Here is a 54,707-nt window from a genome sequence, read left to right on the forward strand (position 1 = left end):
AAGCCTTGACTTAAGCTCTCGCTGCATCAATTGAAGCTCATGCCAGATAGCATCTATACTCATAGCGGACATCTCCTTGTGGCTTGGCTTTGTACCTATAGTCTATCCGGTTTGAAACTCCTCACGCTTTTAAGAATTTTCCTGTGGAGGGAATAAGAAAAGCGGAATCAGCCGCTTAGCTAACAGGAAAAAATACACAAAAAAACCGCTGAACAATTCAGCGGTTTTCTATGTTTAAGCAGTCGTATAATGTTCGTCAACAATTGCTGCACAGCGCGTGCACAGTGTTTTGTGATTTTCATTTTCGCCCACATCGGTTGTGACAACCCAGCATCTTTCACACGTTTCGCCTTCAGCAGGTTTAACTGTGATTTTCACTTTGTCGCAAGTATGTGCATCCTGCGGAGCGTCCTCATAATTTCCAGCAAGCTTAAAGCCTGATACAATGAACAGCTGCTTTAAGTTTTCATCAATTGATTCAAGCAATTGTTTCGCTTCCCCGTTCGCATATACTTCGATGCTTGCAGTTAACGATTTGCCGATTACTTTTTCATTGCGGGCTGCTTCAAGTGCCTTTAAGACATCATCGCGAAGCTCCATGAAAGCATCCCATTTCTTCTCAAGCACGTCAGCACCGGCAATTTCCTTGCTTTCAGGCATATTTGTCAGCTGAACGCTTTCTTCTGAAACAGAGTCGATGTGTGCCCATACTTCATCAGCTGTATGAGGAAGGATCGGCGCAACAAGCTTGACAAGTGAAAGCAGCGTGTCATAAAGAACGGTCTGAATGGCGCGGCGCTCTTTGTTATCAGGAGCTTCGATGTAGAGAACATCTTTAGCGAAATCCAAATAGAAGGAGCTGAGTTCAATCGTGCAGAAATTATGAACCGCGTGGAAAATAGCAGCGAACTCATAGTCTTCATACGATTTTTTCACTTTGTCTGTCAGTTTATTCAGCTTCACCATCATGTAACGGTCAACATCGCGCAGCTCGTCAAACGCGAGGGCATCTGTTTCAGGGTTAAAATCAGCAAGGTTACCAAGAAGGAAACGGAACGTATTGCGGATTTTTCTGTACACCTCTGCTACTTGCTTCAGAATGTTGTCTGAAACTCTTACATCAGCCTGATAGTCAACAGACGCTACCCAAAGACGAAGAATGTCTCCCCCAAGCTGGTTCATAACTTTTGAAGGCAGCACAACGTTCCCAAGAGACTTACTCATTTTGCGCCCTTCTCCGTCCAGTGCAAAACCATGGCTGAGAACGCCTTTATATGGAGCTTTTCCTGTTACAGCAACACCTGTGGACAGGGAAGAGTTAAACCAGCCGCGGTATTGGTCAGAGCCTTCCAAATAAAGGTCTGCCGGACGCTGCAGGTCATCTCTTTCAAGCAATACTGCCTGATGGGAAGAACCAGAGTCGAACCAGACATCCATGATGTCCTGTTCTTTCGTGAAGTTTCCGTTCGGGCTGCCCGGATGCGTGAACCCTTCAGGAAGAAGATCTTTTGTTTCACGTTCAAACCAGATGTTTGAACCGTGCTCGCGGAACAGGTCGGAAACATGATTGATTGTTTCATCCGTAATAATCGGCTCTCCGTTTTCTGCATAAAAGACAGGGATCGGAACCCCCCATGCACGCTGTCTGGAAATACACCAGTCCCCGCGGTCGCGAACCATATTGAACAATCTTGTCTCGCCCCAGGCAGGAACCCATTTCGTTTCTTTTACTGCCTGAAGAAGATCCTCGCGGAAATCCTTGATGGATGCAAACCACTGGGCAGTTGCACGGAAAATGGTCGGTTTTTTCGTTCTCCAGTCGTGAGGGTATGAGTGTGTGATGAAAGAAAGCTTGAGCAGTGCTCCTGCTTCTTCAAGCTTTTCAGTGATCGGTTTGTTGGCAGCATCATAGAACATGCCCTCAAACCCTGGTGCCTCGCTTGTCATATGGCCTTTTTCATCAACCGGACAAAGGACATCAAGACCGTATTTCTGGCCGACGATAAAGTCGTCTTCACCATGACCTGGTGCAGTATGAACACAGCCCGTACCTGCATCTGTCGTTACATGTTCTCCTAAAACAACAAGTGATTCGCGGTCATAAAGCGGATGCTTTGCAGACACTTTTTCAATTTCTGCGCCTTTGAATGTTTTGACAGCCTTATAGTCTGCCCACTCAAGTTCTTTAGCTACCGTTTCAAGCAATGCGGATGCAACAACGAATGATTCCCCGTCCACATCTGCCACCGTATACTCAAGGTCCGGATGAACGGCAATGCCAAGGTTTGCAGGAATCGTCCACGGAGTAGTCGTCCAGATAATGATTTTTTCTCCGCCATTCAGCACATCATTTCCCTGTGCAACAGTAAATGCTACATAAATAGAAGCAGAGCGTTTGTCATAATACTCGATTTCAGCTTCTGCAAGAGCAGACTCACTGGAAGGTGACCAGTAAACCGGCTTTAATCCTTTATAGATGTACCCTTTCTTTGCCATCTCACCGAACACTTTGATTTGCTGTGCTTCGTATTCCGGATTCAGCGTCACATAAGGGTTTTCCCAGTCTCCGCGAACACCGAGACGCTTAAACTGCTCCCGCTGATTGTTGATCTGCTCCCACGCATACTCTGCGCACAGCTTGCGGAATTCGGCTACACTTAGTTCTTTTCGGTTTACTTTTTTGTTTTTAGTCAGAGCCGTTTCAATCGGCAGACCATGTGTGTCCCAGCCGGGAACGTACGGAGCGTTGTAGCCGCTCATGGATTTATAGCGGACGATAAAATCCTTCAGCACTTTGTTCAGTGCATGGCCCATGTGGATATCTCCATTTGCATACGGCGGTCCGTCATGAAGAATAAACATCGGGCGGTCTTTTGTGCGCTCCTGCACTTTTTGATAAATCGTCATTTCTTCCCATTTTTCCTGCATTTGCGGTTCACGGTTAGGAAGGTTTCCTCTCATCGGAAATTCGGTTTTCGGCATCAGCAGGGTATCTTTGTACTCCATCGGTATTCCTCCAGACAGTTTGTAATGGGGCAGAAAAAACACAAAAAACCTTCTCATCCCAGAAGGGACGAGAAGGTTTCTCGCGGTACCACCCTTTTAGACAAGCTAAAAAACGCTTATCCTCTTTGAGATTCGTAACGTGAATAACGCGTTTTTGCTTACTGATTCTATAGGTTCAGCAAAAAAACTCGAGGGTGATTTTCGCAAGTTTGCTTCTTTGCCGGACTCGCACCATCTCCGGCTCGCTTTGAAAGACTTCATACTGCTACTGTCCCTGTCATGGTTTTTTAATCATTTATAATATAGTAGTCATCAAATTATATGTGAAATGGTGCTTCAAAGTCAAGACTGCACCTTTGATTCTTCGCGCTCTTCATATAATGATTCCAGTTCATACTCAAGGAGGTGATCCCAGTCATCATTTTTAAGAAGGTCAAGCTGTGCTTCAATCAGCATCTGGAAGCGGGTCCTGAAAACTTTCGACTGCTTTTTCAGCTCTTCGATTTCAACGGCTATTTTTCTTGATTTAGACAAGGATTCATTGATGATCCGGTCAGCGTTTTTCTCTGCTTCCTTCACAATCAGCTTCGCTTCCTTTTGTGCGTGTCGGCGGACTTCCTCAGCGGCCTCCTGCGCTACAAGAATGGATTTATTAAGTGTTTCCTCGATATTTGAAAAATGACCAATACGTTCGTTAAGTTCAGTCACTTTGTTTTCGAGTTCTTTTTTCTCGCGGATGGCAAGCTCATAATCTTTGATGACCTGGTCGAGGAATTCATTGACTTCGTCCTCGTCATAGCCCCGGAACCCTTTGTTAAATTCTTTGTTATGAATATCAAGCGGTGTTAACGGCACTTCTGCCACCTCCAGTATGTATTGATCAATCGATCTTTCTTCAAGTATAATTCATATTTTGACAGAAAAGGCAAAAATCCTTCTATTTTCCCAAATTTATTTTTGAATCCCGTATGAGATTTTCCACTTATCTTTCTTTGTCCTGCCATCAATCGACAACAGTTTGGATCTGCCGTGGCCTCTTACAGAAAGCGTGTCTCCTTCTCTGCATTCAAATGACGGCTGCTCGATGACCCGAAAGTTTACTTTCACATACCCGGATTGAATCAGTGCGCCAATTTTTTGCCGGGAAATGTTATAGACAGATGCTGCAACAGCATCAAGCCTTAACGAGCTCACGGTCGCTGTTTTTTCAAGCATTTCTTCCACGTGGAGGATGCGCTCACTCCAATCAAGTGCTTTCAGCGAAACCTTTGCCCGGCCAATTTCAGTCAAATTCATCAAAAGAAAAGCTTCTGTTTCTTTTGCAGCAACCAGCTGGATCCGGTCACCTGAAAACAGCAGGTCGCCGAATTTTGAACGTTTGAGCCCGAGTGACATTAAAGAACCCAATACTTGCCGGTGCTCGATGGCAACAAACTTAGACGGATACCCGATCTCAAGCAGGGACAGCTGAAAATCATCATGGGAAGGAGTAAAGTAGTCCGGATAGAGCAGCGCCCGCTTCCGTTCCATATCCTCGCCCGAAAACTGAAGTCGAACGTCTTCTCCTGACCCGACAACGGCTTTCACCATCTCCTGCTCCCTCGGGTCGAGAAAATCGGTCAGCTTTGGAGAATAATTGGTCAAGACACTTTCTTTCCATTCAGCCGCCTGATCGATAAAATGCCGTTCTTCCTCTCTGAAGTGCTGATAAATGTGGTCCATGCTTATCTTCCAGCCTTTTCGTTAAGCTCCTATAAATTGGAGCCAAAATGAAAACAGTGCCGTTATGTACGGCACCGCCTGTATCTTATCCAATCATTGTGAAGATTGAGTTAAGCCCGTATCCTGCAAATCGCAGGGCAAGAAGTGCAACAATTGGTGAGATGTCAATCATGCCAAGCGGCGGAATAAACCTGCGGAAAGGTTCAAGGTACGGCTCTACAATTTTAGCAAGCAGCTGTCCGAAACTGCTTTCTCTTGCATTCGGAAACCATGAAAGCAAGATATAAATAATAATCGCATAAGAGTAAACCTGCAACAACGTAAATAAAACATCAGCTACTACGCCCATTTAATTTTACCACCTCTGATCTTCTTCCGAGACAATTTCTGAAATCGAACCTGCAACATCAACGTTATCCGGTGTGCACAGGAAAATATTCGCTCCGATCTTCTGAATGTCTCCCCCTATAGCGTACACAGTTCCGCTTAAAAAGTCTACAATGCGCTTTGCCTGATCATGCTGAATGCGCTGCAGATTGACAACAACTGCCCGTCTGTTCTTCAGCTGATCGGCAACGTCCTGAGCTTCAGCGTAAACTCTCGGCTCGCATAAAACCACTTTAGATGATTTCTGAACACTTTGCAAACTGACAACATTCTGTTTGGTCTGCTGCGGCTTTGGAGGAAATGGCTGTTCTTCCTCGTAATCATAGTCCTGATGCCTCTCCTGCTCAACGTATTCATATTCTTCCTCATCAAGGGCAAAAAAGCTTTTAAACTTATTTTTAATACTCATGTACGTGACACCTCCGATTTCTTATCCAACCAGGGCTGAGCCGATGCGGATGAAAGTAGCGCCTTCTTCAACCGCTATTTCAAAGTCATTCGACATTCCCATAGAAAGCTCACTGCAAGGTGCATACGGCAGATGAAGGGACTTTACTTCCCCTCGTAATGTACGGAGCCTTTTGAAGGATTCTCTCAATACATGTTCATCATCTGTGTTAGGCGCCATAGTCATTAATCCGACGACAAGAATGTTCGGATAATTCTCAAGCTCCTTAACAAATGGGAGAACTTCCTCAGGTGTCATGCCATGCTTGGATTCTTCTCCCGACGTATTCACTTGAATGAAGCACTTTACTTTATCATCGGCCCGCTTGTCAATTTCTTTAGCAAGCGAGAGCCTGTCCAGGGAATGTATGTAGTCTGCTTTATCAATCATGTCTTTTACTTTTCTCGTCTGAAGGGTTCCGATAAAATGCCATGAAGCACTGTTTCCTATAGCTTCGTATTTTTCGGCAAGACCTTCATTTCTGTTTTCGCCAAGATGTGCAATGCCTGCTTCAACAGCTTCTTTCGCCCGTTCAATGCTGACATATTTTGTGACGGCAATCAGTCTGATCTCATCCGGATTGCGGTCTGTTTTGCTGCATGTATGTTTAATTCTTGCACGTATTTCCTCTAAGTTCTGTTTGACGCTCACAGTTGTTTTTGCCTCCCCTTTAAACCGATAAATCCAGCCATTCTTCCGGTCTTGCCCTGATCTCTCCTGTGTGAAAAAAACAGGGAAGATTCGCAGCTTGTACAAAGCGGGCTTGTCAATATGCGGGACTCGCTCAGACCTGCATTCAACAGCAAATATTTGTTGAGCAGCTTTAAGTCAAGCGAATACTGCCCGGCAGACACCTCTTCATATGGAGAAGGGAAAGCTTTAGACAGCGCTTTGTTCACTCTGTCAATGACATAATCATCAACGGTATAGCAGCAAGATCCGATGGATGGTCCGATGATGGCATAAATGGATTGTGCCGAGACGCCTTCCTTCCGGGTCCACGTTCTGGCCATTTTGCCCCCAATATCAAGGACTGAACCTTTCCAGCCTGCATGAGCAGTGCCGACCAGCCTTTTTTCAGGCTCATAGAAGAAAAGAGGCACACAGTCTGCGTAGCAGAGAGAAAGCATCAGGCCTTCTTCATCTGTGTATAGGCCGTCTGTTCCCGGAACAGCCGAAGCATAATTCATTGTCCCTTTTGAACCGTCTTCCTTGCGTGCTTTATAAATGCTGCTGTCATGAACCTGGTCTGCATAAACCCAGTGTTCAAGAGGCATATTCACGGCTGATGCAAGGATCTTTCTGTTTTCTGTTACACTTGCGGGATCGTCGTGGACATGGAGGCCAAGATTCAGAGACTGAAAGTGACCGCTTGAGACTCCCCCGTTTTTTGTTGTAAATCCAATAACGAGATCTTCATTTAATTGTTCCCAGTCCGGGCTGTTTAAGTATGTTTCATGCTGAAGATTAAGCGGATTCTGAGTCATAAATGATCATTCCTTCTGTTTGCTGTTTGGTGCAATTTATATACGACTATATTTTACCACATCTTTCCCATTCCGACAGAAGATTGTTAAATTAATTCGCTGTTTTGGTCTATTTCCCTATTTACACGGACTAAAATCACATCTTCCCCGATTTTGACAATGTTTCTCCACGGTACGACGACTTCTTCCTCCTTGCCGAAAAAACCGAGTACCTTGCCAGGCCCGCTGATAAAGACAGCCTGAATTTTCCCCGTCGTTACATTTATATCAAAATCCGATACCATTCCGAGCTTCTTTCCATCTGAAACATTGACAACATCTTTTGTCTGAAATTCAGATATATTCATCATCGCATCCGCCCCCCGTCTTACTTAACTATATGTATGAATATGAGCGTTCTATGCCCTTCATTTCATGAAAAAGAGCCGTCCTGAGAGACGGCTCTAATTCTGTATATTCTTATTCATTTGTTTGATAGCAGCTTTTTCAAGCCTTGAGACCTGCGCTTGTGAGATGCCGATTTCCTCCGCCACTTCCATTTGGGTTTTTCCCTGGAAGAACCGTTTTCTCAATATGAGCTTTTCACGCTCATTAAGCCTGCGCATTCCCTCTTTTAAAGCAATTTCTTCGATCCAGTGTGAATCGCGGTTTTTTTCGTCACTGAGCTGATCCATGACATAGATTGGATCCCCGCCATCGTTGTAAATCGGTTCAAAAAGCGACACCGGGTCCTGGATGGCATCCAGTGCAAAGACGATTTCTTCATGCGGGACTTCCAGTACCCGGGATATTTCTTCCGCGGTCGGTTCTCTTGAGGTTTTGCTCATCAATTGTTCTCTGACCTGCAAAGCTTTGTAGGCAATATCACGAAGAGATCTGGAAACCCGGATCGGATTGTTATCGCGCAGATAGCGCCTGATCTCTCCAATAATCATCGGTACAGCATAAGTTGAAAATTTTACATTCTGGCCAAGATCGAAATTATCAATGGATTTCATAAGTCCAATACAGCCAACTTGAAACAGGTCATCGACAAACTCACCGCGGTTGTTAAATCGCTGAATGACGCTCAAAACCAAGCGAAGATTCCCGTTCACGAGCTTTTCCCGTGCATCCGAATTGCCGCTTTGCATCTCGCGGAACAGGATTCTCATTTCCTCATTTTTCAGGACTGGAAGTTTGGAAGTATCTACTCCGCATATTTCAACTTTATTTCTTGCCACATCTTTCCCTCCTAACAGGAGCTGCTGTACAGAGTTAAGTATCTCCTTAGGTGGGAAAAATATGCACATGTCCAAAAGCCAAAAATGTCGGAAGTGCCTCCAAAGCATACAGGAACTGGAAATTCGGCGGATAATATTTTTTTAGACCATTTTATTGAATTCTTTGCGCAATCTTTTGATAATTCTCTTTTCAAGCCTGGATATGTAGGACTGGGAGATCCCGAGCATATCCGCGACGTCTTTTTGCGTTTTTTCTTCTCCTCCCTGAAGGCCAAACCGCAGTTCCATGATCTGTTTTTCCCGGTCATTCAGCTGCTGAAGAGCTTTAAGGAGAAGTTTGCGGTCCACATTTGCTTCAAGATCTTTTGTGATGATGTCTTCTTCTGTTCCAAGAACATCCGAGAGGAGCAGCTCGTTTCCGTCCCAGTCGATATTTAATGGTTCATCAAATGAAACTTCAGACCGGATTTTGTTGTTTCTTCTCAGATACATCAGAATTTCATTCTCTATGCATCTTGATGCATAGGTGGCAAGCTTGATTTTTTTTTCCGGATTAAAGGTGTTGACAGCTTTGATTAGTCCAATTGTTCCGATGCTGATCAAATCTTCAATGTTAATGCCTGTATTCTCAAACTTCCTGGCAATATAGACGACAAGCCTTAAATTTCTTTCAATCAGAATGGAGCGTGCTGCCTGATCGCCTCCCGGCAGTTTTTTCAGAAGGACTTCTTCTTCATCCTTTGTGAGCGGGGGCGGAAGTGCTTCGCTTCCTCCGATATAATGAATTTCATCCGTTTTCAGGCCCAGCTTCATCAGCAATTTATACCAGAGATACGTAATCTGCAATTTTAGTTTTTTCATGATTCTCTCCCTTCTATTTTCCTTTACAGCTGAGTACACTACTACAGGATAATGATAAAGCTGAGTTCGGTACCATCAAGCAGTGGATATTCTGGTTTGATGGCACTTATCACTGCGTTCAAAACCATCAAGCGGTGGATAGTATAGTTTGATGGCACTCATTGCTGCGTTCAGAACCATCAAGCGGTGGATATTTTTGTTTGATGGCACTTATCGCTAAGTTCAGAACCATCAAGCGGAGGATACTCTGGTTTGATGGCATTTATTGCTGCGTTCAGAACCATCAAGCGGTTAAAATTCTGGTTTGATGGCACTTATTGCTGCGTTCAGAACCATCAAGCGGTTAAAATTCTGGTTTGATGGCACTTATCACTGCGTTCAGAACCATCAACCGTTGGATATTATAGTTTGATGGCACTTATCACTGCGTTCAGAACCATCAAGCGGTTAAAATTCTGGTTTGATGGCACTTATTGCTGCGTTCAGAACCATCAAGCGGCGGCAATTCTGTTTTGATGGCACTTATCACTGCGTTCAGAACCATCAAGCGCTGGATAGTCTGCTTTAATGGCACTTATCACTGCGTTCAGAACCATCAAGCGCTGGATTTTCTGGTTTGATGGCACTTATCACTGCGTTCGGAACCATCAAGCAGTGGAAATCTTTATGAAACGTCCTGCACGGCTCCGCTCTGAAGCATTTTGGGATGAACGATGCAGTCATATTCTCCTTCAGGCGACAGGCTTGTTTGGTTCAGCCCGATAATCGTTTTCGAAGCAAGAATCGTTTCATCTTTTGTTGTCACAATGACCTCATCCGGTTTTAGACCGATTAAAAACTGATTTGATTTTCCGACGACCCGAAACGGAATGATTCTTACTCTGTTATCCATAGAATGAGATTCACTTGACGCGGTTAAAGCCGCCATCACATCTTCCTGAAGCGCTATATCAAGCAGCGCATCCGGAACATGCCCTTTTAGCTTATTGGCATCTGCAATCATGACCGGGGACTTTGAGATGGGATCATAAAGCTGATTTCCGCTGTCTATCAGGCCCTTCAGTGTAAACGATGCTTCCCCAATCTTGACGTGAACCGAGACAATCATGTCATATTGAATCTTTTTCATCTCAAGGTCATCAAGCCTTTTTCTTGAAAAATACCAGGCTGCAGGAAAGCCGGCGATGACAAACAGCCAGCTGACAGGATCGCCAAAACCTCCTGAGTTTGTCATTAAAATTCCGTCTGCAAATCCGATTTCCGTCTGAATAAAATAATGGGCCCCCATCATGGCCCCGCCTACCATAAAAGTAACGAAATAAAAAGTAAGCAGACACTTGGCGAAATACTTAAACCTCTTAAATCCAAAGGCTGCCAGTATCATGAAGACAGAAACGGATAACTTGCCTAACGGATGCGTTGCAATGGGTGAAAAAGGAGTGAACAGAAGGACAACGATGCCAGATCCAATCAAGGCTCCAATCAAAATCCTGATCTTCATCAGTTTCTGCTTCAGCAAAATATTCGTCAAAAGCAGCAGGAAAAGATCAAAAGAAAAATTCAAAAACCAGATTACATCCAAATAAATGGCCACGTTAAACTCCTTCCCCTGAGGTTTTCACATCTAAGAAAAAATAAGGGCGCTGTCCGATTGGATAGTAATAGTATAGCTGAGCACAGCAGGTGAAGTCTGTCAGTTACTGCCGATAAAATAGAGTATTTTTGATAGATATCATTGCTATTTGTCGATGGAAAAAGGTGGATTGGCATAAAGAATTCTGTATGCAGATCAGCTGCGGCAATATAAAACAAAAACTCTCATTCCGCAATTGGAATGAGAGTTCTTTGTGAGCTTATTTCTTAGCAGGTTTTTTTCCGTTTATAAACAGTTTGCCATCTGCGACGGCTCTTGTTTCGTTGCCGTAATCATCTTTTGCAATGACTTCGATTCTCGCACCGTCAGCTTTCATATTGGATGTTGCCGTGTAGTAGCCCTCGTAATGTCCTGGTGACGTTTCTCTCAGCGGAAGCTCTGTTGCATTCTGGATGCGCGCATTTGTGAGAGGCATATGAAGAACGAACGTTGCATCCAGATCTTCTTCGCTGTCAAATTCTATTTTCACGCTTTCACCGGACTTGATGTATTTATCCTCGGCAGGTTTTAGATTTTCAATGACCGGTGCATCATATTTCACATATACTTTGACGGTTTTCTTTAAACGGTTTCCTGCTTTATCCGCTGCAAGAACAGTAATCAGATTCTCACCGTTTTCAAGCAGAATCCGTTTAGAGAATGTACCGTCCTTGACGGCTGCTTTTTGTCCATTCACTTTTACCCAGTCCAAATTGTCATCTGAAACTGTTCCGCTGACTGTTAATGCTTCCGTGTTCAGCTTTTGTCCGTCTTTAGGATTTTCAACTGTGAATGCCGGTTTTGTTTTGTCCAGCGTCACTTTTACTGCATTAGATGCATCTGACATGCCTGCATCTGTGCTGGACTTGGCAGTCAGAACATTTTCACCTGTATTCAGCAGGACTTCTGCCCGGAATGTGCCGTTTTCTGAAGCTTGTACAGCAGCTGCCTCTGTTTCTCCGTTAAAAATATGAACAGTGGTTGTCGGTGATGCTTTACCCTCTACAACAGCCGTTTCTTTGTTTGTGAACGAACCGTCTTTAGGTGACGTAATTTCTGGTGCAGTCACTTCATAGTCCACAATCGCCCTGATCATGTAGTTTCCTTCTTCAGCAGGTGAAGGTGACCAGGCTCCGCTGACCATTTGCCAGCTGCGTCCGGCATTTTCGCCATCTTCATCGGTTGCAAGTCCAGGCGAATTAGGGTTTGCTTTTGTTTGAATGTAAACCATATAGAAATCGCCGTCCACAACTACACCCTGGTCAAGTAAGTTGACCATTGTCCATTCTCCGTTGCGCAGCGCTTCTGCATTGATTGGTCCGGCAAGCTTTTTGCCAGGTGCCCCGTCCGTTCCTGAAGCATCGTAAATGGCAACCTGGAACTCAGTGCCTCCAGGAACAGGCCATTCTGTATCCCAGAATCTGAACAGTCCGCCTGTTACCATCGCTCTCGCGTTTCCTTCAGCAAGAGACATTTTTACAGCCCATCCATTGCCTGCTGCATTAAATGCTCTGGCGTTTTCAGCTGTCCCGTCGTCATATCCGATCTCACCAGGATACCCGATGAACGGCTTCAGCGTAATATTTTGAACAGTTGTCTGTTCTGCATCAATCGTGATTCTTGTGTCTTTTGCATAATAAGAAGGTGCCATCGCTTTCAGCGTATAGTCTCCTTCATAGGCTTCAATTGAATATTCCCCTTGTTCATTCGTTTGAACAGGAGTAATGGCTGCATCTTCAACAAGCAGAAGGGTTGCATTTGCAACCGGCTCGCCTGTTGCCTCATTTGTCACAGTGCCGCTCACAGTTCCTTGAGGAAGTTCTTCAAGAACAAAGTTTGCTTCTGTGATGCCGTCGTTCTCAATTGTAATCGGCATGGTTTCTGTCGCATACCCGTATGCTTCTGCCTGGAGAGTAAATTCACCTGCACCATGAACAATTTCATAGCTGCCGTCCTGCAGACTTGAGTATGTCGATCTTCCTGTTTCAACAATGCTTACTTCTGCTCTCATCGGCAGGGCAGCAGGCTGTCCATGGTCAGTTAATCCTTTGGCAGCAGTGAATGGTGCCGGTTTGATTTTGTTCGGATACACTTTTTCTTTTTTCTCTATTGAAGCTTTATCTGCCGTTGCAGATTTGCTTTCAACTCCAAGTGATGCTTTGTTCTGAATTTCAATCGGAGTATCAGAAAGCTTTACATCGTCTAAATACCATCCGTCTTTAACAACGCTTCCGTCAGAGGTTACATTGAAAGCAACATAGATCCGCTGTCCGGCATACTGGCTGAGGTCAACCTGACCATCTATCCAGTTTGTTGTGACCCCGTTTACCCGCAATGCCTGTGTCCATGTTTCCTGATCCGTTGAAACGAAAACATGGCCATAATCATATCTCGTTTCAAGTTCATGCCACTGCTTGAATTGAAGGAATGCCGCTCCTTCTGCAGGCAAATCAATTGGAGGCATAAGCAAATTCATGTTTGCCCCATTTTCGTAATCGCCGTCAAGGTTGGTAGCAAAAACGTTTTCACCTGAAGCTGCATTCCCCGGGCCATTTACCGGTACTCCATGCTCCCAGCTGTTTTTCACACCGTAAGAAGTCCAGCCTGCAGCGCCTGTTTCAAAATCCTGCTCATAGCCAGTCGTAATGCCCGGCTGAACAGCTATTTCATATTCTTCTGATACCACTTCATTTGCGCCAAAATCAACAGCTTTCCATTTATAGACAAGTGTGCCTTCTTCTAATGCCTCACCGGGAATGACTGCTTCGTAATTTCCATCAAGGAAATCACCCGACACTCTGGCAGCTTCAGCTGTCTGCCATTGTCCGTTGTTGTTTTGGTATTGAAGTGAGACGTTTGTCACGCTGATATTATCGGTTACTTTCACTGTTAAAGGAAGATTCATACCCGCGAATGCCTCTGCCGGCCCAGTATGTTCCATAACCGGAGCCTCGGCATCTTCCCCTTCTTTTGCAACCTGTCCTTTTACTTTTCCAAGACCTGTCATCAGAGAGGAAACCGCATCATAGGCATTTACCAGTCCATGGCCATATCCGTTATTAGGAGAGCTGGTAAAAGTTGAATCGGTCAATGGTGTTGCTGTAGTTGTCAGTACATTTTCAATTTCCTCTACCGTGATGGAGGAATCAACCTGCCTCAGCAAGGCTACTACAGCAGAAACGTGAGGTCCTGCCATTGATGTACCATTCCACCCGCCTTCGTAAACCCCGCCTGGAACAGATGAACGGATGTTTACGCCCGGTGCTGCAATATCAGGCTTTGTTTCATCATAAGGAGACGGTCCCTGAAGTGAAAAACTTCCTAATTGGTTGTTGATGTCTGTTGCACCTGTTGCAAAAGATTCAGGATAGTTTGCCGGGTTGGCAATGGATCCTGGACCTCCCGGATTAAATAAAGTCGTGTTGCCTGCAGAAAATTCAGGGAAAATATCTGCAGCACGCCATGCATTGACCATTGGCCTGTACCATTCATCGAGCCCTGATCCTCCGCTCCAGGAATTGTTGACGACATCAGGCGCCATTTCAGGATGCGGGTTGCCGTCTTCATCTTTTGGTGCAATAATCCACTCTCCTGCCTCAAGCAAATCTGCATCTGTTCCGCCGTTTGCAGTGAATGCTTTGACAGCAATCCACTTTGCACCTGGTGCAACACCGATTTGATTATTGCCGTTTGGCTCTGCGCCTACCATCGTGCCTGTTACGTGCGTTCCATGCCCATCATCGTCGTAAGGCGCTCCCTGATTTGCTGTAGCATCAAACCAGCTGAACTCGTGATCCGGTGCATTTGGTGCAGCTGGATTAAAGCCGCGGTATTTTTCTTTTAATGCCGGGTGATCCCATTGAACGCCTGTATCAATCGAAGCAACAACGGTTCCGCTGCCGTCGATGCCCATCTCCCATGCTGCAGGAGCACCTATTTTATTGATGTTCCACTCTGTTGCTGCAGGAGATGCGTTTGTGTCTGTCTGCTGTACAGATGTTTTTTCTTTTACCTTGTTCAGCTGACGAACTTCATTTGGAAGGATCTTGTCCACTTCCGGGAAAGATGCAACTTTTTCCATTACCTCCTTAGTGGCAGTGACAGCCATTCCGTTTACGATATAGTAAGATTTTATGTCTTTCGCATTTCCGGCTTTTTGTTCTTTCGTTAAGTATGTTTTCAGATTATGCTGCGTTTCAAAGGCTTTTGCACGAAGGGAAGAAACGACAGCCGACCGTTTCTCATATTTGGCCTGCAATCCTTTAGATTCAGTTTTTGCAGCATTCTTTGCAACTTTTGCTGTATCAACCTGCTCTTTCAGCTTAATGAGAAACGTCACCTTTTCTTCTTTCTTAAAAGATTCGGCAACCTTCTTTGAAACTTTATCAGCCGTTATGTTTTTCTGACTTTTCACTGATGTACTGACGTTTGTGCTTGCAACTGACACACTTGGCGCAAGCAAAGTTAAAAGCAGGATCATAATTGACAAAATACTGAGCGATTTCCCATATTTCTTCGGCATTCTTTCAATTCCCCCTTAAAATGTTGTAGGCAGATCCTCAGGTCCTCCCTCCCTCTGAAATGTATGTATAATCTGAGCTGTTACATTAAATGTAAAGAAATTTTTTTGAAAATTTTGTCATTATTTGCACCCAAAATATTCCTTTTGCAGAAATGATCGATTTGACGGAGAAGAAAAGTTTTGCAAATCAGGACAAATGAACGCCTGTCTTTTTTCACTCTATTAAAGATGCGATGAACACTGGGATTCACAGCGTTTTTTTGAAAGGACATTCGGACTATGGTGAAAACAAACCTGTAAAAATAAACATAATTTACCTAATTTAACCATTTACAAAGTGCTCAGGTAGAGCAGATTGTTACAATACAGGAAATGGTACTCAATATCAGCAGATTTCTAAGGGGACTAATTTCATCTTTTATCTCTAAAGAGCAGGACAATATGAGGAGACAGATTTTATGTATAAAAGAATGCAAAAAAAAGACATGGCGCTTGGCCATGTCTTTTTTTGCTATTATCTGCGTTTGTTGCGGTTTCGCAGGAATGTAGGGATATCAAGTGTATCATCGCCTTGCTGCATAGAACGGCTTGACATGTCCTGAGCAGGCTCCTCGCGTTCGCGCTCACGTTTCATTTCTCTTACATCGCGAGGTTTAGGTGATGTTTTTGGAGCCGTGTTTCCGAATGGTCTTGACTGCGGTTTGCTGTGATTGATTTCTACTTCGTTAAAGCCGGTAGCAATAACAGTCACTACAATCTCATCCTTCAGGTTTTCGTTGATAACTGAACCGAAGATCATGTTTACGTCCTGATCTGAAGCAGTAGCAACGATGTCAGCTGCTTCCTGAACTTCATAAAGACTTAGGTTTGAACCGCCAGTAATGTTCATCAGAACACCTTGTGCGCCGTCAATTGATGTTTCAAGAAGCGGACTTGAAATAGCTTTTTTTGCGGCTTCTGCTGCTCTGCTTTCTCCAGTTGCAACCCCAATACCCATAAGTGATGAACCTTTGTTCGACATAATTGTCTTAACATCGGCAAAATCAAGGTTGATCAGTCCAGGAACAGCAATCAAATCTGAGATGCCCTGTACACCTTGGCGGAGTACGTTATCCGCTTCGCGGAAAGCTTCAAGCATCGGTGTGTTTTTGTCTACAATTTCAAGAAGACGGTCGTTCGGGATAACAATCAGCGTATCAACTGATTCTTTCATTGAAGAGATGCCGCCGGCAGCCTGCATCGCACGCTTGCGTCCTTCAAACGTAAACGGGCGGGTAACAACCCCAACAGTAAGAGCGCCAAGGTCTTTAGCGATCTGGGCGATGACAGGAGCTGCACCAGTACCTGTACCGCCGCCCATTCCTGCAGTGACGAATACCATGTCTGCTCCTCTTAAAGCCTCTTCAATCTGCTCTTTACTTTCTTCAGCAGCTTTTTTGCCGACTTCAGGGTTTGCGCCTGCGCCAAGGCCTCTTGTAAGCTTTGAGCCAATCTGCATTCTAGTTTCTGCTTTAGATAGATTCAAAGCCTGTGCATCAGTGTTTACAGCGATAAAATCCACGCCTTGAACACCATGTTCTATCATACGGTTAACAGCGTTGTTTCCGCCGCCGCCAACCCCAATTACTTTTATCGTTGCCATGCCGTCAATATTGCTTTCAAACTCCAACATACAAAATCCTCCTAATCCATCGAATGACTTCCTCTTGGTGCATGTTATTCAAAGAAGTAACCAAAGAATTTTTTCACTTTGCTTTCTTTTTTCTCTTCTTTTTCTTTCGCCTTAGAGCGCTGATGCTGATTCTGCTGCGGCTGAGGCTCTCTTTGTGCTGCCATTTCAGCCTTGTCGGGAACAGCATTTGAACTGATGCTCCGGCCCTGTATTTTAGCATTTTTGCAGGCAAACTGAATCAGCCCGACTCCAGTCATGTACTGCGGTTCTCTGACCCCGATATAATCAGGGCTTGCAATGCGGACATTGCTCTGAAGCACATCCTGTGCAATTTCAAGCACTCCAGGCATGCTTACAGTTCCTCCGGTCAGAACAAATCCTCCCGGCAGGTCCCTGACACCAAGTCTCTTAATCTCATGCTGAACGAGCTCAAACATTTCTTCCAGTCTGGCTTCTATAATATCAGAAATTTCAAGCTGATTAAATTGCTGCTTTTGATCTGTGCCGATAATGGCCGCTTCAAACACTTCTTCTTCCGAGGCGTAATCATAGTAGGCATGTCCATGCTTTACTTTAACACGCTCAGCCTCATCCGTCGTTGTACGAAGGCCGATGGACAGATCTTTCGTTATGTTTTCTCCGCCGATCGGCAGGACGCTTGTCGTCTGCAGATGACCTTGGTCAAAGACGGCAATTGTTGTTGAACCGCCTCCGATATCAACAAGGGCTACGCCAAGGTTTTTCTCATCCTTAGAAAGGGCAACGGCTCCTGATGCAAGCGGCTGCAGGCATATATCTGTAATTTCGAGTCCTGCTTTCTCTACGCACCGAAGAAGATTATGTAAAATCGTTCTTGATCCGGTGATGATCGTGCCTTCCATTTCAAGACGCACACCAATCATTCCGCGCGGATCGCTGATTTCATCCAGTCCGTCAACAATAAACTGCTGAGGAATCACATCTATGATCTCCCGTTCCGGAGGTATTGACATAACTTGAGCAGCATCAATGACGCGTCTGATGTCCTCATTTGCTATTTCGCGGTTTTCGCTTGAAACAGCCACAACCCCGTGGCAGTCCTGCAGCTGTACATGATTGCCGGTCACTCCCACTACAACTCTTCTAAGGGGAATGCCTACCATTCTCTCTGCCTGTTCAACCGCTTTTCTAATAGAATGAACGGTCTCGTCAATGTCGACGATCGACCCTTTTCTGAGTCCTTCTGATTTAACATTGCCTACACCAATAATGTTCAAATTATCGTCTGCCATTTCGCCGATGATAACCTTAACACTGGATGTACCGATGTCTAGACTTACAAAGATTTCATTGTTGTTCATTCTATGGCACCTCCTTAACTTATCATTTCCATTCTATTATTAGAGGAACAACAATACAATGAATCTAGTTTTACATATTTGTAACAATGCTGAAAAATGCTGTGACATTTGAAACATGCATGTCACACAAATTCCAGCCTGCTTCGTGCAGGTTCTAACATGAATTAGATACTTAAAGTGAGTATTCGTCAAATCCTTGATTTTCCCTCTTAAAAAATCAACTTTTTTTAAGTTTTTGGCGCGATTCAGTCCAATTGGCAATAATGATTCGTCTGATGACGGCAATATTCTGGAACAGTCTGACTCCAAAAGCAAATATTGCTACCAAATACAAGTCTACACCAAGATGAACACCCAGAAAAGCTAAACTTGCTGCCAAAATGATGTTAAAGAAAAAACCGGATACAAACACCATTTCATCGTACATATTCTGCAAGTGTGCCCGAATCCCCCCAAGCAGCGTATCAAGTGCCGCAAGAATGGCTATGGAAAGGTAATTCGAATATTCGCCGGGAATCCGGAAATCAGTCAGCAGTCCCAATGAAATTCCAAGAACCAACCCTAAAATGGGAAGCCACATTATGAATTCTCTCCTTTTTCAAACGGTTTCATATTCTGAACCCTGATCACATCATCATACGGAGGGATCGTAATGCTCCCTTTTGGCTCTGAGATGGACAGTCTGAGATTATCAACAGCAAACGTATCCATAACCGTTGATCCGTTTAACCGGCTGAAAAGCTTCTCTGCATCCTCGCCGATCACCTTAATCTCAAGCGGAAAAGAATGCAGGCTGTAGCCGTCTATCTTCGTTTTGCCGTTGATGTCCCGGATGACGGTCGTATTGACAACTCTCCGGCCATCAATTGAGATGCTTTCGGCACCGTAGGAATTAAGTTCATTCAAAAGACGCTTAAGCAGATCAGGTGCAACATTGCTTGTTTCCGTCTGTGTCAATGACTCATCAAACAGCGGGGAAATCGTAATCGTAATCCCCTCCCCTGTTACTTCGGTCAGCCCTGCTTCTTTCTTTAGCTCTTCTACTGTTTCCTTCAGGGTTTTTTCAGCACTTTGATTCTCATCATTCTCATATGTATCGATCAGCTCTTCATACTTGCGGATCTCAAGCAGCAGCTCAGACTGCATCATCTGCTCTGTTTTAAGTGCCTCCCGCAGCTGCCACATGTCCCTTGTATCTCTGACCTGAGGTTCCTGAATGGACTGAAACTGAACAGCAAGCATAAGGCCGAATATCATTGTCAGTATGGAAAAGCTGACACCTTTCAAATTTTTCTTCAAGGCAACCACCCGTCAAGATTTCTTTTCTTGCAATAATGGATTCATTTTAATCTCATCTTTTTTCTCAAGGGTAATGACAATGTTGTCATATGCTACTTGTTCCACCACTCCGCCTGCAATATTCAGAGCCTGATCGAGCACAGCAGGATCGCCGATGGCTGAAATGACAAACGGTGCGGGAAATTGATTTCCATCCACAGTTACAACAGGTCCATTACAATATATATACGAATCATGCGATAATCTCTGTCCATTGATTGCAACTGCACTTGCACCGGATATGAGAAGTTCGTTGATCACTTTAAAAATATGGCCTTCATGCACAATGTAATTATTGACGTTTTCGCCTTCAGGTATGTAGGAGGAATCTTCAAGAGTGACTTCAATCCCCTCTCCTTTTACACCAAGCTCGCCTACATACATTCTGTATTTCTCAGCATCTTCAACCAGGTTAAAATAAAGCTGCTTTTCATTTTTCAGATCTTCTTCAATTTTCCTGACCTTTTCCTGGGTATCAGACAATTGCTTCTGAAGCTCGGCATTGCGTTCCTCCTGCTTGATCAAAAGCTGCCTTGTTTCATATTCTTTGTCCCATTGTTCAGAAGAAATGCCGTTTTCAGGCTGTTTTTCTTTCGTAAGCTGATAAGAAAAAGCTACAAGAAAGCCAAGCACAAGCATGATTAAGGAGAGGATGACATACCTACCCCTCATTTTCATTTTCATTTTGTTCCGTCGCCTCCGCCTCTGTTTCGTCTGCAGCTCCTTCAGCAGGAGTGCTGAGCTCAGTTTCCCCGCTCTTGTCAAATGATTCAAAGTACGTGCCGACTTCCATATGAATAACGCCCTTTGCACCAGGCGCAAGCTGGCTGACAATGGAAGGATAATTTTTCATCTTTTCTGAAAAACCTCTGACAGATGCCTGTACTTCATAACCGTCGTTCATGTACAGAGTGATATGCCACGGGTCCATTTGTTCAGGTGTATGATAAATTTCCGAAATGGCATTTGAAATACTGTCAGGCAGGCTCATTAATTCAAGAGCCATTTCTTCTATTTCTTCAGCGTTTTTCCAGTTCATCAGAAGCGGTGCGTCATCTGGAAATGCCCCGGTTACAGGATCAAGTGTTCTTCCGTTCTCAAGAATCGGCGAAAACTTGTCCCCTTTTACGACATATGCCACTTTCTGAAACTCATTGACTGCAATCGTTACCTTATTTGGCAGCTCTTTTTCAATCCGCACATCCTGAATTTGGTCAAAGTCAGACAGCGCCTCCCGAACTTCACTGTCCTCGATGCTGAAAAACCCTGTTTTTTTGGTAATTCCACTCAAAGAAATAATCTCTTCATCAGAAACAGTTCTGTTGCCTTTTACATCTATGGAAGACACTTTGCTCAGCGGAGACTGAAAGTAGATGACAAGCAGTATGAGGATGAAAAAGACGGATAGAAAACCTATTAATCTGCGGTTTGATTTTTGCCTGCGGTGCTCTTTTAATTTGGGCACCCTGTCTTCAAGCGAAACGACTTTGCCTTTTTCCATGTATTCACCCCTCATCCCGAATGACTTTCGGGGCCGTAAAATCTTCTTAAAAAGAGAAACAAACGGCATGCTGGATGCCGTTTAGCAACTGTGCTTTTAATAAAGATAGTATACCACAATATAAGGAAAAAGAGATAAGCAATCATCACATTTGACCGGCAATTTCAACCTCCGTCTCCATTTTCACGCCGTGCTTATCAAAAATCGTTTTTTTGACATAATCAATCAGGTCAAGAACGTCTTTTGCAGTGGCATTGCCCGTGTTCACGATGAAGTTTCCGTGAAGATCGGAAATTTTCGCGCCACCGATCTGATGGCCTTTAAGTCCTGATTCCTGAATGAGCTGTCCTGCATAGTAAGGAAGGGGGTTACGGAATACACTTCCGCAGTTAGGCAAATCCCACGGCTGTGTTTCTCTGCGGTAATCCTTATTCTTTTGGAGCTGTGCCGTAATCTCTTCTCTGTTCCCTTTTTGAAGCTTCATGACGGCTTCAAGGCAGATGCCCGGACGCTTTTTCTGAAGCAGGGATGTGCGGTATGAAAACGCGAGTTCATCAGCAGTCAGCCACTCCATCTTTCCGTCTTCAAACAGAATGTGTGCTTTTATGAGAATTTTAGACATATCAGACCCGTGAGCTCCGGCGTTCATATAGACAGCGCCGCCGACTGAGCCAGGGATTCCCCCTGCGAATTGAAGTCCTGACAGTCCCTGTTTGCTAAGCAGGGTCGTCAACTTAATGAGAGAGTATCCGCCTCCGGCTGTCACCGTCTCTCCGTCAATCTCCATATGGTCGAGGCCCTTGCCAAGTTTAATGACAACGCCTTTTATTCCTGCATCACTGACAAGCAAATTGGAGCCGCGTCCAATTGCTCTCCACGGAAGTCCGCTTTCATTCACAATATCCATTGTCTTTTTCAGATCACTGATGGAGGCCGGTTCCACGAAAATCTCTGCAGGTCCCCCGATTTTAATGGTTGTATGTTTGGCTAAAGGTTCGTTTTGAACAACCTTTCCTACCTGTGCCTCTTGAAGCTTATTAAGTACGTTTTCCATGACAGCCTCCTGTAAAAAATTGTTTGTCATTTTCCCTGCTGTGTCAGAAGGAGCCGGTAAAAGCACAATACCTTCTATTCCCTCTTAAACCGCAGTTAAAACCTTTTTGTATGTTTTTTATATTCTATGAGCACAATGCCCAATCCATTTTAGATTCTTATAGACTTAAGAATCAGCCATTTTCCCGCAAAACGCGAGGAACCCTGTTTTTCAACAGGGCCCCGTTTTGTATAGCGTCAATACCTGGCATATCTGCTTATGTTCAGCAGCACACCTACTGCCATCAGCATCAGCGTAAGCGAAGAGCCCCCGTAGCTTAAAAACGGCAGAGTGATGCCTGTTACCGGCATTAGACCTGTTACAACTCCAATATTGATCATTACCTGTATGGCAACCATTGTTATAATGCCGATTGCAAGGTATGAACCGTACTGATCGGGTGCTCCGAGCGCAATCCTCACTCCGCGCCATAACAGGAGGCCAAACAGCAGAATAATCAGCGATCCGCCAATAAACCCGAGTTCCTCGGCAAGAATGGCGAAAATAAAATCTGTCTGCGGCTCCGGCAGATAAAAGAACTTCTGCCTGCTTTGCCCGAGGCCGAGTCCAAACAGACCGCCCGGCCCGATTGCATATAATGACTGGATAATCTGAAAGCCGCTTCCGAGAGGATCTTCCCACGGATTTAAAAACGATGTAATCCGTTTGATCCGGTAAGGTGCGGAAAGCACCAGCGCTGCAAACCCTGCCACACCAAGAAGCCCCAGTAAACCGAAATGACTGATTCTTGCACCTGCCACAAAAATCATGACAATGCACGTCCCGACCATAACCGTTCCTGTTCCGAGATCAGGCTGCAGCATGATCAGCGCGAATGCGGTAAAAACAAATGCCAGCGACGGCAAAAGCCCTCTTTTAAAGGAGGTTATTTTCTTTTGATTTTCCGATAGAAATTTAGCTAAAAAGGCAATCATTGCAAGCTTCATAAATTCAGAAGGCTGTATGGAAAAAGCCCCTACTCCAATCCAGCTTCTTGATCCGTTTCTCTCCATCCCGATACCGGGAACAAGGACAGCGAGAAGCAGGATAAAACAGACGATGACAAGCATTTTCGCCCAGGTTCTCCACGTCCAGTAATCCACATTCATAATGAAGAACATGGCTACGACTCCGACGCCTGCGAACAAAAGCTGCCTCTTGGCAAAGAAAAACGAATCTTCGAATTTATACGTTGCCCACACTGCGCTTGCACTGTATACCATAATCAGTCCAATCGTCAGAAGGAGCAGCGTGATAATGACTAGTATAAAGTCCGGTGCAGATCTTTTTGCCGTCAACGCCAAACACCCCAATATAATGGAATTAGGGCGCGTGTACGAGCCCTTTACTTTAGCTTATGCACGGCGTTCTCAAACATGTCTCCTCTTTGTTCAAATGTTTTATATTGATCCCAGCTTGCACATGCCGGGGATAAGAGTACGATGTCGCCTTCCTGAGATAAGCTGAACGCCGCATAAGCCGCCTGTTCAACATTATCGACACGTTTCACCTCTTCTATTCCCGCATCCGCTGCTATTCTCTCAAGCTTTGGCGCAGTCTGGCCAAACGTAATCAGAGTTTTGACATTCCCAAGGAAGGGGATCAGTTCGTCAAATTCATTGCCGCGGTCAAGGCCGCCGGCAAGTAAAACGGTCGGTGCATCAAATGCCTGGAGAGCTTTTGAAGTAGCCAGTATATTTGTAGCTTTTGAGTCATTGTAATATTTAACTCCGCCTATCGTGCGGATAAACTGCAGACGGTGCTTCACTCCTTTGAAGGAAGTCAGCACTTTGCGGATGGCTTCTGTTTTAGCACCGCTCAGTTTCACCGCACAAACAGCTGCGAGAATATTTTCAAGATTATGTTTGCCTGGAAGAACGATCTCTTTTACATCAATGATTTTTTCATCGTTAAACCAAACGGCGCCGTTTTTAATGTACGCTCCTGATTCAAGCTCTTGCTTGACAGAAAAGAAAATCTTTTCCCCATTACCAGCGGCAGCTGCTTTTACGACCTCGCCATCATCCGCGTTGACAACAGCAAAATCACTGTTCTGCTGGTTAGCATAAATTCTTGCTTTTGCAGAAGCATATTCTTCCCTCGTGCCGTGATAATCAAGATGGGCATCAAACAAGTTCAGCATCAGGGCAATTTTAGGACGGAATGTTTTCGTTCCCATCAGCTGAAAAGAAGAAAGCTCTGTAACGATGATGCTGTCTTTGTCTGCCTGCTCTGCCACTTCACAGGCGACTGTTCCGATGTTGCCGGCGATGAGTGACTTTTTACCGTCAGACAGCAGCATTTCATGGATAAGGGTCGTCGTCGTCGTTTTCCCGTTGGATCCGGTAATGCCGATCATGTCAGCTTCTGAAATTAAATAGGCAAGTTCAACCTCCGTAACGATTGGAATTTGCTTTTCCAGCGCTTTTGCAAGCAGAGTGTTTGAGTATGGAATACCGGGATTTTTCACAATGTATTCTGCCCCGTCTAGGAGTTCCGGCGGATGGCTTCCGCATACCACGTTAAGCCCCATAGCCTGCAGTTCCTGCGCTGATTCATTTTCTTCAAGCGGCAGCATATCATTAACCGTTACGCGCGCACCTAGTTTATGTAAGAGCCTTGCTGCAGCCAGGCCGCTTTTTGCGAGCCCTAGCACAAGGACATGTTTGTCTTTAAAGTCGTTAATTTGTTTCATTTTATAACCACACCTCTACGTAAATTCCAAGAACGGCGAAAATCAGTCCGACTGACCAGAACGTCACAACAACTCTCCATTCCGACCATCCTGTCAGTTCATAATGATGATGAAGGGGACTCATCTTAAAAACGCGCTTTCCTGTCGTTTTAAAAGAGATTACCTGAATAATAACGGAAAGAGTTTCAATAACAAAAACTCCGCCGATCAGAACAAGCAGGATTTCAAGCTTGGTTAAAATGGCGATGGTTACGATTGCTCCGCCAAGTGCAAGAGATCCTGTATCTCCCATAAATACTTTTGCGGGGTGAGCATTAAATACGAGAAATCCAAGAACAGCCCCTACGACTGCTACAGAGAAAATGGCCACATCATATTGAGATTGATTCCATGCGAGAACAGCAAATGCTCCAAACGCAATGGCAGCTGTACCTGAAAGCAGACCGTCAAGACCATCCGTCAAGTTAACTGCATTAGAGCCGCCGACAAGCATGAAGACAATAAGCAGCACATAGGCCCATCCAAGATCAACACCGAGCTCCGTACCCGGAATGCGGACCTCTGAAGAGAATCCAAACTGTCTGAAAACAATATAGAAAATAACTGCAATAATGATTTGCCCGAGCAGCTTTTGTTTCGATGTAAGGCCGAGGTTGCGCTTCATCACAACTTTGATGAAATCATCCAAAAACCCGAGAAGGCCGTAACCGAACGTAACAAATAAAAGCAAATACATTTCAACACTTGGTTCTGCAAATTTATAGCTCATGACAATGGTTGTCACAATGACAGACAAGATAATCATGATGCCGCCCATTGTAGGCGTTCCTGATTTCTTCTGATGCGACTTTGGCCCTTCATCCCTGATGCTCTGTCCGAATTTAAGCCTTCTTAAGAAAGGGATAAAGATGGGAGATATCAGAACACTGATTAAAAAGCCCATTAGTATTGTAAAGATGATGATTTGTTCAAGCATGTATAGATCCTCCCTGGTATCACTGCAGGACGCTGGCCCGTAAGCCTGAGCGTCCCTGATTCATTCATATAGTACGGATAAGTCCGCCGGTTATTGATTTAATTTAAATTCTACCGCACGCAGAGCAACCTCGCGGTCATCAAAATCGAATACCTCTGACCCGATAATCTGATACGTTTCATGACCCTTTCCTGCAATCAGGATCACATCCCCTGCTTTTGCTTCATTTACTGCGTAAAAAATGGCCTCTTCTCTCTTTTCAATCGTATGGAAATAGGCTCCTGCAACACCTTCTTCCATTTCCTTAAGGATAGCAGCAGGCTCCTCGCTTCTTGGATTATCAGATGTGAAAATGGGTTCTTCTGCATACTTGACAGCTATTTGCGCCATAATGGCCCGCTTCGTCCTGTCTCTGTCCCCTCCGCATCCGACAATCACAAACGTTTTCCCTTTGGCAAATTGCTTAACTGTTTTCAGGACATTTTCAAGACTGTCAGGTGTATGGGCATAATCAACGATGACAGAGAAATCCTGGCCCCCGTCAACGACTTCAAATCTGCCTCTTACCCCTTCAATCTCAGCCAGTGTCCCGGCAACAATCTCAAGGCTTACACCAGAAGCAAGACATGCCGAAGCAGCAGCGAGAGCGTTGTAAATGCTGAATTTGCCGATGAGCTTCATTTTGATGTGCTGTGAGCCAAACGGTGTGACAAGGTCAAATGCCGTTCCGCTTGGGGACATGACGATGTTTTGTGCAGATACATCGGACTCAGAATCAATCCCGTATGTGAGAATATGGGCTGCTGTCATGCTCATAAATTCGCCTGATGCAGGATCATCTGCATTTAAAACCGCCGTTTTGGGCTTATCCGGGTTAAATGTATTTCCAAGCTGAGAAAACAGGAGGCCTTTGGCTGCACGGTACGCATCCATCGTCTCGTGATAATCCAGGTGATCCTGGGTAAGGTTTGTAAACACGGCTACATCATAGTCACATCCATGGACGCGGCCCATATGGAGAGCGTGAGATGAAACCTCCATAACACCGTGGCTTACTCCTTTATCTGCCATTGTACGGAATGTTTTTTGAAGCGTCAGGCTCTCAGGTGTCGTATTTTTGACACTCAGTTCTTCATCGCCAATCTTTATGTACATCGTTCCGATCAAACCGGTCGTCTTCCCTGCATTTTGCAGAATCTTCTCAATCAGGTGTGTTGTTGATGTTTTTCCGTTTGTACCTGTTACGCCGATCAGATGCATGCCTTGTGTTGGATGGCCGTAAAAAGCATCGGCAAGAAGCGCCATCGCCCGTTTTGTATTTTTAACAACAATAACCGGAACAGAAAGGTTTAAAGGTTTCTCAGATAAAACCGCAGCTGCGCCGTTTCTGACGGCCTGCTCTGCATAATCGTGTCCGTCAACCGTATATCCGCTGATGCAGATAAATAAGCTGTCCTGCTTTACTTCCCTTGAATCCATTTCAATCGAGAGAATTTCCGGATTTTCCTCCACATTCCATTTTATATTCTGAAGCTGCGAAAGCAGTGTGTGTAATTTCATTTTCACCAAATCCTCTCAAGAACCAACAATAGTTTCTGTCTTTATTTTAGTCGTGCAGCAAATCCCCATTTTACATAAACAGCCTGCCGGCATACCGGCTTACGGTCATCCTGTTGTCAGAAAAACGCACAGTACCTATTTTATCTTATCTTCGGTAAAAGAGCCATATCCGCACTAAAAAATGTGCGGGGGCAGAGCTGTTTCTCCCCAAACAAAAGCGAGGCAGTCACGTTTTGTGAATGCCGGCTTCAGAACATATGCGTTTAGTCATTGTCTTCTGATTTTTTGCTTCCTTTTCCCAAATAAAGACGAAGTGTTGACCCTTCTTTCACCTTTACACCTGCCTGAGGCGACTGCTGAACAACTGTATCTCCGGATCCTGCGATATCAAGTTTGAGATTCACCATCTGCTCCCTGAGTTCCTGCGCTGTAAGCCCTACAACATTCGGAACGCTCACAAGTTTTGTGTCTAGCCATGTGTATTCCTTCTCGATTTGGTTTTTCCGCGGTTTCACTCCAAGCTCCCTCAGACTGTCTTCCATAATGTTTCCGACAATCGGGGCTGCAACCGTTCCCCCGAACTGCACAGTGCCCTTAGGATTATCGACTGCTGTATAAACGACGATTTCCGGGTCATCTGCCGGAGCAAATCCAATGAATGAAACAATATAATTGTTTTTCATATAGACACCGTCTTTTACTTTTTGAGCTGTTCCTGTTTTACCTCCTACACGGTACCCCTCAACAAATGCGTTTTTCCCTGTTCCTTGGGCTACTACACTTTCAAGTGCATATCTGATTTGCTTCGACGTTTCTTCGGAAATGACTTTGCGCTTTGCTTCTGGTTCTGTGCTGCTGATCACATCTCCTGTAACAGGGTCGATCCATTCTTTAGCTATATACGGGGTGTAAAGCGTACCGCCATTTACAGCTGCAGCTACGGCTGCAACCTGCTGGATCGGTGTAACGGATACCCCCTGTCCGAATGCGGTCGTTGCCTGTTCCACTGGTCCTACATTTTTAACATCAAACAGGATTCCCCTTGCCTCTCCCTGAAGATCAATCCCTGTTTTCTGGCCAAAGCCGAAGTTTTGGATGTATTTAAAAAGGGTGCTGGTTCCAAGTCTTTGACCAAGCTCTACAAAACCGGGGTTACATGAGTTCTGTACCACTTCAAGGAAAGACTGGCTCCCGTGTCCTCCGCGCTTCCAGCACTTTAATCTGGCTCCGCCGACCTCCACTGAACCCCCATCATGAAAATGCTCTTTCTGCAAATCTACTTTTTTCTCTTCAAGTGCAGCTGCAAGTGTAATGATTTTAAATGTTGAACCAGGTTCATAAGAACTCCACACAGGGAGATTTCGGTTATAGATGAGCGGATCGACATTCCGGAAATCCGCCGGATCAAAATCAGGTCTGCTTGACATCGCCAGAATTTCGCCGTTTTTCGGATTCATCGCGATCGCAATCATGCCGTCTGGATTGTATTGCGCCTGTGCATTATCGAGTTCCCTCTCGACGATCGTCTGCACTTTTGAATCGATTGTCAGTTTTAAATTCAGGCCATCCACCGGTGCGGTATATTCATCCGCCTCTTTTGGCATCCTCTTTCCTTTAGCATCAGAATAAAACTTCACATATCCCTTTGTTCCTTTCAGCTGTTCATCATAATACGACTCCAGTCCAAGGAGGCCCTGATTATCAATGCCTGCAAATCCGAGGACGTGCGAGAGGTAGCTGCCGAACGGATAATGGCGTTTTGAATCCTCCGCTATGTATACACCTTTTAAACCGAGCGCCCTGAGTTCTTTTGCTTTTTCATGAGAAATTTTGCGCCCTTCGGGATTGATTCTCTGGATGGATTGCTTCTGGGTGATAAGTTGATAAGCCCGCTCTTTCGGCATATTTAAAACAGCTGCAAGCTTTTCTGCCGTGCCCGCCGGGTCCTCAACCTGCCTCGGCACAACGAGAACAGACGGAGCACTCATATTCGTCGCAAGCTTCACGCCGTTCCTGTCAAGAATCTCGCCCCTCTCCGGCTCAAACGGAATGTTCCGGCTCCAGGAATCCTTCGCCAGGGCTGTCAGTTTGTCTCCTATAAAAAATTGAACATATCCAAGGCGGATATCGATAATTAGAAAAATCAAAAAACCAAACATCAGCACCATCGCAAGTCGTTTGCGCACCGTCACATTTGAAACACGCATATATTTTTTCCCCCTTATCAAGGCTCGTTCAAATATATGCTTGTACCGTGAGTGCTAGAACTTTGACTGGACAACTCGGAAAAAGCAAAAAGAGAGCCCGTCCAAAGCGGTCCGGGCCCTCTCTTATTTTGTTTAAGCTTATTCAGTTTCAGCCTCTTCAGACTCAGCAGTTTCTTCTTCAGATTCTGCAGTTTCGCCTTCAGATGCCCCCGCTGGACTTTGAAGTTTCACCGTCAGCCTGTCATTTTTCTGAACACGTTGACCTTTAGTGATCGTTTGCGATACCGCATAGCCATTTCCTTTTAACTGGAGCTCTAAATCCAGGAAATTGGCAAGCTTCATAATATCCCGCGATGACCATCCGGTGAGATCAGGCATGGACATTTTCCCGTCTGTTTTAAGAAAAACACGCCCGTTTGCGATCAATCTTGAATCTTCTTCGGGATATTGTTCGCTCACTTCATTGCTGCTGCCGAGGATGACGGCATTCATCTTATTGTCCTCAAGCCATTTTTGTGCTGCTTCGACACTTTCCCCTTCAAAAGAAGGAAGCGCAGAGCCTACTTCTGTCTCCGCTTTTTCCGGTTCTTCCTCCACTTCTTCAGACGGCTGAATTTTCATATACTGAAGACTGTTTTTCATAACCGAGTTAAACACCGTCGATACAGGCATTGAACCTGTTTCCGTATCTTTAAGCTGCGGCTTTTGCACCGCTACATAAACAAGGAGTTCAGGGTCTTCTTTCGGCGCCATTCCGAGGAATGAGAATACATAGTTATTTCTTCCTTTTAGGTATTTTCCGTCACTGCCCCCAATTTGAGCTGTTCCAGTTTTCCCTGCTACCTTATAGCCGTCTATTTTATACGGCTTTCCAGTGCCCTTTTCAGAACTGACGACTGTTTCAAGAATGTCCAGTACTTCTTTTGAGGTTTTTTCGGAAATTGGCGTTCCGGCTGTTTGCGGCTTGTTTTCTTTTACCGTTTTTCCGCTGTCCGGATCAACAATTTTATCAATGATATACGGCTTCATCATTTTGCCGCCGTTAGCAATCGCTGTAGCTGCCTGCACCTGCTGAATAGGCGTTACAGTGGACCCCTGGCCGAAAGAGGTTGTTACTTTTTCAATATCATACTTGTAGTTGAAGACTCCGTTTGCTTCATTTGGAAGATCGATTCCTGTTTTTTGATTCAGTCCGAATTTCTCCATGTAATTCATAAAGCGGTCAGGACCAAGCTTTTCTTTTGCAAGGATAGCCATTGCAACGTTAGAAGAACGCTGCACACCCTCAAGGAAACTTATCGTTCCCCAGCCGACATTACTGTTATGATCACCAATTTTACCTCCTGCAACTCTATAGATACCAGATTTATAAAGTTCATTAGGATTGAATACTCCTTCTTCAATCGCTGCTGCCACAGTAAAGATCTTCATTGTTGAGCCAGGCTCAAAAGGATAGGCGACTGCATCATTATAATAGTTGTTAATATCACGGACGTTTGGGTCAAAGCTTGGGCGCTGCCCCATCGCCAGTATTTTCCCTGTTTTCGGATCTGCTACAATCCCGATGATTTTTTCAGGTTCATATTCTTCGGCTGCTTCGTTCATCGCATCCTCAAGGAATGTCTGAATCTTTTGATCGAGTGTCAGATAGACCGTATCTCCATTATCGGGAGCAATAATCTTTTCCTCGCCGTTTGGAAGCTTGAACCCCTGCTTGTCGCCTTCATATGCCATATATCCGTCTTTTTCCTGAAGGTACTTATCCAGGCTTTTTTCCAAACCGAACATTCCGACGGTTTTTGTGGTTCCTTCTTCCCGCTGCGCATATCCGATAATATGCGAGGCAAAGGTGCCGTTTGGATAATACCTGTGCGTATCACGGATAAACCCGATGCCCGGAAGGTTTAATTTCTCAATTTTCACTTTGAGTGAATGACTGATATTTCTGCCCGCTGATCCAAATTCCACCTGAAACGCATCTCTCTCAAGGATATCCCGGACTTCACTGTTTTCCATATCCAGGAGGGGAGCAAGCTTTTCCGCCGTTTCCTCAGGATCAACCACATGTTTAGGTTTTTTGGGAGAAGTGGACATTTTATCGTCAAGTACAGCGATCAAAGTGTACGTATTTGTATCCTCGGCAATCACTTCGCCTTTTCTGTCCACAATGGAGCCCCTGCTAGCTTCAATTGTCCGCTTTCTTTCATACTGTTCCTGTGCCCTTGCGGCAAGGACTTCCCCATTTACTTCGCCTGTTGTCTGCAAATACAAGAAACGGATGACTAAGACAAAAAAGAGCAATGCAAATATTAAGGTTAATATTGCTGCTCCTCTGTTCATATTGATATTTTTCGGCTGATTCATGATTAGTCATTTACTACTTTCACTTTATTCGTATCAAGCTCAAGTCCGAGGCCTTTAGCTATGCCCATAATGCGCTCATAGCTGCTTAGTTCTTTAACCTGTACGCCAAGATCTGCGTTTACCTTCTGCTGATCCTGGATTTTTGCTTCGATTTTCTGAACGGCCACATTTCCCTTGTAGACCGTGACGCTATTTGAAACAATTTGGATGGCTGCAAACAGCAGAACAGATAAAAAGGCAACGATCAGCACTTTTTCGCCGATTGTAATTGTAGGTCTTCTTTTGATGACCACCGATTGCTGCTGTTCGGGCATTTGCTTATGCTGCTCTTGCCTTTGCTGCTGGATTTTCACAGCTAAATTACTCATGAACAAAACCCCCTCGTTTCATCTATTTCTTACAGTTTTTCAAGTATTCGCAGCTTGGCTGATCTTGCACGATTGTTTTCTTCAAGCTCTTCTTCAGATGGTGTAATCGGTTTTCTTGTGATCAGTTTCACTTTAGGCTTGAATTCATCAGGTATGACCGGCAAATTAGGAGGCAGTTCCGGTAATGAAGCAGCTTGCTTGAATGCCGTCTTGCAGATTCGGTCCTCTAAAGAATGGAAGGTAATGACACTGACTCTGCCGCCGGGTTTAATCATTTCAACTGCTTGTCCAATCGCTTCTTCAAACACTTTCAATTCATCATTTACCGCAATTCGGATCGCCTGAAAAATCCGTTTGGCAGGATGTCCGCCTTTGCGCCTTGCAGGTGCGGGAATGGCATCCTTAATTAGTTCCACCAGCTCTCCGGTCGTCCGGATCGGCTGAATTTCCCTTGCAGCTTCAATTTTCCTTGCTACTTGTTTAGAGAACTTTTCTTCTCCGTATCTGAAGAAGATTTTAACCAGTTCTTCATAGGTCCACCCATTCACGACATCATAAGCGGAAGTCCTTGCGTTCTGATCCATTCTCATATCAAGAGGTGCGTCATGATGATAGCTGAAGCCTCTCTCAGGTGTATCTAATTGCGGCGATGAAACTCCGAGGTCGAATAAAATGCCGTCAACCTCTGTTACACCAAGGTTTTCAAGTTCTGCTTTTAAATGTCTGAAATTGCTTTTAATAAATGTTACTTGTCCTTTGTAGGACTCTAATAGCTTTTCTGCATGCGAGAGGGCTGCATCGTCCTGGTCAAAAGCGAAAAGGTGCCCCTTTTTTGAAAGCTTGGACAGCAAGTAAGAACTGTGTCCCGCTCCGCCTAATGTGCAGTCGACATATACCCCATCTTCTTTAATGTTCAAACCATCTACCGTTTCATGCAATAATACTGTTTTATGTTGAAACATTGCTGCTACCACCTTTATCAGATTCGTACGTACTTGAGATGCTGATTTTGACATTGCTATTACTCATTGTTGCACAAGAGATTATTATATATCAAAACCAATCATATTTTCAGCAATTTCGGCAAATGAATCTTCCTGTTCGGCTACATATGTATCCCAAATTGCCTGATCCCAAAGTTCGATCCGATTTGATACTCCGATAACAACACACTCTTTTTCAAGCTTTGCATACTGCAGAAGCGGTGCAGCCAAGTTAATGCGCCCCTGTTTGTCAAGTTCGCATTCAACAGCACCCGAGAAGAAAAATCTTGTAAATGCCCGTGCGTCTTTTTTTGTTAATGGAAGGGCCTTCAGCTTTTCCTCGATCATTTTCCATTCACTCATCGGATAGCCAAACAAGCATTGATCGAGTCCTCTGGTGATGACGAAAGTTTCTCCGAGTTCTTCGCGGAATTTGGCTGGAACGATCATGCGGCCTTTTGCATCTATCGTGTGATGATATTCACCCATGAACATGTCCGTCGCCCCACTTTCTTTCTCTCGGTCACCACTTCCCTCCACTTCTCCCCACTTCCTATTCTACACGTTCTTTTCATAAAAAAAAACCCTGTATTCCACAGGATTTCAGAAATTCGTTCTTTAAATTTTGACAACTTTATGATGGGAGTTAAAAGAATAGCGAAGCTTCACGATTTCGTGCAGAAAATCAGGTCCATATTTATTCAAATAATAGTAAATATTCCATGTTCTCTCTTGAAATCCGCCATTTGGCTGAAGAGATTTCGCGATTCTTGTGAATTTATCCAATTCTGCGCGGTGCTTTTGCTGAACTTTTTTGTCGACGTGAGATTGAAGCAAATCAAGCTGTGACTGAATAAAAAATGAATTTTTTTCAAGAAACGGCTGAAGGCTTGCGTCTTTAGCGACTGCCGACTCCCGAAGGCTTTTGTGAATCCGTTCAATCTCCGTCTTGGCTTGAGAAATTTCAGGGGTCAGCTGAGAAGGTTCCATTTTAGCAAGCCACTCTTCCCGGACTTTGTCAGCCCCTTTTGAAAACAGGTCGTCGAGCGTAAGTGAAACGTCCCTCATATCCGATTCGATGGACCGTTCAACAAAGGTGATATTCAGCCTTGGCACTACTGGCGGCATGAAAAAGCCTGCTGTTTCAAATACTCTCTTAAGCTCTGCCCAGTAAGAAATTTCTCCCGGCCCTGCGATAAAGGCAAGTGTCGGAAGAAGATATTCCTGCATAAGCGGCCTTGTGACAACATTGTTGCTCAGTCTCTCCGGATATTGTTCTGCGAACTGCTTAAGCTCTGCCTCAGTATACGACAGACCTTCGGCAGTAAAGACGGAATCATCTGTACGCTTAAGAAGCAGACGGTCACCTTTGCTGTCATGGAAGAAAAGATTTGCGCTCGCGTGATCAGCTTCAATGATTGGCTTGTAACCAGCTTCAGTCATGTATTCCTGCTGAGCTGAAAGGCTCTCAGACAGCTCTTCATTTTTCATGATTAAATGCTGAAAAAATCCTGCTTCCATTTTTCTGAGCTCAGGATCTGAAGAGTTGATCAGCACCAATCCGTAATCCGAAAACATTTCATATGTAAGATGTTCGAAAAACTCCGTATAAGTGGCTGAAACAGACAGCGTTTGTTTGAGGCTGTTCATCAGCTCCATTGTATAGTCCGTTTCCCCGTATGTTTCAAAAACAGAGCAGATAAAGTTCCAGCATTCCGCGTGGTCGATAGGTTTATAGAACACAGGAATCTTTTCATTCATGGCTGTTTTAACAGCCTTCTTCTTGATAACCCCGTTTTGAGAGACATGCAGATGATTGACCTCAGCAAAATCATGATCCTCACCCGCTACCCAGAAGACTGGAATGACCGGAACAGACAGCTTTGCTTCCTGCTGTTCTGCAAGGACGAGAATTGAAATGATTTTGTGAATCGTATAAAGCGGTCCTGTCAAAAGACCTGCCTGCTGTCCCCCGACGACAACAAGACTTTCCGGATCTTTTAAACGCTCTATATTACGGATCACAGGTTCTTTGTCCTGAAAATGCTTTTGGTGGTAACTCAAAAGATAGGAGGACAGCTCTTCTCTTGCGAATGTTCTATTTTTTAAGTCCTTCACTCTTTTTTCATAAACGGTGTCATCCGTAATGCTGTAGTCAAAGTAGTCCTCTGTATTCAGCCTGCCGCTGATCAGATCTTCGACTAATCGGTTCGAATGGCGAAGGGAGAGGTCAGTAATCTCCATTTGTGTAAACTTCCTTTCCGGGTTATGTAAGCATCCGAGAAGAGTATAGCATTTATCCGGCTGAAAAGAAAAAGACTTTGCCTGCACCTTCAGATATATTCAAGTATCCCTCTTAATGCTCCGAATACCGCAAGAATGGTTGAGAGCGGAAGGAGAATCAGAAAAGAAAATCGCCAGCACTTTTTAAAGGCTTTTGACAGCGGAACAGATGAGCTGGATCTTATCATATAAATGAGGACAGCAAACATCACAACCAGCAGAAACAGAAAAACACCTCCATAAACAGATGTATCAGATAAAACAAGCAATTTAAAATAAATGGAGAGCGCAAACAGAACGACAGCAGCATCTGCTGCATACAGCATGCCCCTTTTTACATTTCCCGTTACCGCTGATAAAACAGCGACCAGAATGAGGAAAGTTAGCAACGGAAGAGACACGGCAAATGCTGCGAGATTGATGAACCACTCGCCGATCATTCCTTTTCTCCGCCTTTAACAGCATGATACAAAAATTCAAGCAGCGGAACCGGCTTATTGTGCTTTTTTGCCTCATCAAGCAAATAGCCGATAATCCCGTCAATTTCTGTTTTTCGGGATGCTTCCACATCCCTGAGCATGGATGACCTGTTCTCCGCCGTCCTTCTGCAAATCTCCATTACCTTTTCCCACTCTGCATTTTCATCAGACATATCTAAAATCCCGATAGCTTCTTTAAATACAGATTTAGCCATCCTTCTGTAATGAGGGCTTTCAATAAGCTCACCGTTTTTCACTTTTAAAAGGGCTGTCAGCGGATTAATAACTGCATTTGCAAGCAGCTTTCTTGAATGTGCTTCTCTCCAGTCCTTAACAGCTTCAAACGGGAAACGTTCTGAATCAAGGGCCGTAAGTGGTAGAGGAGGCTGATCAGGGAACAGAGAACTGACTTTAATGACACCCGCACCCGTATGCGCGACAGTCGCATCACCCGACTTTAAAGATCCATGCTCAACAGAGCCGATATAGACATTATGTCCATCAAGAGATTTCAGCAGAGGGATATGAGACATGCCATTTTGCAGAAACAGGAGGTTTTTCCTTTCTTTGATTTCTTTCAATGAAGGAAGAACATCGCCAAGCTGATACTGCTTGACGGCTATCATCAGCAACGGCTCTTTGAAGTCCTTGCCGGAACATGCTTTCACATCTTTGACAGTTGTTTTCTGATCTCCCTGCAGAAGGATTAATCCTTTTTCATTGATCAGGTCTGACTGTTCTTTTCTTCTCGTGTAAACTGTGACTCTGTGCTCTTTAGCCAAGTAAGCTGCACAGAGCATTCCCACAGAGCCTGAGCCGATAATGCCAATCTCCATATATGCATCCCACCGTTTCTCATTCGTTTCTTTATCATAACAAAATAGTCAAAATGTTCCTATAGCTATTCCGCCGCCTGTTAGGGGAAAGCTATTCCGCCGCCTGTTAGGGGAAATTTTCACCAAATAAAAGAAAACAAGCCAGCTCTTGGCTGGCTTGTGTGTAATCAGACCGGATAGACCGGATGCTTGCGTTCGCCGAATGGAATTGCTTTTGTTTCATAAAGGGAAAATCTTGAGATCAGCTCTTCTCTCAGCTTATCAGCAGAAACAATATCATCCACAATCATTTCTGATGCGAGCTTATAAATATCAATATTTTCTTTGTATTCCTGCTGCTTTTCCAGAACAAACTTCATTCTTTCTTTTGGATCCTCTATTTCATTTATTTTGTTTGAGTAGATGGCATTCACCGCTGCTTCAGGACCCATAACGGCGATCTGCGCAGTTGGAAGGGCGATCACACAATCTGTTTCAAAAGCAGGGCCAGCCATTGCATAAAGTCCCGCACCGTATGCTTTTCTCACAATCACGGAAATTTTAGGCACAGTTGCCGAACTCATCGCTGCAATCATCTTTGCCCCGTGCCGGATAATCCCGGCGCGCTCCACTTTTGTTCCAATCATGAAACCCGGCACATCGGCAAGGAACAGGAGCGGAATGTGGAAAGCATCTGCCAGCTGCATGAATTTTGCCGCTTTGTCGGCAGAATCCACGAAAAGCACGCCACCTTTCACCCTCGGCTGATTCGCGATAATGGCCACGACTTTCCCGTTCAGTCTGGCGAATCCAGTGATGATTTCAGGAGCAAATAACCGTTTGATTTCAAAAAAACTGCCTGCATCAATAAGTGAATCAATGCATTCATACATATCAAACGGAGCATTTTGATTGTGCGGCACAATTTCCGTAAGCGGTCTGCCCTGCTTTGGCAAAACGGGTTCTGCTTCTTTCGTCACGCTCAGATAGTTTTGCGGGAAGTACGTCAAATAGCGTCTTGCTTCAAGGATCGCCTCTTCTTCTGTTTTCACAAGAACGTCACCGCATCCGCTCACTGAACAGTGCATTCTCGCTCCGCCCATCTCCTCAAGCGAAACTTTTTCCCCGATTACTTTCTCTGCCATGCGCGGTGAGCCAAGGTACATGGAAGCATTCCCGTCAACCATAATCACAATATCGCAAAAAGCAGGAATATAAGCTCCCCCCGCAGCTGAAGGCCCAAAGAGAAGACAGATTTGCGGAATGCTGCCGGACAGCTTTACCTGATTGTAAAAAATTCTGCCTGCGCCGCGGCGGTTCGGGAACATATCAATTTGATCCGTGATTCTGGCTCCTGCAGAATCCACTAAATAAAGGAGAGGCACTTTCAATTTTTCTGCCGTTTCCTGAATGCGGATGATTTTTTCAACGGTTCTGGCTCCCCATGATCCCGCTTTGATCGTCGAGTCATTGGCCATCACGCATACGGTTTCTCCGTTTATTTTTCCGACAGCGGTCACAACTCCATCAGATGGAAGGTCGCCTGCCTGATTATTGGCAAATTTGCCGTCTTCTGTATACTTTCCGTTGTCAAATAGCCTGTTCAGCCGTTCCCTGACAAACAGCTTGCCCTGGGCATTCAGTTTTTCGTGATATTTAGGGTGTCCACCGGCTTCGATTTCAGCTGTCTTTTCTTTCAGCAATTTTTCAAGTTCATCAACTTTCATCATTTGGAATCCCTCCTCATTACGGTTTTAAAACAAGCAGAACATCGCCTTCGTTAACAAAATCCCCGGCTTCTGCTTTTACCTCTTCCACTGTGCCGTTCTCCGGACTGTCGAGGGGGATCTCCATTTTCATTGACTCAAGCATGATCACATCTTGTCCAGCCGCTACTTCATCACCTGCTGCCACTAATACATGCAAAACAGTTCCTGCCATACTTGCTTTAATTTCGATCATGTTTAAATCCTCCATTCATGGTGTTTGGTTACTTTTTTCATGTTAAAGCCTTTCCGCACATTCTTATGCCAATACGGCAGTCTGCAGAAAGGACGTGCTGTATATGCCCTTTTTAAATTGACTGTTTGATAAAATCGTCAAAAATAACGGCAGATTGGTTTTAATTCCTTCTATTTTAACTCCGTTCAAAAATGTCTCGGCTTTAGCTAAAGCATCCGGACGGTTTTCACCGGTCACAATGATTTTTGCAACAAGCGGATCATAAAATGGTGTAACTGTATCCCCTTCTGCATAAGCACAGTCGACAATGACTCCGTCCATTTCTTTAAATGTAAACGCTTTAATTAAGCCTGGTGACGGAATGAATTTCACAGGATCTTCTGCATAGAGCCTGAACTGGATGGAATGGCCCTCTTTTGTGATCTCCGGCTGCATGGATGGAAGCTTTTCCCCTGCCGCTGTCCGGATCTGCCATTCAACAAGGTCAATTCCTGTTATTCCTTCTGTAACCCTGTGCTCCACCTGGAGTCTTGTATTCATTTCCAGAAAATAAAAATTTTCTTCTTCATCCACAATAAATTCAATCGTACCGGCATTTATGTATCCTGCATGAATGGCTGCAGCAACTGAAGCAGCGCACATTTTTTCTCGGGTTGCTTCAGACAGATGAGGCGACGGTGATTCTTCCACCACTTTCTGGTTTCTGCGCTGAACAGAACAATCCCGCTCAAACATGTGCACAACATTCCCAGACTCATCTCCAAAAAGCTGAATCTCAATATGCCTTGCTTCTGAAATGAATTTTTCAATAAACACATCATCATTTCCAAAGTAGGCTTTTGCTCTCGTTTTGACGGAAGCAAAGGATTTTTTCAGGGCTTCCTCGTCATCGCAGCGCTGCATGCCGATTCCTCCGCCGCCTCCGCTTGCTTTCAGCATGACCGGATAGCCAATCTCAGAAGCATATGCGCATGCTTCGTCCATATCAGCAAGGCCTGAGCTTCCCGGCACGACAGGAACACCTGCTTCTTTCATTGCTTTCCTTGCCGCTACTTTGTCCCCCATTATGGCAAGTGTCTCAGACTTCGGGCCAATAAATTTTATCCCCCTGGCCTCTGCCGCCTGGGCAAACTCCGTATTCTCAGACAAGAAACCATATCCGGGGTGAATGGCATCCACTTTTTCACGGACTGCTATGTTTAAAATATCATCTTTTAATAAGTAAGATTTCGCTACAGGCGCTTCACCGATCCTGAATGCATAATCAGCAGCCTTTACAAAAGGCAGTCCTTCATCTGCATCAGAATAAACAGCTACCGTTTCTACCCCCATTTTTTGACACGTTTTCATAATCCGGAGCGCAATTTCTCCCCTGTTTGCAATTAAAATTTTCTTCAACATTCTCCCCTCCCATGATGATAAGAAAATCCCCACTAAGTACATTTCTCCATCTTTTTAAAGATTCCTTCCCGAAAAATGAAAACGCATACGAAAACCTTTCTTAATTTTCTGAGCATGGTATAATAAATGCAAAGCTTTACCTTTTTTAATGATCTTAAACGCAAGATTCATAGGCTGCAAGGGGGCATAAACCATGTTTAAGGTAGAAAAATTATTAATAAATTTTAAAACGCTGGAAGAATTTAAGAAGTTCAAAGAGTACGGGCTTCAGGAGCTCTCCATGCTTGACGATCTTCAGGACAATATCATTGAAAATGACAGCAATTCACCATTTTACGGGATTTACTTCGGGGATAAGCTTGTTGCCCGCATGAGTCTCTACCGTGTTGATAAAAGGTTTGATGTTTACTTTGAACCTAAACAGGATTATCTGGAGCTTTGGAAGCTTGAAGTTCTGCCTGATTACAAACGAAAGGGATGCGGCACGGCGCTTGTTGAATATGCAAAATCCTATGGTGTGCCGATTAAAACAAATCCGCGCGTGAAATCAGGGGAGTTCTGGTCAAGGATGGGATTTGAGCCAGTTACGTATGATATGGAGCGGGATAAGGGAGAAAATCCTCTCGTTTGGTATCCTGAAGGGGTGTCAGAGCAGAAAGGCGAACCTGCTTAATAAATAAGAAATGACCGCTTGTCAGCGGTCATTTCTTATTTTTCTGTCCGTTCTATTTTTCCGTTTCGGTCCAATTGAAAATTCACCTTTCTGCTTCGTTCATCATCTCTCATAACAGCTATGTTTCTCGCTTTTTCCATCATTTCAATCAGCATAATATAATCCTCTTCCACCATTTTAAGATTATTATGAATGGTTTCTTTTTCTGACTTTGCCTGCTCAAGATCAAGTTCAAGCTGCTTTATGCGCTGAGCCAGTTTTTCAATTTCACTCTTGAGCTCTGCTGCATTCTCTGAGTTCTCATAGTTTTGCAGAAAGGAGATGACATCCTGGAACGTCAATGCGCCCGCTTCAGCATGCTCATGATCACCTGTGTTTGCAGCCTGTTTTTGAGGCTGGCTGTTCGATTCCTGGCTGCGCAGCTGTTTACGCTGCGTCTTGGCAATCTCAATTGCAGATTTATATTGCTTTCTGACATACGAATTCCAGCGGAAGCCGCATGCAGCTGCCGTTCTGGACAATTTTCTGCCGACATCTTCGAATGCAGCAAGCTGCGTGCCGCCTTCCCTGATCTGTCTGAGTACAATCTCTGCAAGCATTAAATCCTCATCCTGTGTCCAGGCATCCTGCCGTGTAGTCGTCATTGTCTGTTCCCCCTCAATGCGCATTTTTTACATACTTATGCGCCTGCTAGAGTAGATAGACTAATTGACAATGTTTTAATCGATGACTTACAAGCTCTTTTTTGCCGTCTCACTTTTGGCGAGGAACTTCTGCACCAGGCGCATATGTTCTTCACCTGTCCAAAGCTTCGCACACTGGCGGATTTCTTTGTTCATACGGTCCCTGAGCCCTGTTGCCATCCACTTTTCAACCTGCATTTGCTTATAAGCTTTCAGCACAGGCGGAAAAGATACAAGCGACTCTTTTACATAGTGCAGCGCTTTGGATTCAAAATCGGAAGCTTCAAGAACTTCTGAAGCAAATCCCAGTTCTTTTGCTTTTACTGCCCCTATTTTTCTTCCGCTCATCAGCAGCGTCATGGCAGCATCATGCTGCATTTTTTCAAACAGCAGCGTGCCGCCTCCCCAGCCGGTCGTGATTGCCTGCCTGCCCTGAATAAAGCCGAGTTCGGCACTTTCACTGACCAGCCTGAAATCAGCAGCCGCAGCAATCTCCATTCCGCCCCCGACAGCTGTGCCGTTAATAAGGGCAAAGACCGGCAGAGGAAAAACAGCGATCCGATAAAGAATATCACCCATTCGTGACAGCATTTCAAATGCTTCCCCCTCCGACTCAAGCGCATGAAAAACGGAAAGGTCTCCGCCTGAGCAAAAAGCCTTTGTCCCGCTGCCGGTTATCGTCAGTGCAAGAATTCTTTCATTATGCAGTGCGCCGGTAAGAATCTGGCTAAGTTCATTCATGACATCAAAATCTATGGCATTTCTCCGTTCAGGCCTGTTTATCGTAACCTGAAGGATGCCCCCGCTTTCGACTGTTGTTACTTTCCCCATATGCATCCCCTTCTTGCCGTTTTTATCTCCACTCTTATTTTATAGGAGGGCGGGGACTCAAACCAGCAAAAACACAAAAAACGCAAGAATCCATTAGGATCCTTGCGTTTTTAATGAAGCTGTTATTTGCTTACAACTTCTTTTCCTTTGTATGTTCCACATTCTTTACATACGCGGTGAGCTAATTTCACTTCACCACAGTTTGGGCATGCTACCATACCAGGCACTTGCAATTTGAAGTGTGTACGACGCAGTCTCTTTCTTGTTTTAGAAGTTCTTCTAAAAGGTACAGCCATTATTCCCACCTCCTTACAGAGTTTCGTTAAAACAGTGTGTAACAGCCTATATATAAGTGCTAAACAATAGCATCAGCTGTCTTGATCATCGAAAAATTTCGATAACCCGGCAAGTCTTGGGTCAATCTTGTTTTTGTTCTCTTCTTCAGAGATCACTTTCCAATCTTTTCCCTCTTGCGGGGCAGCCTGATCGTTTTCTTCAACAGAATCGCTAAAAACCTGCATCGGCACTTCCAAAAGAATGTTTTCTTTAATAACAGGTATTAAGTCAACGATATCTTCCTGAACGTGATGGACATCTTCTTCCATCTCGAAGTCTGCATTCGGTTTTAATAAAAACGTTTCAGTTGTATGAATTTCGAACGAAAATGGAACATCCACCAGCGTTCTTGCACAAGGGAGAATCAGCGTGCCGGCAAGCGTCAGATGAAAGACAGCTTTTGAAGAGCCAAGATCGGCTCTGCCTGTTACTGAGACCGGAGAAATATCGCGGACCTCAGAAAGAGCGCCTTTCATATCGGTTAACTGGATCGTTTCATCAATCTGCAGTCCCTTGTTTTGCAGTTTGTTCAATTCATTAATAGACCATTTCATATGGTATCACCTCAAGGCAACAAAGGTAATTATAGCTTTCGCAATAATATTTGTCAATATTTTTTCTTTACAGTGTTTAGTATACATGAATAAGCATTTAAAGCAAAATATTCAGGGCAAAAAACATATTTTTTTATGTCAGCCGTCTGGAGAAATTTTATCACGCAGTTTTCATTGTATGGTCAAACACAATCTTGTTTTGACCGTTCAGCTCTGAGGTCTCTATCTGAAGGAGCAATTGAGGCTTTGTTTTGAACTTTCAGCTCTGATGCTTTCCTCTAAAGGGTCATAAGCCACCTTGTTTTACCCTTCAGCTCTGTTGCTTCTCTCTGAAGGGTCATATGCGGCTCTATTTTGACCCTTCAGCTCTGTTGCTTTCCTCTGAAGGGTCATAAGCGACTTTGTTTTAACCCTTCAGCTCTGTTGCTTCTCTCTGAAGGGTCATAAGCGACTTTGTTTTAACCCTTCAGCTCCAGTACTATTCACTAAACGGTCATAACCATCATGTTTGCTAAAATAAGCTTCAAACCCATCTCTACGAAGCACCAAAACAGCTTTTACAAGAACAGAACTTGACTTCCTCCGCTTCAGGCGACATGATTTATGTAAAACATTTGGTTTGGAGGCATGCCCACTTGAAAGCGGTTGGATTGGTTGTGGAGTATAATCCGTTTCATAACGGACACCTTTATCATCTTGAGGCTTCGAAAACGGCTTCTGAGGCAGATGCAGTGATTGCCGTGATGAGCGGCAATTTTCTTCAGCGTGGCGAGCCTGCGCTTGTCTCAAAATGGGCGCGTACAAAAATGGCATTAAAGCAGGGTGCAGATCTTGTGATTGAACTCCCTTATGCCTACGCAACTCAAAAAGCTGAAACCTTTGCTGATGGGGCCATTTCCATTCTTGAAGCGCTCGGATGCAGCAGTGTATGCTTCGGCAGTGAAAACGGGGAGATCTCTCCTTTTCTTGAAACAGCCGAGCTGCTGAACAGCCATCATGCAGAGTATCAGCAGCTGGTTAAACAGTTTATGAAAGAGGGCATGAGCTATCCCAGTGCCCAGACCTCAGCATTTCTTGCCCTTGAAACGGATTCACGCCCGCTTGATCTGTCTCTTCCGAATAATATTCTGGGGTTTCAGTATGTCCGTGCGATTCAAAAGCAGAAAGCATCCATACGTCCTCTTACGATTAAACGGACCGCCGCAGGCTATCATGATGAAGATTTTAACTCTTCTCCGATCGCAAGTGCTACAAGTATAAGAAAAGCGCTTTTTTCAGATGAACAGAAGGATATCAGCCGGTTTGTTCCATCGTCTACAAACGAGCTTCTGCGCGAGTATGAATCAGAGCACGGGGTTCTTCATCACTGGGAAGACTATTTTGACCTGCTGAAGTATACGGTCTGCACGATGAGCATGGAAGAAATGAGACAAATCTATGAAGTTGAGGAAGGCCTTGAAAACAGGGTCAAATCTGTGATGACGCAGGCGGAATCTTTTAAAGATTTTATGGAACAGCTTAAAACGAAACGATATACGTGGACAAGACTTCAGCGGATGTGCCTTCATCTTTTAACACGGACAACGAAAGATCAAATGCAGCAGGCAGGCGGACGCGCCCCCTATTTAAGGCTGCTCGGAATGTCGGACGCAGGCAGGTCCTACTTGAACAGTGTGAAAAAAAACCTGGAGACACCGCTCGTTTCTGTTCTCTCATCATTCAGCCACCCGCTGCTTGATCTTGACATCAAAGCTTCTGCCGTTCATGCGATGATCCTGCCTGAACCGCTGAGGTCCCAGTGTATAAAACGGGAATATTCCACTAGGCCAATTCAGTATGACAGGGAGAAAGGCTGTTTTTTGTAGAACTTAGTGCAGTTGAGGCTTATCTACATAAAAACCACGCAGAAATGCTGCGTGGTTTTTTTTCACGTGCTGACACCCGTTTTATTTCTCGTCCAGCTTTTCCAGATAAGCGATTGCGTCGTTAAAGGTGTCTATAGGAACGATTTTCATTTCCGTGCCTATTTCTTTTGCCGTCTTGACCGCTTCCCTGTAATTTGATGTTTCAATGCCCTCTTGATTTGGTGCCAGGAAGATATCTGCACCCGATTTATCAGCAGCAACAATTTTTTGCGAGATTCCTCCGATTGGCCCCACCGTTCCTTTATCGTCAATCGTTCCGGTTCCTGCAATTTGATAGCCTTTTGTAAAATCCTCTTTTGTCAGCTGATTATAAATTTCAAGCGACATCATCAGTCCTGCCGAAGGCCCGCCAATATTGCTTGTATCAAGCGTAATGTCCGGATCCGTTTCAATTTCCCTGTCTGTTACAAGAGATATGCCTATTCCCACTTTTTTCGGATCGTTCGGGAAGGTATCGGCTACAATCTCTGTTTTTCCTTTTTTCCCATTGCGTTCGTATGTAATTGCGATTGTATCGCCCTTTTTCTTTTTGCCGACATATGCAATAAATTCTTCAGCTGTTTTAAATTCGCTGCCGTCAACTTCAAAAATTCTGTCGCCGTTTTTCAGCTTGCCTTCAGAAGGCATGTCTTTTACCACCTGCATGACGTAAATTCCCCTGAACAGATAATCTACTTTTTTGCCGGCTTTTTCATAAGCCAGAGCAACTGCTGATTCCTGTGATGATTCCATCATATGAAGCTGCCGGTTCAGGTACTCATCATCTGATTCACCTTCCTGGACAACGTCCTCAAGAGGAAGGATTTCGTGATACGGGAACACAGAAGCTATGGCATAAGAGAAGAGGTTGGCTCTCCCAAAACCTACGGTTGTAAGGGAAAAGCTGCCTTCCTCCTCATAGCCCCCCTCCACTTCAATAATCGGCTCAAGCTCCGTAGCCATTCCGGGCTTCGTTATATAAAAAGGAAGCTTTATAAAATTCAGCACCGCTGCCAGAATGATCCCTATAAGGATCGCTCTTACCAGTTTAGTATTCTTCTTCATCCTGCTGAGACCCCTTCCAGCTCTCTATAAGCAATTTTATTTCCTCTACATGCTTTTTTGCTTCGTTTTCACCAATTTCAATGATTTCTTTAATGTTTTTAAATGCTTTGGAACTGTACTGCTCGACATGCGGACGAATCATAATGTCAGAAGCAATTTTCCGGTGATGAACAAGTTCATCCTGCATAATATCAAGGCTTTGCAGAATAACATCAAAGATGGATGTAATTTCTTCTGTCTTTTTCACGCGGGAAACGTCCACAGCAATGACGAGATCAGCCCCCATTTCCTTGACAACCGATACAGGAATGCGATCAATCACTCCGCCGTCGATGAGCAGTTTGCCGTCAATTTTTTCAGGAACAAATATGCCTGGAATCGCAATGCTTGCCCTCACTGCATCTGCCACAGGCCCTTTGGTAAAAATGACTTTTTTTCCTTCGTACAAATCCGTTGCCACGATAGACAGCGGTATTTCGAGATCTTCGATATTCATCCCTCTTGTAAAAACGCGGATAAATTCCTTGACGCGGTTTCCGGCAATGAACCCCATTTTCGGCACAGTAAAGTCAAGATAGTATTTCCGTTTGAACATCACTGCAAGTTTATATAAATGCTCAAATCCGAGCCCCGTTGCATAAAAACTGCCGACAAGCGCGCCCATGCTGCTTCCGGCAATCATATTGACAGGTATTCCTTCATCGTTTAATACTTTCAGTACTCCGAGATGTGCAAACCCCCGCGCTCCCCCGGATCCGAGTGCAAGACCAATTTTAGGTTCTCTTTTCAAAGAGATACCCTCCTCTGATGTCAATTCGTTCATTAGTCAATTCTATGGTCTAAAACGGTCCCCTATTCTCGTATATTGAAGTATCAAAGAGTGTACAACCCTGCAGGTAGTCTGATTTTATTTTATCACTTCCTGCTTTCAAAAGTATAGAAAGAAGCAAGAGGGGGACGCATGTTGAATTCATCTAAAATGAAGACACTCGTGCTTGGATGCTCGCTTTTCATCCTTGCATTTGCCATGATCATAAGCCCAAAGGTTTCCTTTACTGCTTCTAAAACAGGGCTAGAATTATGGTGGGGAGTTGTTTTTCCGTCTCTTCTTCCCTTTTTCATTCTCTCCCAGCTATTGACCGGCTTCGGGGTTGTCGCCTTTATCGGCGTACTTCTTGAACCAGTTATGCGGCCGCTGTTCAGAGTGCCCGGCATTGGCGGGTTTGTCTGGGCGATGGGTTGGGCTTCAGGGTCTCCCGCAGGCGCTAAACTGACTGCAGAGATGAGGAAAAAACAGCAGCTTACTGCAGGAGAAGCCGAGCGGCTCGTTTCCTTTACAAACTCATCAAATCCCCTGTTCATATTCGGTGCTGTAGCGATCGGTTTTTTCAACAATCAGGCACTTGGTCTCCTGCTTGCAGCTGCCCACTACTCCGGAAATCTTGCAGTAGGTCTTACGATGAGGTTTCACGGCAGGGACAGCGAATCTGAAAACCAGGACAAATCAAGAAAGATCCCGTCCATTAAAGAAGCTTTTGAAGAAATGCACAGAACTCGGATGGAAGATCAGCGCCCGATCGGCAAAATGCTTGGCGACGCGGTTCTTTCATCCATCCAGACGCTTTTAATGGTAGGCGGCTTTATTATCTTATTTTCCGTCATAAACAAACTATTATCCCTTTTATCTCTGACAGATGCAGCTGCTGCAGGATTCAGCCTTATTCTCGCTTCTGTTCATTTATCGGCTTCTCTTGGTCTTCCCCTCGTATCAGGTTTATTTGAGATGACTCTTGGCAGTCAGCTTGTGAGCACGGTTGACACAGACTTGCTTCAAAAGGCAATTGCCGTCAGCTTTATGCTTGGCTTCAGCGGATTATCCATCCAGGCACAGGTGGCAAGTATCCTTGCTGATACGGATATCCGTTTTCAGCCGTTTTTTGCTGCAAGGATCCTGCAGGGCGTTTATGCGGCATTTTTTGCATGGCTCTTCTGGAAACCGCTGTATTTGGGAGTTTCAGGTTCAGAGGTGTCCGTCATCCCGGTATTTTTAAGAGAAGATGCGCCGGTTGTGCTTGGTTCCGTCTGGTCCGTGCTTATGGAAACAGGTCCGGTCATTACGCTTTTCTCTCTATCTGTCTATATCATCATCTACGCTAAAAGAATGCTTCAGAGAAATTGAAGGATCTGCAGAACAAAAGCGCAAGCGCCAAGGCCCGCTCCGATAGGCAGATAAGAATCCGGCGGAAAAGTCCGGTTCCCGCCTTTTTTGACGGATTTGTTCTGACAGAGGATTTAGGCGCTTCCGCTTGCCGATGATAACTTTGTTATGTTTTCCACAACCTTTACACTTTCTAATTTCCTTTACAACAAAAAAAGAGGCCTCAATTCATGAGACCTCTTGATTTTATTTATTGAATTTTTGTTTAAGGGCGCGTTCAACCGCTTTTGGAACAAGCTCTGAAATATCTCCCCTGTACTTGGCCACTTCTTTTACAATGCTTGAGCTCAGGAACGAATACTGATTGTTCGTCATCATGAAAAGGGTCTCAACATTCTCATCAAGCACCCTGTTCATGGATGTGATCTGCATCTCATATTCAAAATCCGATACTGCACGGAGCCCTCTTAAGATCGTGCTTGCTTTTTTGCTGTTGGCATATTCAATCAGAAGGCCTTTGAACGACTCCACCGTGACATTCGGCATATCCTTTGTCACTTCCTGCAAAAGCTCGATGCGCTCATCCACATTAAAGAGCGGATTTTTAGAAGAATTATTCAGGACGCACACATAAACATGATCAAAAACTTTTGCTCCCCGTTTAATAATATCCAAGTGTCCGTATGTCACAGGATCAAAGCTTCCCGGACAAACTGCAATGCTCGCCATCTTACTCCCCCGTCCCTTTTTCTGTGTGTGCAAAGATGGATACCCCGCTGATGCCGTATGTTTCTTTCCTCGTCATCACAAAGGATCCGATTGTTTCCGGCAATTCAACATCATGATCATGCTCAGCCACAATGATGCCGCCTGTCTTCACAAGATTAAGCTCGTCTATCAATTCGATAAGCGCTTTCAATTTTTGTTTCTTATACGGCGGATCCAAAAACATGAGCTCACATGACAGCTCTCTTTTCGCCATCGCTTTCAGTGCTCTCTCTGCATCATTCCGGTAAACCTCAGCCTGACTTTGAAAGCGGCAGGCTTCTAAATTTTTATGTATAGTTGCGACTGCTTTTGCTTCTCTGTCTACAAATATGCACGTATCCATTCCCCTGCTCAGCGCCTCGATCCCAAGACCTCCGCTTCCTCCAAACAGGTCAACAGCAAGACCTCCGTCAAAATAAGGCCCGATGATATTAAAAATGGATTCTTTCACTTTATCTGTTGTCGGGCGCGTTGACGTACCCGGTACAGCCTTAAGCGGGCGGCCCTTACAGCTCCCAGAAACTACTCTCATCTTTTTCACCACTGTCATTTTATGTCTTTACTGCATGAAAACAGCCTGTTTTATCGTACCATAGAGAATGGGCAAATGCATTAAAAAAACCCCGCAGGCATCCTGCGGGGTCCTTCTGAACCAAAAAAAGCACGCTTTTTTTGGGCAGAAGGCAAAGGGAGAGGAGAAACCGGAGGAAGAACTTATGGGGAAACGTAAGTCTTCTCCGCGGTTGGCAACAACATCTCGATCGATGTTGTTACTACCATTATCCACTAATCGTCCGCGCACTATACATCTCATCTGCGTTTTTTCTTAAGAAAATAAAAGCTTGACCTACCGGGCACCTCAAAAAAGTGATACATTATGGGAAGAAAGCACGAACAGGAGGAAAAACACACATGATTCAGCGCTTTATTGAACTGGGAGCAGGATTTTCCGATCTTTATGAACTGATTGAAACAACTAAAGCAAATGCGCACCGCGTTTCAAGATTCTTGCTATTGGAGACAACTATTGAAGGACGGAGCATGTCTTCCTTTGCCGTTGTTATGGAACCAACTGATCCGGGCCAATTTCAGGCCATTTATTTATGCCTTGAAGGAATTCCTGCGGGAGAAACGAAGCGCCGCCAATTATTTCAGGAACTCTCCGAATCTCTCGCAAAACCGATGATTGAACTTAATGTGAAATCTTCTGGTGAGTTTGCTGAAAAAGATTTATATTATCAGTATCTGACAGGCATTCTCAGAATGAACAGATACCTTCCTGCCTGGCAATAAACGCAGGACTTATCCCGTAAACAGATAAAAAAAGCGCAGCCGTCAGGACTGCGCTTTCTCTTACAAGCCAAGTTTATAGTCATATTCTTTTGCTTTATCAATCTTCGATTCAAACTCCAGTTTAAGAAAGGGCTTATATGACGGTTCAGCATGCTTGACGAATGAAAAGGAAGAAACCTTTTCGATTGTATGTTCAACTTGCTCCATGTCACAATATAAGACGACATACTTTAATTTTTTTGAAACGTAGTGGATGTTGCCGAATTTGCGGAGCATTTTAATCTGCTTTAACGAATGCATCCATATAATTATGCCTTGACGCTTATCAAACATCGTTCATATTCTCCCTTTTTATATTCTCCACTTGAAGTGTAACAATTTTCTAATTTTTTTACAATACGCAGCTTTCCCGAAAGGAGCTGGCCAATTTGGATCTTGAGCAGACGTTTCAGCTGTTCCTGCAGCTTATGAATGAGGACAAACGCCTTGCGTGCTCGGTTAAAAAAACAGCAGGCATCCCGTTTCTTTATATTGCGTGCAAAGGGAATGCATCAGCAGATGAGCTTGCCTTACTGATTGAGAAGTCGGCACGGACTGCCATGCGCGGCAAAAGGCTGACGGCTGAAACCGTTTTTGTCAGAGAAGATAAAAATCTTTATGTATTCCGCCACCGTTTTTATGTGCCCCAGGAAAAGATGTTTTGCTGCGGTAATTTATGCGATGACTGCATCCGTTTAAAAAACAGACATAAAAAACGAGGCTGAGCCTCGCTTTTATGATGCTTTGCAGCCGCACGACCCGCCGGAGCCACATCCGCCCCCGCAGCTTGAACCGGAATCAAAGAAAGGATTGCCGGTCGGCACTTTAATATTCTGTGACACGGCTGTGCCAAGTTCAACGCTGATCTCATCGAGAAGATTCTGCAGTTCTTTCTCCGCTTTTTTGAAAGCAGCCACTGCATCATGGAGATCGAGCTCCCGTTTAGCATCTCTCATCGCTTTTGTTATTTCTTTATATTGGGGATGGTATTTTCCAAAACGCTGAACATCCTCATATAAATTCTTTATCTCAACAAAACGCGCAATCACTTTCTGTGCTGATTTGTCTTTTCTTAATGTATCTAAAGTGCGGCGGTAATCTTCCGCAATTTCTGATTGTACAACTAATGCACCAAGAAGCTCAGCTTCATCGAGCAATTGAACGCTTTCCATTGTAGCTAGCATAGAAACATCACCTCAATCTACATTCTACCATGTTTGCGCCTCAATGGTAAATGGAGCGGCTCGTCCTGCATCAGATTGTGACGTTCCACGTCTTTTTCAGATGATAACGGGAAGAATCGTTGTGGAGCACTTCTATATAAATCGTATGGGTTCCTTTGTCCAGTCCTTTAATGATAAAAGCAGCTGTATGAATTTCATCTGTTTTTTTTCCGTCTATATACAGATTTAGATAGCCTTCTCCGTTAACCTTTTCCCCGCGCTTATCCGAAAAGGAAAAATTAGGGATGTAGCATTCTATGTATACATTGCTTCCCTTTACATGATGAGTGACATTCAGCTGCCTCGGCTGAACGGCTGTTTCAACCGCTTCATCGCCAAGCATGCTGACTTCCATAGGGATCGTTTCCTCCCCCTCAGGCCGGGGCTTTTCATTAGAACATGCAGATAGAGCCGCAGCCAATATCAACAGCCAAATAAAATGTTTCACAATAACAACGCCTCCTTCTCACGGTAGTTTCACCAGAAAGAAGCCAAATATGTCCGGGTAAAAGAAAATAGAAGAGAAAGTCTTTACCTGACCTCTCTTCTATTAATCCTGCTGCCTCATGGACTGAAGCATGCCGAGCATCATGGAAGCCATGTTTACGGAGTTAGAAAATTGGGCTACTTTGTGCGGGATGGTTTTTTGATAATAATTCATCATCGCAAGCTTCATCGATTCGGTGTCGCCCGGGTTTCTCGACAGCTTTCTGTACCACTGCGGCTGCTCGCGCAGGAACTTTTTTAATTCATTGTCTGCTGCAATCATGTCCTGAATTTCTTTTCTCATTTCACCCGCTCCTGCTTAATCTTTTCTGAACGAAAAAGGATTGTTTTGCGTTTTTGACTGGCCGGATGAAGCACCTTTTGTCAGCCCGAATGTTGAAAACAGATTTTGAATGGAAGAGATTGTGCTGTTCATGTTGTACAGATGCTGATTCATCTGATTTGCGTCCATGTTTTTAACAGCTGTCATCATTCGGGACATAAAATCGGATTTTTTATCCTCTGCACTTTCAGACTCAGCCGCGTCCTCCCTGTATTTTTGCCAGGAAGCATCATTTTCTCCGAGCAGATACCAGTCTTCAAATAATTCCTGCCATTTTTTATCGCCTTTTCTGACTTCTGAAATCAATTTTGGATGTTTTTTTACAAATTCTTTAAATTGTGCAATAGATGGATGTTCTTTTTTCTCAGTCATTATGATCACCTCTGCTTACATTCGCCTGCTTTATTTTATTTTTAAACGGTCAATCGGTTCGCCCAATTTTATAAAAGCAGTGTATTTTCCATCCTTCACTGGAAAATCCTGATTGCGCTCAGTTTGCAGCAGCTGATAAGATAAAAGCAGAACAGAAAGGATGATTGAGACATGGAAAAGGCAGAAATTGCGAAGCTTTTGGCCGAGATTAAGGAGGAGGATCTTCCAGCAGCCGAGCTGTTTCTTTTGGGACTGCAAAAGAAAGCGCAAAAAGAAAACGGTACATACATAGGAGCATTCCTTGCGCCAAGCGGGGAATACCGGGAAAATGAATTTATTTTAAAAATACCGAATACCCCTTTAATTCAAAATTCACTGGAGATTGTGCACGGAGGCATCACCGCTACTCTGCTTGACTCTGCCATGGGTTCTCTTGTCCATCACGTCCTGCCGGGTCATCTTGCAGCCGTAACGTCTGAAATGAAGATTAACTATGTGGCTCCGGGCATCGGCTCAGAGCTCACGTGCACCGCAACTCTTATCCACAGGGGCAGCAAAACGCTTGTGACAGAAGGCAGAGTTGTCCGCGATGACGGAAAATTAATGGCCCATTGTACAGCAAGCTTTTTTATCATCGACAGACCAACTCCATAATAGGCGGGGATCCAATGTTTCCATTTTTTAAAAAGACCTGTTATTTCTGTAAAAAGAAAGTGAAGAATTCAGAGGTTTATCTTGGGGAAAAACAGAAGAAAATCCATGTGTGCAGGCTGTGTAAAGCCTATGCCGAACGAAGAGCATACCGCAAAGCATAAGAAAAGACATCCCTCCCGGATGTCTTTTCTATCCTTATTCAAAAGGCCTGATAAAGTTTTGTGTATAGTAAAGCTCGTTGACACCTACACCAAGCTTCGTAAATTCAGGGTTCAGCAGGGCTTCTCTGTGGCCTTTGCTGTTAAGCCAGCCTTCAACCGCAGCAATGCCGTCAATGTACTGGGCAGCAATATTTTCACCCGCAAGCTGATAAGTGACTCCCCCTTCTTTCAGTCTGTCGCCAAGACTCCCTTCAGTCGGTGATTCATGAGAGAAGTAATTGTTGACGAGCATATCATTGCTGTGACCGAAAGCAACCTCTGAAGTCATTTGATCCCATTCTACAGGCGGTACGCCGTGCCTGTCGCGGATCACGTTTGTCAGATCCAGAATCTGTTTTTCTGCGCCTTCTTCGACCGCCTTCCACTGTTCATCTGTCAGTTCTGCGGGTTCAAGAAGTTCACCTCTGTAAACCACTTCGTACGGCCTCTGCTTGATGAGGGTCTCTTTATCCAGAGCCCGGATGCTTGACAGTTCTCCATCAAATTTATCCAGATAAAGCTGAACAAAAATATCACCAATCTGCACAACAGGCCTCGTGTTCATATCTTCCTCCGACATTTCAAACCGGTAGGAGCTGCCATTCAGATCAATGGAAATGCTTGAAGATATGGAGTTTGTTTTAAAAACATCCCCGGCAGGCTGTCCGAGCTTATAAGGATTCACGTTGACATCAGGTCCAATTGCATAAACGGTGACAACCTTATTTTCCTTTACTCCAACCTGCAGATATTGCCTGTCATTCTGATTATAAATCCACCATTCATAATCGTAGGAAGA

General features: G+C 44.5%; 55 protein-coding genes and 1 other annotated feature (1 of these 56 only partly in view). Of the genes, 6 read left to right on the plus strand and 49 right to left on the minus strand.

Going from position 1 to position 54,707, the window contains the following annotated elements; genetic code table 11:
• The 35 genes from MHB63_21015 to MHB63_21185 form a co-directional block, all read right to left on the minus strand.
• Positions 1 to 63, minus strand: the beginning of a protein-coding gene (locus MHB63_21015) for a TraR/DksA family transcriptional regulator (GenBank protein MEK3809018.1). Its footprint begins 309 nt before the window's first position; 63 of the gene's 372 nt are visible here — the first part of the coding sequence; the start codon lies at positions 61 to 63; the stop codon falls past the left edge of the window.
• Positions 64 to 234: 171 nt separating this feature from the next.
• Entirely contained in the window at positions 235 to 3,006 is a 2,772-nt protein-coding gene (gene ileS, locus MHB63_21020; protein ID MEK3809019.1) for an isoleucine--tRNA ligase, read from the minus strand.
• A 60-nt stretch (positions 3,007 to 3,066) separates the two neighbouring features.
• Positions 3,067 to 3,296, minus strand: a binding site (T-box leader).
• Positions 3,297 to 3,348: 52 nt separating this feature from the next.
• Positions 3,349 to 3,861: a DivIVA domain-containing protein gene (locus MHB63_21025; GenBank protein MEK3809020.1), complete on the minus strand. Its 513-nt coding sequence runs from the start codon at positions 3,859 to 3,861 to the stop codon at positions 3,349 to 3,351.
• Between the two features lie 96 nt (positions 3,862 to 3,957).
• The gene (locus MHB63_21030; protein ID MEK3809021.1) at positions 3,958 to 4,728 is read right to left on the minus strand and encodes an RNA-binding protein; all 771 of its coding nucleotides are present in this window, start codon (positions 4,726 to 4,728) and stop codon (positions 3,958 to 3,960) included.
• A gap of 85 nt (positions 4,729 to 4,813) precedes the next feature.
• The gene (locus tag MHB63_21035; protein ID MEK3809022.1) at positions 4,814 to 5,077 is read right to left on the minus strand and encodes a YggT family protein; all 264 of its coding nucleotides are present in this window, start codon (positions 5,075 to 5,077) and stop codon (positions 4,814 to 4,816) included.
• A gap of 6 nt (positions 5,078 to 5,083) precedes the next feature.
• Positions 5,084 to 5,524, minus strand: a complete 441-nt coding sequence (locus tag MHB63_21040) for a cell division protein SepF (protein ID MEK3809023.1) — start codon at positions 5,522 to 5,524, stop codon at positions 5,084 to 5,086.
• Between the two features lie 21 nt (positions 5,525 to 5,545).
• The gene (locus tag MHB63_21045; GenBank protein ID MEK3809024.1) at positions 5,546 to 6,214 is read right to left on the minus strand and encodes a YggS family pyridoxal phosphate-dependent enzyme; all 669 of its coding nucleotides are present in this window, start codon (positions 6,212 to 6,214) and stop codon (positions 5,546 to 5,548) included.
• Positions 6,211 to 7,050, minus strand: coding sequence for a peptidoglycan editing factor PgeF (gene pgeF / locus MHB63_21050; protein MEK3809025.1), 840 nt, complete (start codon positions 7,048 to 7,050; stop codon positions 6,211 to 6,213). Before pgeF ends, MHB63_21045 begins: the two co-directional genes overlap by 4 nt.
• Positions 7,051 to 7,136: 86 nt before the next feature.
• Entirely contained in the window at positions 7,137 to 7,400 is a 264-nt protein-coding gene (locus MHB63_21055; GenBank protein MEK3809026.1) for a YlmC/YmxH family sporulation protein, read from the minus strand.
• Between the two features lie 93 nt (positions 7,401 to 7,493).
• Positions 7,494 to 8,273: an RNA polymerase sporulation sigma factor SigG gene (sigG, locus tag MHB63_21060; GenBank protein MEK3809027.1), complete on the minus strand. Its 780-nt coding sequence runs from the start codon at positions 8,271 to 8,273 to the stop codon at positions 7,494 to 7,496.
• 141 nt (positions 8,274 to 8,414) lie between these two features.
• Complete coding sequence (sigE, locus tag MHB63_21065; protein ID MEK3809028.1) at positions 8,415 to 9,134, minus strand: RNA polymerase sporulation sigma factor SigE; 720 nt, start codon at positions 9,132 to 9,134, stop codon at positions 8,415 to 8,417.
• 664 nt (positions 9,135 to 9,798) lie between these two features.
• Positions 9,799 to 10,728 (minus strand): sigma-E processing peptidase SpoIIGA, encoded by a 930-nt coding sequence (gene spoIIGA, locus MHB63_21070; protein MEK3809029.1) that lies wholly within the window; start codon positions 10,726 to 10,728, stop codon positions 9,799 to 9,801.
• Positions 10,729 to 10,987: 259 nt separating this feature from the next.
• Complete coding sequence (locus MHB63_21075; GenBank protein MEK3809030.1) at positions 10,988 to 15,289, minus strand: S8 family serine peptidase; 4,302 nt, start codon at positions 15,287 to 15,289, stop codon at positions 10,988 to 10,990.
• A gap of 514 nt (positions 15,290 to 15,803) precedes the next feature.
• A complete protein-coding gene (gene ftsZ / locus MHB63_21080) occupies positions 15,804 to 16,961 on the minus strand; it encodes a cell division protein FtsZ (GenBank protein ID MEK3809031.1) in 1,158 nt (385 codons plus the stop codon).
• A gap of 44 nt (positions 16,962 to 17,005) precedes the next feature.
• Positions 17,006 to 18,301 (minus strand): cell division protein FtsA, encoded by a 1,296-nt coding sequence (gene ftsA / locus MHB63_21085; protein ID MEK3809032.1) that lies wholly within the window; start codon positions 18,299 to 18,301, stop codon positions 17,006 to 17,008.
• Between the two features lie 217 nt (positions 18,302 to 18,518).
• Positions 18,519 to 18,881 (minus strand): small basic family protein, encoded by a 363-nt coding sequence (locus MHB63_21090; GenBank protein ID MEK3809033.1) that lies wholly within the window; start codon positions 18,879 to 18,881, stop codon positions 18,519 to 18,521.
• The gene (locus tag MHB63_21095; GenBank protein MEK3809034.1) at positions 18,881 to 19,558 is read right to left on the minus strand and encodes a DUF881 domain-containing protein; all 678 of its coding nucleotides are present in this window, start codon (positions 19,556 to 19,558) and stop codon (positions 18,881 to 18,883) included. Before MHB63_21095 ends, MHB63_21090 begins: the two co-directional genes overlap by 1 nt.
• 54 nt (positions 19,559 to 19,612) lie before the next feature.
• Positions 19,613 to 20,311, minus strand: coding sequence for a DUF881 domain-containing protein (locus MHB63_21100; protein ID MEK3809035.1), 699 nt, complete (start codon positions 20,309 to 20,311; stop codon positions 19,613 to 19,615).
• Positions 20,301 to 21,140 (minus strand): cell division protein FtsQ/DivIB, encoded by an 840-nt coding sequence (locus tag MHB63_21105; protein ID MEK3809036.1) that lies wholly within the window; start codon positions 21,138 to 21,140, stop codon positions 20,301 to 20,303. The genes MHB63_21100 and MHB63_21105 overlap by 11 nt, the downstream gene beginning before the upstream one ends.
• A 145-nt stretch (positions 21,141 to 21,285) precedes the next feature.
• Positions 21,286 to 22,194 carry a UDP-N-acetylmuramate dehydrogenase gene (gene murB, locus MHB63_21110; protein MEK3809037.1) on the minus strand — a complete coding sequence of 303 codons (909 nt, stop codon included), beginning with the start codon at positions 22,192 to 22,194 and terminating at the stop codon, positions 21,286 to 21,288.
• Between the two features lie 236 nt (positions 22,195 to 22,430).
• Positions 22,431 to 23,531, minus strand: coding sequence for a stage V sporulation protein E (gene spoVE, locus MHB63_21115; GenBank protein ID MEK3809038.1), 1,101 nt, complete (start codon positions 23,529 to 23,531; stop codon positions 22,431 to 22,433).
• 47 nt (positions 23,532 to 23,578) lie between these two features.
• Positions 23,579 to 24,928, minus strand: a complete 1,350-nt coding sequence (murD, locus tag MHB63_21120; GenBank protein MEK3809039.1) for a UDP-N-acetylmuramoyl-L-alanine--D-glutamate ligase — start codon at positions 24,926 to 24,928, stop codon at positions 23,579 to 23,581.
• 1 nt (position 24,929) lies between these two features.
• Positions 24,930 to 25,904 (minus strand): phospho-N-acetylmuramoyl-pentapeptide-transferase, encoded by a 975-nt coding sequence (gene mraY / locus MHB63_21125; protein MEK3809040.1) that lies wholly within the window; start codon positions 25,902 to 25,904, stop codon positions 24,930 to 24,932.
• 90 nt (positions 25,905 to 25,994) lie between these two features.
• Positions 25,995 to 27,464: a UDP-N-acetylmuramoyl-L-alanyl-D-glutamate--2,6-diaminopimelate ligase gene (locus tag MHB63_21130; GenBank protein ID MEK3809041.1), complete on the minus strand. Its 1,470-nt coding sequence runs from the start codon at positions 27,462 to 27,464 to the stop codon at positions 25,995 to 25,997.
• A gap of 263 nt (positions 27,465 to 27,727) precedes the next feature.
• On the minus strand, positions 27,728 to 29,671 hold the full coding sequence (locus tag MHB63_21135) for a stage V sporulation protein D (GenBank protein MEK3809042.1): 1,944 nt from the start codon (positions 29,669 to 29,671) through the stop codon (positions 27,728 to 27,730).
• Between the two features lie 138 nt (positions 29,672 to 29,809).
• Complete coding sequence (locus tag MHB63_21140) at positions 29,810 to 32,035, minus strand: penicillin-binding protein (protein ID MEK3809043.1); 2,226 nt, start codon at positions 32,033 to 32,035, stop codon at positions 29,810 to 29,812.
• Between the two features lie 2 nt (positions 32,036 to 32,037).
• Entirely contained in the window at positions 32,038 to 32,403 is a 366-nt protein-coding gene (gene ftsL / locus MHB63_21145; GenBank protein MEK3809044.1) for a cell division protein FtsL, read from the minus strand.
• Positions 32,404 to 32,432: 29 nt separating this feature from the next.
• Positions 32,433 to 33,365 carry a 16S rRNA (cytosine(1402)-N(4))-methyltransferase RsmH gene (gene rsmH / locus MHB63_21150; GenBank protein MEK3809045.1) on the minus strand — a complete coding sequence of 311 codons (933 nt, stop codon included), beginning with the start codon at positions 33,363 to 33,365 and terminating at the stop codon, positions 32,433 to 32,435.
• Between the two features lie 84 nt (positions 33,366 to 33,449).
• Positions 33,450 to 33,881: a division/cell wall cluster transcriptional repressor MraZ gene (gene mraZ, locus MHB63_21155; protein ID MEK3809046.1), complete on the minus strand. Its 432-nt coding sequence runs from the start codon at positions 33,879 to 33,881 to the stop codon at positions 33,450 to 33,452.
• 123 nt (positions 33,882 to 34,004) lie between these two features.
• Positions 34,005 to 35,630 carry a bacillithiol biosynthesis cysteine-adding enzyme BshC gene (bshC, locus tag MHB63_21160; protein MEK3809047.1) on the minus strand — a complete coding sequence of 542 codons (1,626 nt, stop codon included), beginning with the start codon at positions 35,628 to 35,630 and terminating at the stop codon, positions 34,005 to 34,007.
• A gap of 89 nt (positions 35,631 to 35,719) precedes the next feature.
• A complete protein-coding gene (locus tag MHB63_21165; GenBank protein MEK3809048.1) occupies positions 35,720 to 36,109 on the minus strand; it encodes a DUF3397 family protein in 390 nt (129 codons plus the stop codon).
• The gene (locus MHB63_21170; GenBank protein MEK3809049.1) at positions 36,106 to 36,984 is read right to left on the minus strand and encodes a 2-dehydropantoate 2-reductase; all 879 of its coding nucleotides are present in this window, start codon (positions 36,982 to 36,984) and stop codon (positions 36,106 to 36,108) included. Before MHB63_21170 ends, MHB63_21165 begins: the two co-directional genes overlap by 4 nt.
• A 167-nt stretch (positions 36,985 to 37,151) precedes the next feature.
• The gene (locus MHB63_21175) at positions 37,152 to 38,693 is read right to left on the minus strand and encodes an acyl-CoA carboxylase subunit beta (protein MEK3809050.1); all 1,542 of its coding nucleotides are present in this window, start codon (positions 38,691 to 38,693) and stop codon (positions 37,152 to 37,154) included.
• 16 nt (positions 38,694 to 38,709) lie between these two features.
• Positions 38,710 to 38,925, minus strand: a complete 216-nt coding sequence (locus tag MHB63_21180; GenBank protein ID MEK3809051.1) for an acetyl-CoA carboxylase biotin carboxyl carrier protein subunit — start codon at positions 38,923 to 38,925, stop codon at positions 38,710 to 38,712.
• A 63-nt stretch (positions 38,926 to 38,988) separates the two neighbouring features.
• A complete protein-coding gene (locus MHB63_21185) occupies positions 38,989 to 40,323 on the minus strand; it encodes a biotin carboxylase N-terminal domain-containing protein (GenBank protein ID MEK3809052.1) in 1,335 nt (444 codons plus the stop codon).
• Positions 40,324 to 40,519: 196 nt separating this feature from the next.
• Between MHB63_21185 and MHB63_21190 the strand changes: the two genes are divergently transcribed.
• Positions 40,520 to 40,999: an N-acetyltransferase gene (locus MHB63_21190; GenBank protein MEK3809053.1), complete on the plus strand. Its 480-nt coding sequence runs from the start codon at positions 40,520 to 40,522 to the stop codon at positions 40,997 to 40,999.
• A 35-nt stretch (positions 41,000 to 41,034) separates the two neighbouring features.
• Here the strand turns inward: MHB63_21190 and MHB63_21195 are convergent, their stop codons facing one another.
• From MHB63_21195 to MHB63_21210, 4 genes are all read right to left on the minus strand, one after another.
• Positions 41,035 to 41,643 carry an RsfA family transcriptional regulator gene (locus MHB63_21195; GenBank protein MEK3809054.1) on the minus strand — a complete coding sequence of 203 codons (609 nt, stop codon included), beginning with the start codon at positions 41,641 to 41,643 and terminating at the stop codon, positions 41,035 to 41,037.
• 87 nt (positions 41,644 to 41,730) lie between these two features.
• Positions 41,731 to 42,513, minus strand: coding sequence for an enoyl-CoA hydratase/isomerase family protein (locus MHB63_21200; GenBank protein MEK3809055.1), 783 nt, complete (start codon positions 42,511 to 42,513; stop codon positions 41,731 to 41,733).
• A 122-nt stretch (positions 42,514 to 42,635) separates the two neighbouring features.
• Positions 42,636 to 42,809: a 50S ribosomal protein L32 gene (rpmF, locus tag MHB63_21205; protein MEK3809056.1), complete on the minus strand. Its 174-nt coding sequence runs from the start codon at positions 42,807 to 42,809 to the stop codon at positions 42,636 to 42,638.
• 72 nt (positions 42,810 to 42,881) lie between these two features.
• Complete coding sequence (locus tag MHB63_21210; protein MEK3809057.1) at positions 42,882 to 43,403, minus strand: YceD family protein; 522 nt, start codon at positions 43,401 to 43,403, stop codon at positions 42,882 to 42,884.
• A gap of 635 nt (positions 43,404 to 44,038) precedes the next feature.
• Here MHB63_21210 and MHB63_21215 point away from each other — a divergent pair.
• Positions 44,039 to 45,268 carry a nucleotidyltransferase gene (locus MHB63_21215; GenBank protein MEK3809058.1) on the plus strand — a complete coding sequence of 410 codons (1,230 nt, stop codon included), beginning with the start codon at positions 44,039 to 44,041 and terminating at the stop codon, positions 45,266 to 45,268.
• An 81-nt stretch (positions 45,269 to 45,349) separates the two neighbouring features.
• On the opposite strand, the gene MHB63_21220 is transcribed toward MHB63_21215, so the two are convergent.
• Both MHB63_21220 and MHB63_21225 read right to left on the minus strand, forming a co-directional pair.
• Positions 45,350 to 46,372: a SepM family pheromone-processing serine protease gene (locus tag MHB63_21220; protein ID MEK3809059.1), complete on the minus strand. Its 1,023-nt coding sequence runs from the start codon at positions 46,370 to 46,372 to the stop codon at positions 45,350 to 45,352.
• The gene (locus tag MHB63_21225; GenBank protein ID MEK3809060.1) at positions 46,356 to 47,195 is read right to left on the minus strand and encodes a patatin-like phospholipase family protein; all 840 of its coding nucleotides are present in this window, start codon (positions 47,193 to 47,195) and stop codon (positions 46,356 to 46,358) included. The genes MHB63_21220 and MHB63_21225 overlap by 17 nt, the downstream gene beginning before the upstream one ends.
• Before the next feature lie 156 nt (positions 47,196 to 47,351).
• On the opposite strand from MHB63_21225, the gene ylbJ reads away from it, so the two are divergent.
• Entirely contained in the window at positions 47,352 to 48,551 is a 1,200-nt protein-coding gene (gene ylbJ, locus MHB63_21230) for a sporulation integral membrane protein YlbJ (protein MEK3809061.1), read from the plus strand.
• A 225-nt stretch (positions 48,552 to 48,776) separates the two neighbouring features.
• Here ylbJ and coaD read toward each other — a convergent pair whose 3' ends face one another.
• Positions 48,777 to 49,259 carry a pantetheine-phosphate adenylyltransferase gene (gene coaD, locus MHB63_21235; protein MEK3809062.1) on the minus strand — a complete coding sequence of 161 codons (483 nt, stop codon included), beginning with the start codon at positions 49,257 to 49,259 and terminating at the stop codon, positions 48,777 to 48,779.
• Position 49,260: 1 nt separating this feature from the next.
• The gene (rsmD, locus tag MHB63_21240; protein MEK3809063.1) at positions 49,261 to 49,830 is read right to left on the minus strand and encodes a 16S rRNA (guanine(966)-N(2))-methyltransferase RsmD; all 570 of its coding nucleotides are present in this window, start codon (positions 49,828 to 49,830) and stop codon (positions 49,261 to 49,263) included.
• Between the two features lie 380 nt (positions 49,831 to 50,210).
• On the opposite strand from rsmD, the gene MHB63_21245 reads away from it, so the two are divergent.
• Positions 50,211 to 50,591 (plus strand): methylthioribose kinase, encoded by a 381-nt coding sequence (locus tag MHB63_21245; GenBank protein MEK3809064.1) that lies wholly within the window; start codon positions 50,211 to 50,213, stop codon positions 50,589 to 50,591.
• Positions 50,592 to 50,651: 60 nt separating this feature from the next.
• On the opposite strand, the gene MHB63_21250 is transcribed toward MHB63_21245, so the two are convergent.
• On the minus strand, positions 50,652 to 50,924 hold the full coding sequence (locus tag MHB63_21250; GenBank protein MEK3809065.1) for a YlbG family protein: 273 nt from the start codon (positions 50,922 to 50,924) through the stop codon (positions 50,652 to 50,654).
• A gap of 95 nt (positions 50,925 to 51,019) precedes the next feature.
• Between MHB63_21250 and MHB63_21255 the strand changes: the two genes are divergently transcribed.
• The gene (locus MHB63_21255; protein MEK3809066.1) at positions 51,020 to 51,355 is read left to right on the plus strand and encodes a hypothetical protein; all 336 of its coding nucleotides are present in this window, start codon (positions 51,020 to 51,022) and stop codon (positions 51,353 to 51,355) included.
• Positions 51,356 to 51,364: 9 nt separating this feature from the next.
• Here MHB63_21255 and MHB63_21260 read toward each other — a convergent pair whose 3' ends face one another.
• The 4 genes from MHB63_21260 to MHB63_21275 form a co-directional block, all read right to left on the minus strand.
• Entirely contained in the window at positions 51,365 to 51,814 is a 450-nt protein-coding gene (locus tag MHB63_21260; GenBank protein MEK3809067.1) for a YlbF family regulator, read from the minus strand.
• 70 nt (positions 51,815 to 51,884) lie between these two features.
• Positions 51,885 to 52,301, minus strand: a complete 417-nt coding sequence (locus tag MHB63_21265; protein ID MEK3809068.1) for a hypothetical protein — start codon at positions 52,299 to 52,301, stop codon at positions 51,885 to 51,887.
• Between the two features lie 102 nt (positions 52,302 to 52,403).
• Positions 52,404 to 52,643 carry a YlbE-like family protein gene (locus MHB63_21270; GenBank protein MEK3809069.1) on the minus strand — a complete coding sequence of 80 codons (240 nt, stop codon included), beginning with the start codon at positions 52,641 to 52,643 and terminating at the stop codon, positions 52,404 to 52,406.
• A gap of 15 nt (positions 52,644 to 52,658) precedes the next feature.
• Positions 52,659 to 53,054 carry a YlbD family protein gene (locus MHB63_21275; protein ID MEK3809070.1) on the minus strand — a complete coding sequence of 132 codons (396 nt, stop codon included), beginning with the start codon at positions 53,052 to 53,054 and terminating at the stop codon, positions 52,659 to 52,661.
• Positions 53,055 to 53,225: 171 nt separating this feature from the next.
• Between MHB63_21275 and MHB63_21280 the strand changes: the two genes are divergently transcribed.
• Entirely contained in the window at positions 53,226 to 53,708 is a 483-nt protein-coding gene (locus MHB63_21280; GenBank protein MEK3809071.1) for a PaaI family thioesterase, read from the plus strand.
• Between the two features lie 195 nt (positions 53,709 to 53,903).
• Here the strand turns inward: MHB63_21280 and MHB63_21285 are convergent.
• On the minus strand, positions 53,904 to 54,707 hold an 804-nt coding region (locus MHB63_21285), incomplete at its 5' end, for a CAP domain-containing protein (GenBank protein MEK3809072.1).

Source organism: Bacillus sp. FSL H8-0547 (assembly GCA_038002745.1).
Taxonomy (GTDB): Bacteria; Bacillota; Bacilli; order Bacillales; family Bacillaceae; genus Bacillus_P.

Coding starts and splice junctions, on each gene's coding strand:
- MHB63_21105 (MEK3809036.1), bottom strand. CDS start 21,140: ATGGAAAAAGGCAAAGTCGTTTCGCTTGAAGACAGGGTGCCCAAATTA.
- ftsL (MEK3809044.1), bottom strand. CDS start 32,403: ATGAGTAATTTAGCTGTGAAAATCCAGCAGCAAAGGCAAGAGCAGCAT.
- MHB63_21030 (MEK3809021.1), bottom strand. CDS start 4,728: ATGGACCACATTTATCAGCACTTCAGAGAGGAAGAACGGCATTTTATC.
- MHB63_21220 (MEK3809059.1), bottom strand. CDS start 46,372: ATGAAGAAGAATACTAAACTGGTAAGAGCGATCCTTATAGGGATCATT.
- MHB63_21140 (MEK3809043.1), bottom strand. CDS start 32,035: ATGAATCAGCCGAAAAATATCAATATGAACAGAGGAGCAGCAATATTA.
- murB (MEK3809037.1), bottom strand. CDS start 22,194: ATGGAAAACGTACTTAATAAGCTTCAAGAGGCACAGGTAGGAAAGGTT.
- MHB63_21280 (MEK3809071.1), top strand. CDS start 53,226: ATGGAAAAGGCAGAAATTGCGAAGCTTTTGGCCGAGATTAAGGAGGAG.
- MHB63_21175 (MEK3809050.1), bottom strand. CDS start 38,693: ATGATGAAAGTTGATGAACTTGAAAAATTGCTGAAAGAAAAGACAGCT.
- ftsA (MEK3809032.1), bottom strand. CDS start 18,301: ATGAACAACAATGAAATCTTTGTAAGTCTAGACATCGGTACATCCAGT.
- MHB63_21170 (MEK3809049.1), bottom strand. CDS start 36,984: ATGGAGATTGGCATTATCGGCTCAGGCTCTGTGGGAATGCTCTGTGCA.
- ileS (MEK3809019.1), bottom strand. CDS start 3,006: ATGGAGTACAAAGATACCCTGCTGATGCCGAAAACCGAATTTCCGATG.
- MHB63_21210 (MEK3809057.1), bottom strand. CDS start 43,403: ATGAAATGGTCTATTAATGAATTGAACAAACTGCAAAACAAGGGACTG.
- MHB63_21035 (MEK3809022.1), bottom strand. CDS start 5,077: ATGGGCGTAGTAGCTGATGTTTTATTTACGTTGTTGCAGGTTTACTCT.
- MHB63_21135 (MEK3809042.1), bottom strand. CDS start 29,671: ATGCGTGTTTCAAATGTGACGGTGCGCAAACGACTTGCGATGGTGCTG.
- MHB63_21040 (MEK3809023.1), bottom strand. CDS start 5,524: ATGAGTATTAAAAATAAGTTTAAAAGCTTTTTTGCCCTTGATGAGGAA.
- MHB63_21100 (MEK3809035.1), bottom strand. CDS start 20,311: ATGAGGGGTAGGTATGTCATCCTCTCCTTAATCATGCTTGTGCTTGGC.
- MHB63_21180 (MEK3809051.1), bottom strand. CDS start 38,925: ATGATCGAAATTAAAGCAAGTATGGCAGGAACTGTTTTGCATGTATTA.
- MHB63_21130 (MEK3809041.1), bottom strand. CDS start 27,464: ATGAAATTACACACACTGCTTTCGCAGCTTCAGAATATAAAATGGAAT.
- rpmF (MEK3809056.1), bottom strand. CDS start 42,809: ATGGCTGTACCTTTTAGAAGAACTTCTAAAACAAGAAAGAGACTGCGT.
- MHB63_21190 (MEK3809053.1), top strand. CDS start 40,520: ATGTTTAAGGTAGAAAAATTATTAATAAATTTTAAAACGCTGGAAGAA.
- MHB63_21200 (MEK3809055.1), bottom strand. CDS start 42,513: ATGGGGAAAGTAACAACAGTCGAAAGCGGGGGCATCCTTCAGGTTACG.
- MHB63_21270 (MEK3809069.1), bottom strand. CDS start 52,643: ATGAGAAAAGAAATTCAGGACATGATTGCAGCAGACAATGAATTAAAA.
- ylbJ (MEK3809061.1), top strand. CDS start 47,352: ATGAAGACACTCGTGCTTGGATGCTCGCTTTTCATCCTTGCATTTGCC.
- bshC (MEK3809047.1), bottom strand. CDS start 35,630: ATGGAGATTACTGACCTCTCCCTTCGCCATTCGAACCGATTAGTCGAA.
- MHB63_21055 (MEK3809026.1), bottom strand. CDS start 7,400: ATGATGAATATATCTGAATTTCAGACAAAAGATGTTGTCAATGTTTCA.
- MHB63_21165 (MEK3809048.1), bottom strand. CDS start 36,109: ATGATCGGCGAGTGGTTCATCAATCTCGCAGCATTTGCCGTGTCTCTT.
- sigE (MEK3809028.1), bottom strand. CDS start 9,134: ATGAAAAAACTAAAATTGCAGATTACGTATCTCTGGTATAAATTGCTG.
- coaD (MEK3809062.1), bottom strand. CDS start 49,259: ATGGCGAGCATTGCAGTTTGTCCGGGAAGCTTTGATCCTGTGACATAC.
- rsmD (MEK3809063.1), bottom strand. CDS start 49,830: ATGAGAGTAGTTTCTGGGAGCTGTAAGGGCCGCCCGCTTAAGGCTGTA.
- mraZ (MEK3809046.1), bottom strand. CDS start 33,881: ATGTTCATGGGTGAATATCATCACACGATAGATGCAAAAGGCCGCATG.
- rsmH (MEK3809045.1), bottom strand. CDS start 33,365: ATGTTTCAACATAAAACAGTATTATTGCATGAAACGGTAGATGGTTTG.
- pgeF (MEK3809025.1), bottom strand. CDS start 7,050: ATGACTCAGAATCCGCTTAATCTTCAGCATGAAACATACTTAAACAGC.
- ftsZ (MEK3809031.1), bottom strand. CDS start 16,961: ATGTTGGAGTTTGAAAGCAATATTGACGGCATGGCAACGATAAAAGTA.
- MHB63_21245 (MEK3809064.1), top strand. CDS start 50,211: ATGATTCAGCGCTTTATTGAACTGGGAGCAGGATTTTCCGATCTTTAT.
- MHB63_21075 (MEK3809030.1), bottom strand. CDS start 15,289: ATGCCGAAGAAATATGGGAAATCGCTCAGTATTTTGTCAATTATGATC.
- MHB63_21250 (MEK3809065.1), bottom strand. CDS start 50,924: ATGTTTGATAAGCGTCAAGGCATAATTATATGGATGCATTCGTTAAAG.
- MHB63_21260 (MEK3809067.1), bottom strand. CDS start 51,814: ATGCTAGCTACAATGGAAAGCGTTCAATTGCTCGATGAAGCTGAGCTT.
- murD (MEK3809039.1), bottom strand. CDS start 24,928: ATGAAACAAATTAACGACTTTAAAGACAAACATGTCCTTGTGCTAGGG.
- MHB63_21095 (MEK3809034.1), bottom strand. CDS start 19,558: ATGATATTCGGCCTTATGCTTGCTGTTCAGTTTCAGTCCATTCAGGAA.
- MHB63_21090 (MEK3809033.1), bottom strand. CDS start 18,881: ATGTGGCTTCCCATTTTAGGGTTGGTTCTTGGAATTTCATTGGGACTG.
- MHB63_21225 (MEK3809060.1), bottom strand. CDS start 47,195: ATGAACGAATTGACATCAGAGGAGGGTATCTCTTTGAAAAGAGAACCT.
- mraY (MEK3809040.1), bottom strand. CDS start 25,904: ATGCTTGAACAAATCATCATCTTTACAATACTAATGGGCTTTTTAATC.
- MHB63_21275 (MEK3809070.1), bottom strand. CDS start 53,054: ATGACTGAGAAAAAAGAACATCCATCTATTGCACAATTTAAAGAATTT.
- MHB63_21195 (MEK3809054.1), bottom strand. CDS start 41,643: ATGACGACTACACGGCAGGATGCCTGGACACAGGATGAGGATTTAATG.